This is a genomic window from Dyadobacter alkalitolerans DSM 23607 (assembly GCF_000428845.1).
GTDB classification, from domain to species: Bacteria; Bacteroidota; Bacteroidia; order Cytophagales; family Spirosomataceae; genus Dyadobacter; species Dyadobacter alkalitolerans.
The window spans coordinates 346,029-403,699 of sequence record NZ_AUAS01000006.1; the positions used below are offsets into that span (position 1 = coordinate 346,029).

A 57,671-nucleotide genomic window follows, 5' to 3' on the forward strand; every position below is an offset into this window, starting at 1 on the left:
AAACATATTAGTCTCTATTACCATGAAAAACTTTCCAAGCTTTACACACCGCAACCTGTCATCAAAACCAATCAATGGCAGCGCCGCTTTCATCTCCGTACAATCAATGGGACGGACCGTTTACTTAGCTCCTGAGATAATTACTTTCCTGGAAGGCGAAGGCAATTACACTTTCATATATACGAACACCGGCAAGAAATATCTGGTTTCCAAGACTTTGAAATCACTGGCCGGTCAATTAAATCAAAACTTCATGCGTGTGCACAAATCTTACATGGTAAATTCGGATTACGTGGTTGCACGTCTTGAAGATGATCGCATGCTGAAATTGTCTTGCGGCAAGGAAGTGGTGGTTTCACGCAGGAAAATCAAAGAGGTTTCCGGAATGTTGGATCATACCAACCTGCGCATCTCCGCATAAGAGCTTTTGGTGAATTAAATTAGTGGGTTATTCATAAAAACAGCAGCCATCGCATAGATCGAAGGCTGCTTGTTTTGTTTTAGTGAGTGAATGAGTGAAAAAATAGTGCTTTAGAATATTCACTCATTGGCTCATTCGCTCATTGTCACTAGAATATCTTCAATCCAAGCGTCACCTGCCAGGATTTAATCTTTTGCTTCACAGACTCGTTGCCGTTTCCAACATTTTGTCCATTCACCTGGAACGATGCAAGATTTGTAAATGAACCTTCCCTTCTCACATCCAGACTAAAACTGCCGATATCCAGGCCAGCGCCCAGCTGATATCCGAATGTTGCCTCAGACATTGCATTGTTCAGGTCCGAAGTATAATGTTCAAAAGCATCTCTTAACCGCTGATTATCACCAATTCTGAATGAAGTTACGGGTCCCGCCAAAATCCTTAACGGACCGCCTTTGAAACCGATGAGCAAAGGCACATCAATGTTGCTGTATTTGACATTAATTCTTTCCGTTACGGGTGTTTCAAGATGATTCTTAACGATTTCAAATGAACCTCCTTTGGTGGAAACAAGCACTTCGGGCTGAATAAATAATGTACGGCCGAATCTTGCGTAAATCCCGCCTACTGCACCGGTTCTTGTATCAAAGCTTTGTTTCAGATTATCCTTCACTTCCTTGCCATCATATCCCAGGTAGGGATTCCCCGCAGCGTCGTATCTCGTTGTAAAAACATTTCCCATCGTCAGGCGCGATAAATTCACACCACCCTTAATACCGAACGCAAAACCTTTTTTCTGTGCTTGCGCGGATGTTATGGCAATCAAGCATAACAGGCAGAGGCAAGCTACTTTTTTCAGGATGTTCATGGATAATATAATTTTTTAAGTAAAACCGGTTAATAACGCCAAAAAATAAAAAACTATACCCGGCCCATATTTTTTTTGATTTTGTGATTGAAACGTACAAATATTTAGATAATTATTGGGTAAATCGTGTTAGTCTTTAAGGATATATAAATATTACTTTTCTACTTATGGCCAAAGCCAAGACAGCTTATTTTTGTCAGGAATGTGGGTATAATTCACCCAAATGGGTGGGTCGCTGCCCGTCGTGCGGGGAATGGAATACTTTTGTTCAGGAAGTCATTGAAAAAGAAGATAAAAAGACAGCCGTTGCCTGGAAAGGCGTTAATCTGGCCAGCAGGCCGCGTTCTATTGCTGAAATTGAATATCAGAACGAGCCGAGGATCACAACATTCGACGGAGAACTGAACCGCGTGCTGGGAGGTGGAATTGTCCAGGGTTCGCTGGTTTTGATCGGAGGTGAGCCCGGAATCGGGAAGTCGACGTTAATGCTCCAAATTGCACTTACGCTTTCAAACAAGAAGGTTTTATACGTTTCGGGAGAGGAGTCTGACCAGCAGATTAAGATGCGGGCAGAGCGGATGGATTCTAAAAGTGATAATTGCTTTATCCTCACTGAAACACATACACAAAACATTTTTCGGCAAATAGAAGATTTCCAACCTGAGATCCTGATCATCGACTCAATTCAGACAATGCAATCCACTTACATTGAGTCGGGCGCTGGCAGCGTGTCGCAAGTGCGAGAATGTACGGCTGAGTTTATGAAATATTCCAAAGAAATGGGCGTTCCTGTTTTTCTCATCGGGCACATTACCAAAGACGGTTCGCTCGCCGGACCAAAAGTGCTGGAACATATGGTGGACACCGTTTTGCAGTTCGAAGGCGATCGCCACAACACTTACCGCATTCTCAGAACCGTAAAGAACCGCTTTGGCAGCACTTCCGAATTGGGCATTTATGAAATGCATGGCTCAGGTTTACGGCAGGTTAGTAACCCATCCGAAATCCTCATTTCGCAGCGCGACGAGCCTGTTAGCGGCATTGCCATAGGCTCCATGATGGAGGGGAACCGCCCATTATTAATTGAAATACAATCTCTTGTAAGCGTTGCCAATTATGGAACGCCGCAACGAAGCAGCACGGGTTTTGACGGAAAGCGGCTTCAAATGTTGCTGGCAGTTCTCGAAAAGCGCGGTGGTTTTCGCTTAGGCGTCCAGGATGTGTTTTTAAATGTTGCGGGTGGATTAAAAGTGGAGGATCCCGCGATTGATCTGGCGGTGATTGCTTCTATTGTTTCTTCTTATGAAGATAAATTCATTCCGGCATCCGTCTGTTTTGCTGCAGAAGTGGGGCTTGGGGGCGAAGTGAGGGCTGTTAGCAGGATCGAAAACCGGATTTTTGAAGCAGAAAAATTGGGTTTCAAAAAAGTTTATATTTCAAAATACAACAGCAGAGGATTGGACTTGAAAAAATTCAGGATTGAAGTGATCGCAGTGGCAAGCTTGGATGAGCTTTTCATGTCGCTCTTTCTTAACACTTAATGCAGACATTATGGAAAACACCTTATCAGTATTTTGCATAATAACTTTGCAGCTTGCTGGTAAGGCGTTCGTAAATCGGTTTGCTGAATTCTATGAATAGTTGCTGCCGAGGAGGAGGCATTAATTCCTGACTTTTGCATTTCCGGAGCTGGGCTGGGGTTAGCGCGCGTTCATCGCCAGTGAAATAAGCCCATTCACACATCCAGTTGTATTCACCATTGAATTTTTCCTGGGTAACCACACGCTTCGTTTTGAAATCCATGATCTGCATATCTAGTAACCCGGCAGAGAGAACAGTTTTGCGACTTTGCGTGAGCTTGGCTGTGACTTTATCGTAAACAGGCTTTTTTGTTCTGCCGACCTGTTTCTCACCCACCTTTACGCTGTCTTTACTAATCACAACCTCAGTATTTTTTTCCACCAGCGTATTTCCCACGACGAAATCATCGAATTGCAGTCTGATAATGTGGTCCGGTTCAAGTTTGAGGTTGGCCGCTTCTTCGGGCATATAAAATCGCACGAATTTATTCAGCCGCTTATTGGTTTGGAGATATTCATTGACCCTTTCCTGAAAATATTCATTGCTTAACTGGTAGGTGCGTGAAGTGACCAAAACCTGCTCCACAACCACCTTAAAAGAAGCCACCTCATAAGCCAGTTCGAGCTTTTTCTCTACATCATTAAAGTTCGGGATCAGGTTATTAACCACTTCAAAATGCTCGTAAGCCTTTCGCGCGTTTTCCCGATCGCCTATCGCCAGCAATGTTTGGCCTGCTTTATAGCGGACATATGCGGCATTATTTCTGGCTGCCTTTTCTTCTTGTTCAAAATTTCGGGCAGCCACCAATTTAGCGCAGGAAGTACACTGATCAATCGCCTGAAAAAGTCTGTTTAGCTTGATGTAGGATTGTAACTCATTTTCCCATTTAAACAGGTCGTCGGATTCTTTATTCTGCTTGATATCATTCAAATGTTGTTCGAGCGCCAGGGGATAGGCTTGTTTAAGCGCATCAATGGACGAGCTGTGTGTGGCATTGTTGCTCAACTTATCCACTGCCCGGATGACAGATTCGTCGAAATCACCCTTTTTAAGCGATTTCTCAGCAGATTTACAGCCTGCCAGTAACAATAAAGTAAAGGCGAAATAGAAGATGGGAGTAAAATCTTTTTTCATATCTGATAGCAAATAGGGAAGGACCTGCGATCAAATTTCTGAAAAAATTACCTCATTTTAGCGTGTTTCACCAAATAGGCCATTAAGATAGGATCGAAGCCTTTTGCAATGTCCGCCTCGATAAAGTCGATCTTATACTGGCCGCATTTCAGTTTAAGCTTTTGATAAAAATCGCCCACAAATCCTTTGTAAGATTCCCTTACCTGATCCGGTTGGACCTTAACCCTGTCGCCCGATTCAAGGTCGATAAATTCGTAAGGACGGTTTTCGAAAGCGAAGAGTTCTTCGGTTTGACGGTCGGTAACGTGGAAAAGTAGGACTTCGTGGAGGTTGTGCCTTAAATGTTGCAGGGCTGAGAAAATCTTATCGGCCTCTTCCAGATTGTCGAACATATCACTGAAAATCACAACAAGCGAGCGCTTATGGACTTTTTCCGCTATCTGATGCAGCACATTGGCAACAGAAGTCTTTGTCAGCGGCCTTTTGCTTTGCAGCACATTGTCCAGTTCCAGGATAATCTTGTGCACGTGCGACGGCGTTGATTTTACAGCCGTCTGGATTTCAATGTCTTCGGAGAATGTGCAGAGGCTTACCGCGTCTTTTTGTCTTTGCAAAAGATATGTGAGGCTTGCTGCTGCCATGACGCTGAAAGTCATTTTACCATAACTTTCCTCGGGGTAATACATTGAAGAGGAAGTATCGAGCAGTAAATGGCAGCGGAGGTTGGTTTCTTCCTCGTAACGTTTAACATAAAGGCGGTCTGTTTTGGCATAGACCTTCCAATCAATGTTACGGGTGGACTCCCCTGTGTTATAAAGCTGATGTTCAGCGAATTCAACGGAAAAACCGTGAAACGGGGATTTGTGGAGGCCCGTAATAAAGCCTTCCACAAGTTGTTTTGCCAGAAATTCCAGATTGCCAAACTCCCTTACTTTTGCTAGATCAAGTTGCCGGCTGTTCATTCTGAAATTGCTTTATCTGTTGCCGCGCATAGCGACTACTTTTCCCGATCTGGCGTCAATTTGTTCATTCGGATCAAGGAGCACCATTCCTTCCATGCCTACTACGCGGATGGAGACATTGGCAACACCTTTTGCAATAATGCCAAGTAATCTGGCGGCCTCGTTGCTAAGATCCACCAATCGGTTTTTTGCGAAAGGTCCGCGATCGTTAACTCTTACAATTACTTTTTCGTCGTTGTCCAGATTCGTTACTTCGAGCATCGTATTAAGCGGGTAGCTTCTGTGAGCTGCTGACAATTCTGTGCTTTTGTGCACTTCTCCAAAGGAGGTTTTTTTGCCGTTGAACCGGGTTGCGTAATAGGATGCGTGACCAGTTTCAGTTTTGCCGAGTTTAACCTGTGCGAAGGTTTCAGGCGTGAAAGCGAAAGCTAACAGGATAAGAATCAGGATACGATTATAAGTCATATCTGTGGTTTTAGGTGAAACATAAATAAGGTAAAAGCCCTTATTTCATACCGTTTATTTGGAGTTTGCCGAGAAATTGGAAACCCACGAATTTCAAAACTAATAAAAACTTTTTAAAAAAGAGCAATTCTGAAAGCAAAAGTGAGAGCGCTACATGAAAAATGTACTAGTCAATACTAACAAATTGCTAATATGCTCTTGTTTTTTTGTTAGCAGCAATAAACTTTATATTTTAGCGTTTGAAAACCTATTTAAAACTTAACATAGTGGAAGACAGAGAGCAAATCTACTCCAAAAGGGTCAGGGCAGGAAAACGGACTTACTTCTTCGATGTTCGCTCGACGCGATCCAACGATTATTATCTTACCATCACGGAAAGTCGTCGTCATCCGCAGGGAGACGGGTTCACGTATGAAAAACACAAGATGTTTTTATACAAAGAGGATTTTGATAAGTTCGTTGATGCTTTGAAGGATGCCGTGGATCATGTGAAAACAGAGTTGATGCCGGAAGTTGACTTTTCTCAGTTTGAAACCAAGGCCGATGAAGTGGACGTAGTTGGAGAGTCGGACCTTAAGTGGGATTAAAAAAATTAACAGAATGAAAAAGCCTTCGCAATCAATTACGAAGGCTTTTGGTTTTTCTACTCGCTAAGTGGTAATTTTGTAAATTATCATCTGGCAGACAGGAGCTCTTTGCATTGTTGCATGGAAAACTACCTGCTTTTAACTGCATAAATTATAACATGAGTCTTCAATGTGGGATCGTGGGATTACCGAACGTAGGGAAATCCACTCTTTTTAATGCCATTTCAACCGGTAAAGCCGAAGCCGCCAATTATCCTTTTTGTACAATAGAACCGAACGTAGGCGTGGTAACCGTGCCAGACGAGCGTCTGGATGTTCTTACAAAACTGGTAAGTCCGCAGAAGGTTATACCAACCATCATAGAATTCGTTGACATTGCCGGCCTTGTGAAAGGCGCAAGCCAGGGAGCAGGGTTAGGGAATAAATTTCTTGCCAATATCCGGGAAGTTGATGCCATTGTGCATGTTGTAAGATGTTTTCAGGACGAAAACGTGGTGCATGTGGAAGGTCGCGTGGATCCTGTTTTTGATAAAGAGATCATCGACATTGAATTACAGATGAAAGACCTTGAATCTGTTGAGAAAAAAATTCAGAAAACAGAAAAAGGAGCCCGTGCCGGTGACGCAAAAGCGAAAGCAGAACTGGAATGGTTGAAAAAATACAAAGCAACGCTGGAAGAAGGCAAAAATGCCCGCAGCGTGGTGATTGATGCAGAAACCAAAGAAGCCGTGATCGGTGATTTGCAATTGCTGACTGCCAAGCCTGTTCTTTATGTTGCCAATGTGGATGAAAACTCAATGCTGACCGGCAACGAGTATTCTGAAAAATTGCGCGAGGCTGTGAAACATGAAGGCGCAGACGTAATTGTCCTTTGTGCAGCTATCGAATCACAGATTTCGGAAATTGAAGATCCGGAAGAGCATGAAATGTTCCTGGGAGAATATGGTTTGAAAGAATCAGGTTTGAGTAAATTGATCAAAGCATCTTATTCACTGCTGAACCTGATTACGTATTTCACAGCCGGAGTGAAGGAAGTAAGAGCCTGGACCATTGAAAAAGGCTGGAAAGCACCACAAGCTGCTGGTGTGATCCACAGCGATTTTGAAAAAGGTTTTATCCGTGCAGAAGTTATCAAAATTGCTGATTATGAGCAATATAAAACGGAAGCAGGTGTGAAAGAAGTTGGTAAAATGGCTGTTGAAGGAAAAGAATATGTCGTAGCGGACGGTGATATTATGCACTTCCGTTTTAATGTATAATAAAGAATTTCAATGATGAAGGAGCGGCTCAATGGTCGCTCTTTTTTTTGTGCCTTTTAGCGCCTTCTGTTCCATTCCACGGTGCGGTAACCGATCAGCAGATCGGCTCTTCCGGCTTGCGGGCGATGGTAAATGAGGATGTCATAATCATTCTCTGTTGCGCCATAATTGCCTTCAATGTATCCCTCATCCGGTGTTTGTCCCGCCTTGACCATTGTGTAATTGTAATTGATGACGCCTTGTTTGATCATCATTTCAACTTCATAAGCATTTGTCGCCGCATTGTAAGTCATCTTATTAGTATCCGTAAGTTGCCAAAGATTAAATGCGCCATTGACGTAAAATGTGGCCTCGGGGTCTTGTTGGGTTCTCAATGTGAAAAGGACAGGCGTATAGTCAGCTTCGACACTTCCGTTGCCTGATTCACGTTGATCTACAATGTATTGGCCATTGAAATCGTCCGTTTGAATGTATGCATTGTTAGCCCGGGACTTGTCAGGGAATAACATCAGCCTTGTAAATTCGTCCGACCGCTCGATTTCATTAACGCCAAAACCTCTTCCGGTCAGGCTGCGGCTATCGAAATAGCGAAATTCGTTTCCACCAGGAAAAGTGTTTTCAAGGTCGAAGAATGTGTATTCCAGAATCTGATCAAAAGGCCTGACATTGGTTGGTTTAAAATTAGTCCTTATCTCATTGAAACGGAAGTTTTTCCGGAGCACCACCTTCAAATCTGTTTGTGGTGCATTCAACGGATATCCTTTATAATCGACTACAAAATCAATCTGCTGATCAGAGAACTGCTGCTGAATTCCTTGTGAAAAACGCGCTTTTGCATCGATATTTACGCGCGATTCATAAAGCATGAAACGCCGGCTCAGGACAGGCTTCCGGTCCCGGTCTGAATAAACATAAATGACATAGTTGCCTGACAGTTTAAGCTTTGGCAGTTCAAGTTTATAGTGAAAATAAGGCACTTTAGTGCTGAATGCCTGCTGATAATCATTGATCGGGTATTCGTTGAATTCAAATGTAAATTCGATGTCATTTAAATTCGATTTGGTCCAATCCGCATTGCAGTGGATGATCTTTGCTCGGTAACCTTCAAATTGACCCGTTAAGTCGTCAAACTCTAAAACCAATGGAGCGGCACTGGTCAGCGGCTTAATTGCTGGCGTAAGCAGACGTGTTGGGTTTTCGGGATCATCAAGTGCAGGATAAAGTAAAACGGTCTTTATTTTATCATTATATATAAAATCTTCCAATCTGATGTTTTGAGATTGCGCATTCGCATTTCCATACGTTAACCCAAACCACAAAAAAAGCGAAATCAACCTCATAATAAATCATTAAAATTATCCTGTGACTTTTTATGTAATGTACGTCTGAATAGCCAAACGTGTTTTGCACGCTGGCAACTATTTTTTAACTTACATTATCCAACATGATCGCACAGACTATTAAAATGTATTCAGAACACGAGTATTTGGAGCTGGAAAGGAAAGCCGATTATAAGAGCGAATATTACCAGGGAGAGATATTTGCGATGGCGGGGGCAAGTCCTAATCACAATCGGATTATGGCAAACCTATCAGGGGAAATTTACATGGCACTGAAAGGCCGATCTTGTCAAAATTTTTCAAGTGACATGCGCTTGCATATTCCCCAAAACGGTCTTTATACTTATCCTGACATAATAATCCTTTGCGGGAAGCCGGAGTTCTCTCAAAATGATAAGGACACATTAATCAACCCATCTGTAATTATTGAAGTATTGTCTAAATCTACAAGCGCATATGATAGGGGTGATAAATTTCGGCTTTACAGATCAATCCCAACATTGACGGACTATATCCTTGTTGATTCCTTATCAATTTCCGTCGAGGTCTTTCAGAAAAACGAAGACGGCACTTGGTTGTTGAATTCAGAAATCAACAACATTAACGAGCGGATCACATTGACAAACATTAATGTCCAGATAGAGCTGAAAGACGTTTATGCTCGAACTATTGGATTGAATTAGACATTAAAAGCAGAAAGGGGAATCAAACGATTTCCCTTTCTGCTTTCATAACATTAAATCTCACTTCCCAGCCAGCGCATCCACTTCCAGCATCAGATTCTCCCAAGTCTCCGTGCTTTGATCCAGCTTCTGCTTAATGTCAGCATAGAAGCGGTTTAAGTCGGCAAGTGCTTTTGCATCATTGTAAATCTCTGGATTAGCGAGCTTTACTTCTGTTTCGGTCTTTTTAATTTCGAGATTGTTGATCGTTGATTCCAGCTCCTCGATCTGCTTCTGTGCTTTCTTTATTTTTTGAGAATCTTCGTTGGAAACGGGCTTGCCATTGTTTTTTGAAGCATTGCCGTTAGAAGCAGGTTGCTGAGACGCTTTTTGCGGAGGCGCGCTGCTAACCGTTGCTTTATCGCTCACCGCAGACTGCAATCCCCGCTCTTCCACCCACACTTCGTATTCATGATATGTTCCCGGATATTCCTTAATCTGGTGATCTTCAATGTACCAGATCTTGTTCGCAATGTTCTCAACAAAATATCTATCGTGGGAAACCACGATGTAACTGCCTTCATATTGCTGCAAAGCCTGGATCAAAATGTTCACCGACTGCATGTCCAAGTGGTTAGTAGGCTCATCGAGCAGCAGGAAGTTGGCTTGTGAAAGCAAAACCTTCGCTAAGGCAACCCGCGATTTTTCACCTCCCGAAAGGACCTTAATCTTCTTGAAAACATCATCGCCTGAGAAAAGAAAACAGCCTAGAACGGTCCTTAACTCCGTCTCCGTTTTGTTAGGATTAGCATATTTGAGCTCTTCAATGAGGTTATGGTTCACATTCAGCGATTCCAGCTGGTGCTGTGCATAGAATGTAAAAGAAACATTGTGCCCTAATCTTCTTTTTCCTTCAATCGGCTCTGTTCCAGCCACAACACGCAGCACGGTTGACTTTCCGCGTCCGTTTGCTCCGATCAACGCGATCTTATCGCCGCGTTCCATGCTAATGTTGGTGCCGTCCAGAATAACCTTATCACCATAAGCCTTAGAAGCATCTTCTAATTGAAAAACGTGTCTTCCAGGTTGCGTAGTAAACTGAAAACGGAAATGCACTTTCGCATTCTCGTCGATCACCTGGTCCACAACCTCCATTTTATCCAATGCCTTCACACGGCTCTGAACCTGACGCGATTTGGTTGCTTTGGCTTTAAAACGCTCGATAAAACGTTCGGTCTGGCGAATTTTGGCCTGCTGATTTTCATAAGCACCACGCTGAATTTCGTTGCGCTCTTCTTTTTCCTCCATATAGTAGGAATAGTTTCCGGCGTAGTAATTCAGCTTTCCATTGGCAACTTCAACCGTTGTATCAATGGTGTTATCCAAAAATTGCCTGTCGTGGGAAACCACGATCACAGCGCCTTCGTAACTCTGAACATATTTCTCAACCCACTGAATAGAAGGTAAGTCCAAGTGGTTGGTTGGCTCATCGAGCATGAGTAATGATGGTTTTTGCAAAAGCAACTTTGCCAGCATCACCCGCATTCTCCAACCCCCGGAAAACAATTTCAATGGTCTGTGTAAATCATCTGTAACAAAACCCAAGCCTTCCAGGATCGCTTCTGCCTTGGATTGAATGGTGTAACCGTCCAATGCTTCAAATTCTTCCTGAACCCGAGCCAGCTTATCTACCAGTGCATCCGTATAATTGTGCTCCATGTCGTGCAGGATCTTGTCCATCTGGATCTGCAACACATTCTGCCGTTCAAAAGCCTGCATGGCCACGGACAAAATGGAATCATCACTCTGGTAAGAAAGCAAATCCTGGTTTAGGAAACCGATGGTACAGTCGCCCGATTTGGAGATATTTCCGCCATCCGGCTGAAATTCCCCGTTTATCATTCTAAGCAATGTTGACTTTCCTGTGCCATTCAGACCGATAAGGCCGATTTTTTGTTTGGGCTTGATATGCAGCGAAGCACTATCGTAGAGTGCCCGGTCGCCAAGAAAGTAACTGAGGTTGGTAATCGCGATCATGCCGCAAAGGTACGGGGAAAGTGGGAGATAGAAAAAGTGGATTTGTTGGAATAGTTATAAAAGCCAGTGCATAACGACGTTATTGTCAGATTTAATGTAAATTTGAACATGAACAATCTCTTCCCGATCTTCCTTAAACTTGAAAACCTGCATACGCTTATCGTGGGTGGAGGATATGTGGGACTTGAAAAAATCACAGCGGTGCTGGACAATTCGCCCCTCGCCAATGTTACGCTGGTTTCTCCCGACATCCGCCAGGAAATACGCGATATAGCAAGCCTGAATTCCCGGATAAGTTTAATTGAACGCAGGTTTGAGGATGCGGATCTTGACACGAAAGACATGGTTATTGTCGCAACCAATGATAAGCTGAAAAACGCCCGGATCGCCGGCGTAGCCAGGTCGCGGAACATGCTTGTCAATGTAGCCGATACGCCCGCGATCTGCGATTTTTATCTGTCTTCGGTGGTGAGGAAAGGGAATTTGAAAGTGGCGATTTCCACAAATGGAATGTCCCCGACGCTCGCCAAGCGTTTGAAAGAGGTTTTAGGGGAAGCGTTGCCAGATAATCTGGAAACGGCAATGGAACAATTAAAGGCTGTCAGGGATATGTTGAAGGGCGATTTTGCCTATAAAGTTGACGAATTGAACCGCATTACTTCCGTTTTGACAGAGAAAAAAAATTAGTCAAAAAAACGCCCAAAACGCCCGGTTACATCACAATAAATTTGAGTACAGAAAGTTTTATTAATTGCAAAGCGAAAGTTTAGCGCCACCCCTCCATATCGTTCCGTTTTTCTGCGTATTATTGAGATAATTAATCATTAAATCCGTCCTGGCGGAAACCCATTAATTTGCGTTAGACTTATACTTTGTTCTATATGAATGTTCTCTATCGGATCAGTGGCCTGAGTCGGCTTTCATTTTTGCTTGCATTCTTCGTTTTCCTTTCCAGTTCAGTTTCTGTTTTTTCAAATACAATATCCACTGCGGATATTGACATCAAGGGGGTTGTAAAAAGCTCTACCGGTGAAACGCTTGTTGGGTCCACTGTCAGGGTGAAAGGAACGCAAAAAGGCACGGTAACGAACGAAAAAGGTGAGTTTGTGCTCCAAGGAGTGAATGAGAGTGCCACGCTAGTGGTAACAATGATCGGATTTTTGCCCAAAGAAGTTAAAGCTGCGAGAAGTGTTTCTATCGAACTCGCCGAGGATGCAGTGGGGTTACAGGATGTAGTAGTAACTGGTTTTCAGCAAATTGATAAAAATAAATTTACAGGATCGGCTGTAACATTAAAAACGGACGATGTCAAGATCGACGGTCTGCCCGATGTTAGCCGGATGCTCGAAGGACGTGCAGCAGGTGTTTCTGTCCAAAACGTTTCAGGAACATTCGGCGCTGCGCCCAAAGTGCGGATTCGCGGCGCAACTTCCTTAAATGGCGATAACAAGCCATTATGGGTGATTGACGGTGTCGTGCAGGAAGATATTGTGAACATTTCCAATGATCAGCTTTCAAGCGGCGATCCTACAACATTGCTAGGTTCCGCAGTGGCAGGGGTTAACCCGGCTGATATTGAGACGTTTGATATTCTTAAAGACGCTGCTGCCGCCGCGCTCTATGGTGCGCGAGCCATGAATGGCGTAATCGTGATCACTACGAAAAAAGGAAAAAGCGGCAAGCCTGTCATTACGTATTCCGGGAATTTCAGCACGCAGCTGACTCCCAGTTACAGGAATTTCAACATTATGAACTCCGCTCAGCAAATGTCCGTGCTGGGTGAGCTCGAAAGAAAAGGCTTCCTTACTTCCAGCGTCCTGTCCAAACCCGATTATGGTGTTTATGGCAAATATTACAATTCCCTCGCGGGCGACGATCAGGGAAATTTTCCCCTTGCCAATACGCAGGAAGCGAAGCGAAATTTCTTGCTGGGATACGCCCGGACCAATACCGACTGGTTTGATGTCCTTTTCAAGCAAAACTTCATTCAGGAACATTCCGTAAGCGTTTCATTTGGGACGGACAAATCACAATCTTATGTATCAACCAGTTATCTTGATGATAATGGTTGGACAATTGCTGATAAGGTCAAGCGATACACATTAAACTTTAAAAACAATTACCAGCTTTCACCGAAAATTACGCTTGGGCTGCTGACGCTTGCTTCCGTAAGAAGACAGGAAGCGCCTGGTTCGCTGAGCCGTAGAAGCAATCCGGTCGAAGGCAAGTTTGACAGGGATTTCGACATTAATCCTTTCAGCTATGCGCTCAATACGAGCAGGACGCTGACTGCATATGACGAAAATGGAAACCTCGAATTTTTCAGAAGAAACTTCGCACCATTTAACATTGTATCGGAGCTGGAAAACAACCGGATCAAGATTAATCTGGCCGATATCAAATTGCAGGGTGATTTTTCTTATAAAATCACGGATAACATTACCTATGATTTTATAGGTGCGCTGCGCTACATTCAAACGGGCCGTGAGCACATTATCACCGAAAATTCCAATATGGCCAATGCATATCGCGCGGCGGATAACTCGACGATTGCATTAGCAAACAAATATCTCTACACCGATCCCGATGTGCCCAATGCATATCCTGTGGTTGTGCTCCCCAGCGGTGGTTTCTACAACCGGAACGAGGATCAGATGTTGTTTTATAACATTCGTAACAACATTAGATACAATAAAAATTTTAATGAACGGCACGCTGTCAATGTGCTGGCAGGGCAGGAAATTAAATATACTAACCGGCAAAATTCCAATAACACCGGTTATGGCTTTCAATATGGGCAGGGTGGGACGCCGTTTGTGGATTACCGGATCTTGAAACAGACCATTGAAGCCAATTTCCAATATTACGGCATGCGGATGGATTACGAGCGTTTCGCCGCATTTTACGGAAGCGCCGGTTATACATTAGACGACAAGTACAATTTCACAGGTTATGTCCGCTACGACGGTTCCAACGGCTTCGGAAAGTCGGCCATAGCGCGCTGGCTGCCAACGTACACCGTAGCAGGTTCCTGGAATTTTGACCGTGAGAATTTTATAAAAAGGTTTAAATGGCTCAGTATGGGTCGGTTGCGCGCGAGTTATGGACTTTCTGCGGACACAGGCCCGGCGACCAACTCAGCAGCATTGTTCCAGAGCATCATTACCAGACGTCCTTACAATGATGAAAAAGAGTCTGCTATACAGCTTGCTTCTCTCGAAAACACAGAGCTGACCTGGGAGAAGCTTTACAGCGGAAACCTGGGATTGGATCTTGGGTTTCTGGCTAATCGCATTAACCTGAGCGTGGACGGTTACATTCGAAACAGCTTTGACCTGATCGATCAAATCAAGACGTCGGGGATCGGAGGGCAGATTTACAAAGTGGCCAACTACGCCGATATGCAATCCTATGGCGTGGATTTTTCTTTGGATGGGGTTTTATTTAAAAACAAAGACTGGGATTTCCGCTCGCGTGTGACCGTGGGTTATGCCCGCACGCAGATCACGAATGTGGATAACAGCCCCGGCATTTTTGATCTTGTCAAAGCAGAAGGCGCCAATGTAAAAGGAAAGCCGGTTCGGAGCTTATTTTCTATCAAATATGACGCACTGAATCCGACAACAGGCGTTCCTATCTTTTTGAACGAAAATGGGGAAGTGAGTTCGGATGTTTACCTGCAAGATCAGAATGTGGGTTACCTCAAATATGAAGGGCCGGTAGATCCACCATTTACAGGTGGTTTTAATAACACATTAACTTATAAGGATCTGTCGCTGAACGTGTTTCTAACGTATCAGGCCGGCAACAAAATCCGTCTTAACCCGCTTTACAAGGACACATTTAGCGATTTGGATGCCATGCCGAGGGAATTCCTGGATCGGTGGGTTATGGCAGGTGATGAAAGCGTAACAACTGTTCCGTCCATCAGCGATATGCTTGAAAAGCAATATCTGTCAGGAACATATCCCTATAACATCTATAATTATTCAACCGAGCGCGTTGCCAGAGGGGATTTTATCAGATTGAAATCTGTCTCACTGGCATATAAAGTGCCGTTGGTGGTTGCTGCAAGATACGGTTTCAAAGGAGCGAGCATTCAGCTTTCGTCTATCAATCCATGGTTGATTTATGCGGATAAAAAATTGAAAGGACAGGATCCTGAGTTTTTCAACTCGGGTGGTGTGGCCCAGCCGATCCAGAAGCAATTCACGGTGGCGCTCAAACTGACATTATGATCGTGAAGGGGGTAATCAGTATGGATGATTTTAAGTTTTTGAATATGAACAAGACTAAAATTTTTAAAAAGATACTTTTCGTTCTGCCGCTCTTCATGCTGGCGGGTTGCGAAGAATTTCTTTCAACAGAACCGGATAGTACCAGGGCCACGATCAACACGCCGCAACAGGTTTCTCAGTTGCTCACGACAGCCTACCCGCAAGGAGGTTATGTTGTTTTTGCGGAGTCAATGAGCGATAATGTTGCAGACAAGGGCATTGGAGAAGATGATAAGACGAACCGCGCATCTTTTCTTTTTGAAGAAGTAGAGGCCACGGTCGATGAACAGGATTCTCCCGACCAATACTGGGCGGAATGTTACCGCGCCATTTCTGTTGCTAATCAGGCGCTGGACATTATCAGCAAATCTTCAAATCCGTCGCAGTATGATGCCCAGCGGGGTGAAGCATTGGTTGCGCGCGCTTATGCACATTTCATGCTGGTCAATTTTTTCAGCAAATTTTTCGATCCCAGTCAGCCGAATACAGAGCCGGGCGTCCCGTATGTTACTGAGCCAGAAACGGTTGTTTTGAAAAAATATGAAAGAGGTACAGTTTCCGGTGTATATCAGAAAATTGAGCAGGATTTGATTGAAGGTTTGCCGTTGATCAGTGACGGCTCATACACCGTTCCGAAATACCATTTCAACCGGGCAGCAGCGAATGCATTTGCAGCGCGTTTTTATCTGGTAAAAAGGGATTATCCCAAAGTGGTGCAGTATGCAAATGCCGTTTTTCCGGGCAGCAGCATTGTGGATAACCTCCGCCCCTGGAACACAACCTATTCTAGTCTTTCACCACAGGAACTTTACAACACTTATTCAAGGGCAAGTCAAAATGCAAACCTGATGCTCGTTGAAACCGCTTCCCTTTTCGGAAGACATGTTGCGCGTTATCGTTTTGGAATGAATTTCCAGAAATGGCAGGAAATTTCAGAAAGTGAGAATATTATCAATAATTCGCCGGGATGGTCTTATCCATTGTATTCCCAGGGAGATAACAATTATCTGATCCCTAAACTGAATGAGTATTTTGTAAGAGAATCCGTCAATGCGGAAATCGGGCAGCCTTATGTCATGTTGCCGGTTTTCACGGCGGAGGAAGTGCTTTTCAACCGCGCCGAGGCCAATGCATTCCTGGGAAATACCGCCGCGTCATTGGCCGATCTGAATTTATTTGTGAGCAAGCGTGTCGGTGGCTATCAGCCTGATAAGCATACTGTTACAGCCGCGAGTATCCGCCGGTTTTTTGGGCCGGGGAGTCTCAGGGACGGGATTATCAATACAATCTTGTCTTTCAAACGTGTTGAGTTCGTTCAGGAAGGCATGCGCTGGTTCGATTTGCAGCGTTATGCGCTGCCCGTGACCCATCAAACGGTTAATGGCGGCACGCTCACGGTTCAGGCCAATGATCCGAGACGAATTTTACAAATTCCACAATCCGCTACATTGGCAGGCATTGAACAAAACAAGCGTTGATCCTTAGCATTTAATGATATGATGATAAAACAATTACATAAATTATTCTTCGCAGCATTGTTCCTGACGGTGGGACTAAGCAGCTGCAAAGAGGAAGAGATCGGGGAGGTGGAAGACATTCCCGGCCTCGGAGGTGACGAATGGGTGCAGGGGCCAATCGATAAATGGATCCTGGACAGTCTTGTGACACCTTATAACATTTCGGCCAAGTACAAATGGGACCAGTTTGAATTTGGTAACATCACCAAAACGCTCGTTCCGCCGGACGAGTCACAAGTTGTCCCGCTGCTGAGCACCATTAAAAAAGCCTGGACTGTGCCGTATGTGCAGGAAGCAGGGAAAGTTTTTTATAACAAATTTTCGCCCAAATTCTTCATTCTATCCGGCAGTAACGAGTATAATGCAGAAGGGTCGATCACGCTCGGAACGGCCGAGGGCGGCCGTAAGGTTGTATTGTTTGGGGTGAATCTTTTCAAGATAAAAGGAATGGCCGGATATGATGCGGCCCGGGATTCGTCCTTTGTGAAAGACTGGTTTTTACATACCATCCATCATGAATTTGGTCACATTTTGCATCAGACTGTTCTTTACCCGGTTGAATATAAGGCTGTTTCAAGATCATTATATCAAGGCGGAAACTGGATCAACTGGTCGGATAATGATGCGCGCCGGGATGGCTTCATTACGGCTTACAGTTCGCTGAACTTCGATGAGGATTTTGTGGAAATGATCGCCATGATGCTGACGGAAGGAAAAGCCGGTTTTGACAAAATTGTAAATGCTATTCCCGAAGGCACAAGCCCGCGGGGAACGACCAAAGCGCAGGCGCAAGCGGCATTAAGACAAAAGGAAGCGATCGTGGTCGCTTATTATAAAAACACCTGGAAAATTGACTTTTATAGCCTGCAAAACAGGGTTAGGGGATCAATGAACAAGCTTTTTTAATTGTATTTCAAAATATTTCCGGATGAAAAAATCCATTTTATATCTGCTGTTTTTATGCGTCTCTCTCACGGCTTGTGAAAATAACGACGACACATTGTTTGAAGAAACAGCCGATGCGCGACTGAACGCAGCGCTGACATCCTACGAAAAGCAACTTGTGGAGTCGCCATATGGCTGGAATGCAGTTATTTACCCTGGCGGTGGCGGGACTTACGGTTTTCATTTCAAATTCGATGCTAAGAACCGCGTCACCATGTACTCCGATTTTTCCGATGAGTCTGCTGCCAAACCAAAGGAAAGCAGTTACCGCCTGAAAGCAGTGCAAACGCCGGTTCTGATCTTTGATACCTATTCCTATCTCCACATTCTGTCTGATCCGGACGAGGAGGTAAATGGCGGTGTGCGCGGTGACGGGCTGTTGTCTGATTTCGAGTTCAGCATCTTCCCGGATTCGGTTAAAGCGGAATCGATTACGCTTGTTGGCAGGAAAAATAACAGCAGAATGGTTTTAACCAAAGCAACCCAGGCGCAGGCAGCATCATATGTGGCGGGTAATCTGGCAAAAGGCGCTTTGTTCAACAATATCACAAAGTATCAGGCCTATTTTAAAAGGGTCACTTTGGGAAATGTAACTTATGAAATCACATTAAGCCCAAGTACGCGAACCATTAAGATGACGTGGCTGGATGGAAACATACCGAAAGTTTTTACCAGCAATTATTACTTTACAGAGGCAGGCGTGGCATTTGCTTCGCCATTGGTCAATGGTTCACAAACGATCAACGGCTTTACAAATGTAACATGGAATGCCAATGCGGGCCAGGTCGGGGTTACCGGGGCTGGTTTAAAAGGAACCGTAGTAAGTGCCACCAAGCCGCTATCCGTGGATCTGGCGGCGTCCAGAAGATGGTGGCAAGAGCCGATTGAATCGGGCGGAGACTGGCGTTCACTGCAAGGATTTCATGTAAATGGGGTCGACGACGCATTTAAAATACAAGACTTGAAGGAAGGTGGAGCGCAATACGCTTTTGTCATTTACCAGCCTGGATATGGTGCAACTTATGACCTTTTCGGTCCGATATTTTTTGAAGATGATGCGCTAAGACTTATTTACGGTTTTGCGCCCGCTACACCGACTTTTGCCAGCGATGGTCGTATCATTTTTCGCGAAGCAGGAACGTTCGACAAAGTTCCTACGACGGGGCCCGCAGTAGAAACTGCTAAGTTGCTATATGAACCGAGCGGCTATTATCTTATCCAGACTTCTTCATCAACGTATGATATGGTCAGCGCAAAGGATGCCAAATCCTGGATCAGCTGGCAGTAATGACATCATACATTTGTTTTTGTATAAGGCACTAAAAAAAACCACTTCCAGGCAGAAGTGGTTTTTTTATTATTCCTGAAGTCACCTTTTGTTAAATCCCTTAATTATAACCCTCATTCTGAACCAGTTTCTGGTTTACATCGATCTCCCGTTGCGGGACAGGGAAGATCAGTCTTGGAGAGTTATAGGGGATTGTGCTGATGTTTTGCTTATTCCGTTTTGCATCATGGAGCGCCAGGCCTTCAAAAGCGAGTTCTAAGTGGCGCTCTTTCAGGATGGAAGCCAGTGTTACAGCCGTTGTCGCTTTCAGTCCGGCTCTGGCCCTGATGCGGTTAATGTCGGCTAGCGGCGTCGCCCCTACGACAGTTCCGAGCCGAAAATTTGCTTCTGCGCGTGTGAGATACATTTCGGCCAAGCGGAACTGCAATACATTACCCAAATTATCAAGATGCTTTTGCGTATATGTATTGTTGGTTGGCGTCAGGAAAAATTCGCCGCGCTTGTCGCCTGCTTCATAAAGTGCCCTGTGCTTATTCAAAATACGGATATCACCGCGTCCGCCCGTTCCCGGAATGTCATCAATGGTAGTTCCGAAAAATGTATTCAAATCATTTACACCGTCCTGTTGTGTCACAATCATCGCGAAAATATATTCAGCAGGATTGGCGCCACCATTGTTTAAGAAGGTGTAGAATAGTGATTCAAAGTCGCTGTTCAGGGTGTATTTGCCCGATGAAATAACCGTATTAGCCTCATCGCGCGCCAAAGCGAAATTGCTTTGCTGTAAATAAACCCTCGAGAGCTGAGCCGATGCGGCGTATTTTGTCGCGTAAATGGTGTTGGATTCGGGAAGCAGCGATTTTGCTGCATTCAAATCTTCCAAAACCTGCGCATACACTTCGGCCACTGAGTTTCTCGCCAGTTTATCTTCCTCAGTCACAACGCGTGTTGGTTTGAGTACGAGCGGAACGCCGGGATTTGTTGCGTTATCGCCGTCGCCCCAGGTTTTAGCATACAATCTTACAAGGTCGAAATACAACGAACCACGGATAAATCTCGCTTCGCCTTCGATGCGTGCCCGCTTTTCTTCGTCCACAATGCTTAGCGCTGACAGCACATTGTTGCAGCGGTTGATCGCGATATAGGAGTCGCGCCAGATCAATTCGGCAGTTAAATTTTGTGTAGTAAGCTGTCTGGCAGATATTTCGAGCATATTCCTGAATGTCCCGCCGAAGGCGATCTCATCATTGTTGCCCAGAAGCTCAGAGGCGTATTGAAAAGCACCACCATAAACGTCAACATCCTGCAAAGCGTCGTAACAGCCGATCAGCGTCACTTCTACGTCTTTCGATGTGCTTAATGCTGCCGTTTCGTCGATACTTTGTGTTGGGTCAACGTCTAGTTTGCTATCGCAGGCACTCGTGAAAAACAAACCGGCGGCTAATGCCACATTATATATGAATATTTTCCTTTTCATGATTTTTTAGAATAAATGGCTGAATGCAATTAGAAACCAATGTTAACACCGAAGAGCAACGTGCGTGGCTGAGGCGGTGTGTAGAAGTCGTTTCCAAGTGCGAATTTCAAATCTCTTACGGGAATGTCATCGGTGCTTACTTCGGGGTCCCAGCCTTTGTAATTGGTCCAGGTGGCCAGGTTCATGGCGGATACATACACACGGACACGGTCCATCTTGATCCTGCTCACAATGCTGGATGGTAAATTGTATCCCAATGTCATGGTTCGCAAGCGTAAGTATGAGCCATCATAAATGTAACGCGTAGATGCCTGGTTACCATTTCCTTTGTAAAAACGCGCCTCCGGTACATTTGTATCGGTGTTTTGCGGAGTCCAGGAATTGAGCTGATCCACTGTCTGGTTGTCTTCATAGATGCCGTTGGCCGAAGCATATTGGCCAACACCATAAAAATTGATTTTATTTCCGGCAACACCATTCAGAAAAACCGTCAGGTCTAATCCTTTGTAAGAGAATGTGTTGGTGATCCCGCCTACGAATTTCGGGTTTGGATTACCTGCAACCACCCGACGTGCGCTGTTGTAGGAAGAGGTTGTTGATCTGTCAACGTTGCCATTGGCTTCTTCCGTGTTTTTGTAGAATAGCGCATCGCCGTTTGCTTTGTCCACACCGGCATATTCTACGGTATAAAACACACCCACAGCCTCACCTTCCATCACCCGGCTCATATTGGAAATCCCGCCTTCAATGATTTGTTTCTGGATGTTTGTGACCTTGTTCTTGTTATTGGCAATGTTAAATGAAGTGCTCCATTTGAATGCACCCACAATGTTCTGTGTATTCAGCACGAATTCAAAACCTTTGTTTTCCAGCTTTCCGACATTGGCAACCTGGATAGCAAAGCCCGAAGTTGCAGGAACATTCACTTCCAGTAACAGACCATTGGTTTTTTTGATATAATAATCAATTTCACCATTGATACGGTTGTTGAACAAGCCGAAATCAAGACCTATATCAGCCTGCTTCGTTGTTTCCCATTTCAAATTAGGGTTAGCCAGCTGTGAAGGACGCTGTCCGGCTGCTCCGCCATAACCAGCATCTCCTGAGAACAGACCGAGTTGCGGGAAATCACCGATCTCCGAGTTACCTGTGGAACCATAGCTTCCTCTCAGTTTAAGGAAGCTCAGCGTATTATTTTCTTTCAAAAAGTTCTCCTCCGTCAGCACCCAGCCTGCGGATACAGAAGGGAAAAACCCATAACGTGAATTCGCGCCGAATCGCGAAGAACCGTCGATACGTGCGCTGGCAGCCAGCAGATATCTTTCAGATAACTTATAATTGAAGCGTAAGAAGTAGGATAGGAAACGATAATTGGTCTCGGTAGAACTTCCGTCCGACTTCGTGGCCGCACTCGCGATCTTTTTGTATGAGTTGGAGGGAAACTGCGTTCCTTCAATGAAGTTCTCTTTCGTTTGAGAATCCTGATAGGACATACCCAATGTTGCGCTAATGCTATGGATGTCAAATGCCTTATCAAAAGTGAAGAAATTGTTGGTATTGTAGTTGGTTACAAACGTGCCGAAGTTTTCGCCCAATCCATTCACCGCCTGATCTACATTGCGCAGGTTTTGGCTTTGGTAATAACTCTCTTCATTTTGATTCAATAAATCAACACCCAGCTCAGTCCGGAATTTCAGAAAAGGCAGAATGTTGATCTGTGCATAAGCATTGGTAAGGTTCCGGAATGATGTGGCCGTGAAGTTTGAATATTTAACCGAGATCATCGGGTTGAAATACAAGGGCAGGTTAACATCCCCCGGCGGCGTACCAATCGGCAAACCCGTTTCTGGATCTGTAAATGGGGTTAATGGCGTTAATGCAGACATTTGAAGCGGATTCGAGAATGAATTGTCTCCCGGCAAGCGCTTGTTCACCGTTCTCGCCAAACCCATTGATAGCCCGACCTGCAACCAGTTGGACGCCTGATGATCCAGGTTCATGCGGGTCGAAAGCCTGTCCAGCTCATTGCCGATGATGGTTCCTTTCTGATCCAGATATTGGCCTGAAAGGAAAAATTTCGTTTTATCATTTCCTCCATTCAGCTGGAAATCAAGCTGCTGCATGCCGCCTTTTGTGAAGGCCTGATCCTGCCAGGGGTAGTTCTTCTGCTGAGGTGTGTTGGCAGTTCCCAGGCTGTAACGGTTCAGGTTATCCAGGAAATAGGCCGTATTCGATTCCGGATCGCTGGGGTCGTATTCATCTATCCGGTCGCTGTTAAGGGCCGCGGCTGTGTAAAACCGGACGTATTCTTCTGCATTCAAAAATTGCACCCGTCGTGTTGCTTCCGAAGATCCCTGCTGATAATTGATACTAACATTGGTTTTTCCCGCCTTACCACGCTTGGTTGTGATCAAAACAACACCATTAGCAGCCCGGGAACCGTAAATAGAGCCCGCGGAAGCATCTTTCAGGATTTCTATGGATTCAATGTCGTTGGAATTAATGTCGGACAGCGGGTTGGTGGCACCACCTGTGCTGCTACTCAGATCGGACGTTGTAATGGGCATGCCATCCACCACATACAATGGCTGGCTGCTCGCGCTGATCGATGAATTTCCACGGATCCGGACATTGATCGCCTGGCCTAACTTGCCCGAGCCGCTATTGACATAAACACCCGCCGCACGTCCCTGCAACGCCGCATCCACGCTTGCAACAGGCATATTCTGTATTTCCGTGCCTTTCACCTGCGCAATGTTACCCGTCAGATCGCGCTTGATCTGTGATCCGAAACCCGTCACGACCACTTCGCTCAAACTGCGCGTATCGGTTGACAGTTTTACATCAATCACACTTCGGCTGCCGACAGTAACCTCCTGCGCAGTTAACCCCACAAAACTGAAAATGATAACAGAACTTGACGAAGGCGCGCTGATCGTGTAGTTTCCATCAGCGTCGGTTTGTGTTCCAATGGTCGATCCTTTGATCTGAACCGTTGCGCCCGGCAGCGGTGCCGCGTCGCTGTCCGTTGTAACTTTACCGGTAATCTGAACACTCTGCCCATAGACGGACATCCACGTGCTCAGCAAGCATAACATGGCTAATAGTAGATTTTTTTTCATGATTACTAGAAATAATTAGAATAGAAAACATCGAAACAAAAATATGGTTTTCAGTACAATAACAAAATATTGTAACTGGCGTGGTTCAGAAGTGACACTATTTATTCTTGTTCAAAAGAGGAGGAAACGCCTACCAATATTTGCCTTTAGACCGGGCAAACTGCGTTCCGCGCACAAAAATGCGGATATGATTATACAGAGATGCGGCCAGCCCGAAATGTTTTCGTAAAACATAAAATCGGTCAATTAGTGAACGGCGGTGATTTTGTACGGATAGCCCGCCAACCAGATAGCGGCAAAGTGGGTTTTCAATGAACTGAATCCGCTCCGCCCGCTTTAAACATTCAATTTCCCAATCAATGTCTGCGCTGAGATTGGTAATGTCATAGGGTGGGGCAATGGATTTTTTAGCGATAAATGCCTGATGGCAAACCTTCATACCCAATGCAAAGTCCTGCCATTTCAGTTTCCGGGGCAGCGAATGCGGTGTGAATTCGCTCCGCAGACCTATTTCAACGCCATTTTCCCGCACCAGCATTGCATCGCTATAATAGACATCAGCATCTGATCCGAATGCGGAAAAGAGGTTTTTCAGGACATTAGCATCATAAATTTCATCGCCTGCATTCAAAAACCACACATATTTTCCGCTGGCCAATGCAAGGCCTTTATTCATGGCATCATACAAACCGCGGTCAGGCTCTGAAACTATTTTGGATATAAATGAGTGTTTGTCAGCGATTTGCAGCGTACTATCTGTGGATTTCCCGTCAATGATCAGATATTCCACAGCTTCCGGAGCGGCCATGTTGCTCAGCGCGTGCCGGGCACTTTGGAGGGTGCGTTCAAGAAATGGTTCGGCATTGTATGTGATCGTAACGATCGTGAGCAGCGGGAAATCATTCATTTGCGAGCAGTGTGTGATATAATTGTTGGTATTGATCCGCTACGACGCGCTCGCTATACGTTTCCAAAACTTTGGAACGTGCCTTACCGGGTAATTCAGCATTGTTTTCAGGATTCAAAATCCACTCGATTCCTTCCGCAAGCGACTGTGCCGAGCCTTGCAATGCAATGTATCCGTTGACTTGATGGTCGATCATTTCGGGAATTCCGCCGGTGGCAAATCCGAGGGCCGGCGTGCCGCAGGACATAGCCTCCATGATCGTATTGGGTAAGTTGTCTTCCAGCGAAGGCACCACGATCATATCAGCCGCATTATAGGCTTCCACCATGGCATTAGGATCTGAAATTTTCCCCAGATAATGGACTGGCACAGGAAACGAAGCCATCAATTCAGGATTTGCTTTTCCGAGCACCAATATTTCGATATTGCTGGCCGGTAAGCCTTTTTCTTCTAAAGCCTGTCTAAAAAACGTAAAACCTTTTCGCGGATCACCAATGTTGGCGCCGGCAAATAGGATCAGCTTTTTTGATTCGGGCAGGTCGAGTTTTCTTCTGATAGCAAGTTTATCAAGCGGCCTGAACAATTCAGTATCAATGCAATTAGGAATATTCAGCGATCTGATTCCTTGGGTTAATGCAGCCTTTTTTACCAGATCATTCAGCCATTGGCTTGGAGAAGCCAGTGCCATTTGTGCATTCTTATAAATGGACTGTTTTCTTTCAAATTGTGCGAAAGAAATGTCGTATGCATCCGGTTTGGCCAGATAAGGGCAATATTGACAATGCGTCAGGAAGTTTTCGCAACCCCGGCTGTAATGACATCCGCCTGTAAATGTCCACATATCATGCAACGTCCAGACGATTGGTTTACCCAACGCAAAAAGCTTATCCAGCGAATCCAGGGACAGAAATCCGAAGTTAATCCAATGTAAATGAATGATATCTGCTTCCTGCACCCAGGGATTATTGCTGATATCGGCACCAATCTCAGCCGGCGAGAACGCAAATCGCACAGATGCATCGCGCTCCTGCGGATAAAAATAAAGCCTCTCGCCAACAAACCGCGCCCAGGCAAGTTTTGACTGCAATGCTGTGCTTGAAAGTCCGGAAACGCCTGGCTCTTCGGCCGATAAACCGGATACCAATAACCTCGATTCAGTGCCTGATTTCAGTAGCGCCCGGTGCAATCGCGTGGCTGCAACGCCTGCTCCTCCTTCCAGGTGAAAATTGCTGAGGTGAAGCACCATTTACTGCGATCGTTGTTTGAAAATTTTAAGAATTGAATGCCCTGCGATTCTAAGAGGGTAAAATTAAATAGTTCTGTGGTTAAATAAATTTTATGCTTAAAAGTATCTTTATCAAAAAATAGTAATCAAGGTAAAATGTCTACGGAAAAGCAAAGCCATGAGGCGCATTCAGGTTGGTATGAGGTGCAGTATGCTACTCAGGAGGCAAAAGCCAAGGCGATTGAAAACTGGGAGTACGACGAACAGTACAAAACGATCAATCACTGGATCCACCGCAGGCAGCTGGAATTAACTGCGCCATTTACCCTGGAAAATAAATCCTGGCTTACCATCGGCGATGGATATGGTTTCGACGCCAATTATTTCTTCCGCCAGGGCCTGGACACAACTGCCACCGACATTTCCGGCACCTTCCTGCCATTATCGCAAGCCAGAGGCTTTTTTAACCATTATTCCGTCGAGAATGTTGAGAAACTAAGCTTTGGCGATGACACTTACGATTACATTTTTTGCAAGGAAGCCTATCACCATTTTCCAAGGCCTTATCTGGGGGTTTATGAAATGCTGCGGGTTGCCAGGGAAGCCGTTATCCTGGTAGAGCCACATGATCCGATCTCAAAAATGCCGTTTTTGCTGGCATTAAGGAATATATTCGATCGTTTTGATACGAAGCTGCTTCAAAAATACTGGAAGAACCGCTATTCTTTCGAGGAAGTAGGTAACTACGTTTTCAAGCTATCGGAGCGGGAAATGGATAAACTAGCGAACGGAATGGGCCTGCCAGCCGTCGCATTCAAAGGCATTAATAACAACTATTACCACCCATCTTATGCCAAAGACAAAGCGGACGATTCGTCGGCTTCGTTCCGCAAGATCAAACGAAAACTGGCATTCCATAACTTCCTGACAAAATTCTCCCTCATGCCGTCACAAGTGTTATGCGCCGTGATTTTTAAGAAGTTACCTTCACCGAAAGTAATGGAAGCCATGGAAAAAGAAGGTTTCCAAATACACATTTTCCCACCGAATCCTTATGCTAGGTAATTTAGAGACTTTTTTGAGATCACAAATTGTGATCTCAAGTTTTCAGCGAAAGCTCAGCTATTTATTATGCCCTTACTCCCGCCAGCCGAAAATATTTAGCTGTAAATCCATTACGTCGTTGCCTCGGTAGCGGTAGTTGGTGAAGGGTTTGAGGCGGTGCTGATTGGTGTCGATGTAATAACGGAAGTTGTTTTCTTCGAAGATGCGGATGATTTCTGCCAGTCCCTGCGGATTGCCAATGTAGGAGTGGAATTCGACAAAAAGATTCTGAACATGGCTCAGGGCGTCGCGGCAGTCGTTGAGCACTTCTTTCTCAGCGCCTTCAATGTCTATTTTAAGAAAATCAATGTGCTTTTCGGCCAGGAGAAAGTCCTTTAAACGGATTGAAGCGATTTTTTTCTTTTCAGCATTGGAATAAATGGAGGAAGAATCTGCCGATTCGCTCCCAAACCAAATGCCCTGATCATCCATCCAGACGGCCTTATCAATGATCTTAACATCATTAATGTTATTATTCCTCAGGTTATCGCGAAGTAATGTTGCGATTTCAGGCTCTGCTTCGAAGGCCGTAATGCGTGATTTTGGAAAAAGCTTTTTGAAATATAAAACACTCATCCCCACATTGGCACCACAATCGAAAATGACCGGCTCTGGATTTTTTGATTCAAAATAATAGAACTCATCAGCAAAAATCTCCTTATGCTGCCAGAGGAATGACATTGTGTCGGGCACCATCAGTTTTGAATTTCCAAATTCAACCTGCGTCCGCGTATGCCTGCGACTGTTGCCATATTTCAATAGCAGACCCATAAACTCACGGTTGGTTGAGGTCCGCAGGGCGTTGAAAGGTTCTTTCAGTAGATAGCGCAGCCAATACATATAATTTCTGTTTCGTCAGATCCGGTATTTGATCCGGTTCTTGATCTTTAATGCGAGGGGAAGTTTGTAATAATCCGCAAATGCTTGAATGACTTGTTGATCCGGCTTAATGTTCGAGTTAATCTGAATCTTGCTGTCGCTCATTTCCGAGCCATAATAGCCCGTTTTAAATGTAAAATTCGTCCCGCTGCCGTCTGTGCCAATGTTCCTGATCTTCGAATGCACGGGATATACGCCGAATGCATCATTCAGAAACTGGCTGTAAGTCCAGCGGATCGCCCAGGAATCAATTACTTTTCGCTGCTGCTTTACCAGCATGGGCCAAAGATCTTCTCCGCCTGATTTAAACTGATTTCTTTTATTTTTATCCTTTTCCAGCTCGTCAAACGCTGTAACTTCCCAATCGGCCTTATTCCATTTGCTCAGCCAGGTTCCCCAGCCCCACGAACTTGCGCGCGGTGCGAGATAAAGGTCTTCCTTATAATGTGCCGGAAAAGAGATCGGCGGGCCGTAAGCCGTTACTGAAAAAACGTCTTTACGCGATTCGAATGCAGTTAACGCCTCATCCATAAAAACGAGGAAATCCGGTGCGGTAAGCATGTCGTCTTCAAGCACAATCACCTTTTCGAACTGGTTGAGCACTTCGGTAACGCCTCGGATCACAGATGCCGCCAGACCCTTATTTTGCTCTGAATGATTGATCTTAATGTGCTTGAAACCGGTGATTGAGGCTATATAAGTTCTTACTTCTGCAATTAATGGTTCGTCCAACCGGTTCCTCGGCCCATCCGAATAAATGATCAGTTCGCTTTCCTTTGCCAGCATATTCTGTTTTAGCGCCTCGATCGTTTGCTGCAAATGCGCAGGGCGATTGAAACAAAACAACACGATAGGGGCGAGGCTGGCGGGCAAACTCATTGTTAGCTTTTATAAGCATCGATGATCAAAGAAGTGTAACCCAGTTTTCCGCCAGCATTGCGGCTGTCGTGGTCTGCCGAGCGCCTGATCATGCCATCTTCCGGCTTCCAGGGGGACTTGTGAAATTGTCCTTCTTCATCAAAATATTCGAGCAATTTTACTGTAAAACCCACAGCTTCGAGTGAGCGCGACATGATTTGGTAATTATAAAGCAGCTTATGGTCATCTGCCCCGTTACCCGTGCCGCCGGGCTTTACATAATTGATGTATTCTTCGCTGGGATTAAAACCATCCGGAACCGCAACTCTCAGAAAACCACCGGGTTTCAAATAAGTATGGCAATGTTTGAATGCGAGCTGCCCTTCTTCCAGTGTCAAATGCTCCCAGACGTGCTCGGCCAGGATTTTATCAATTGAATTTTCGTTAAAATATTTTTGCCAATCACTTTCTTTCAGCAAGTTAAGTGTCTCAATATCAGAATGTATCCAGCCTTTGTAAAGCGAGTACATGCTTCCCACAACCATATTGACCGGTTTGGTCGGATCGTAAGTGGTCAATTGATATAAACTATATGGCTGTTTGAGAACGCCGGCAATTATTTTTTCCTTTAACGACATCAGAAATGGATCTGTTTTAATGCTTCAAAGATAGCGGTCTCTTATTTTATCCTCAGAATACTTGTCTTAATTAATTTCCAGCCACTTCCGAAGCCTGCCGAAATGTCCTCTGATACATTCCAGAGCAGGATTCCGCCACCAAAAATCACTGTAACAATAACCGAACGGGCCAGGATGATCATTATGGTGGAAATCAGCTCATCAGATTCGGGAAACGGCATGTAGCGAGCGACCAGATAGGCAACAGTCCCCAGCAATATTACCTTGAATGTTCCCAATGTAAAGGGTTGTATGCCAAGTTTTTGTCTGATAAAAAACAATTTGACAAAATTATAAATGACCGTGGAGAAGAGCGCCGCCGCAGCCGCACCATTGAAGCCGTAAAGCGGGATCAGGAACTGGCTGCTGAATAAGATCAGGATCGTGAAAAATAACATGAAAACAATGTCGTAGCGATAATATTTCGAATTGGTCAGGATTTCCGTGTTCAGGCCGGTCATCATATCCACAATGCGGGAAATACCGACCATTAACACAACCCATTTGCCTTGCGAGTAAATGTCTGATTTTGGGATAATGCCAAAAATAGCATCAATATTGGTCCATATTCCCAGGAACAGGAAGGAGCCGATAATGAAGAGGTTAAGGGAGGATTTTTTATAAATCGTGTCAATGTGCGCAATGTCGTTACGCGTATAAGCTTCTGAAATAATCGGCGCGCTGATCATCACAATGGCGTTTCTGGGAATGGAAATGACCAGTGCGATCCGCGAGGCAATGTCGAAAATGGCAGTGCTGCCCAGACCGCCTTTGAATGCGGGCAAAAGGACTTTTTCAATATGCGGAAGCAATGCGGCACTGGCCCCGCCAAGCAAAACCCAAAGCCCGTAACGATACATTTCCTTGAACGCCGGGTGTTTTACAAAGCCAAAATCCAGCCTGGTATAAAGGCGTTTTTGCAGGTGCAGATAGATCAGCATGGCCGCAATGGCAAGTCCGTAGCTCAGCACGGTAAGGTTCACCATCGTATCAAAAGTGATGATTTTATAACCAAACATGATGACGACCGCGCTGTTAAAAAGCCGCAACCCGACCTCGCGGATGAGGGAAGGGACTGCTATACGTAAATTAATTCGAGAATAAGATTCCAACGCCAGCAGATAAACCATACCCACAGTCAGCGGGATAAAAACGTAGTAATACTTGACCAGCATGGGAGAATGGTCAAGGTAAAATTTGAGGTAAAGCGGCTTGAAAAGCAGATATAGCGCCACAAAAGCTGCCAGCCCGACAAGCGGGGTGATAATAATGAATGTAAAAAGCTGTCTTCGGGACTCGTGGTCCTGGAACCGGCTATGAAAGCGCACGGCGACAGAAGGAACGCCCAAAAGGGCAAAAGACATATAAATAACAGGAAAAGTCAGCAGGGTGGAAGCGTACAAACCCAATTGCTCCTGGGTCAGAAATTGGTTGTAGAGGATGAGGATGTTAAAAATGCCGATGACAACCCCGACGTAAGAAACGATTGAACTTTTAAAACCCTGACGTACAATTATCCCCATGAAGGTGCAATGATTAACAAGGCAAAATTAAGACAAAAACCAGAAGATAGCCTAACCGCGCCGCCCGATTAGTTCCTCTGAATGTTTGTGATAACTTTGCTTCCTTAATTAAACACACTATTTCTTGAAAGTAATCAATATCGTTGGGGCACGTCCCAATTTTATAAAAGTCGCGCCGCTGCACCGCGCTTTCACACTGTATCCTGATATCAATTCCCTGATCGTCCACACCGGCCAACATTATGATTTCCGGATGTCCGGGATCTTTTTCGAACAGCTCCAACTCCCCGAACCGGATTATTTTTTAGGCGTAAGCAACGGTTTGCACGCGCAGCAAACGGCGGCGATAATGGTTGCATTTGAAAAGGTGCTCCTTATTGAAAAGCCGGACATTGTGCTGGTCGTGGGCGATGTTAATTCCACGCTGGCTTGCGCACTGGTGGCGGTAAAAATGCGCATTCCCGTAGTTCATGTTGAAGCGGGGCTAAGGAGCGGCGACAGGAAAATGCCCGAAGAGATTAACCGGATTGTCACCGATGCCATTGCAGATCAGCTTTTTGTAACAGAGAAGTCGGCGGTTTGTAATCTTTTAAAAGAAAATATTTCGCCTGAAAAGATTCACTTCGTCGGCAATGTAATGATCGATTCGCTGCTGCATTGTTTGAGTTACCTTACCGAAGATGCGAGGCAACCGGAAAGGCAAAAGAAATATATCTTAATGACCATGCACAGGCCAGCTAATGTGGATAATGCGGCTATAATGCTTGAAATTGGAAACATGATCAGAAGGTTATCGGCATTGTGCCCCATCATCTTCCCGATCCACCCGCGGACATTGAAAAACCTTGAAACGCAAGGGTTATTGGATGATTGGAATAAAATCGAAAATCTGGAAATGACTGAACCGCAGGGTTACAGGGAGTTTTTAGCATTGATTAAAAACGCGTCCCTGGTTATCACGGATTCTGGTGGGATTCAGGAAGAAACGACGTTTCTGCAAGTGCCTTGCATTACCTTAAGAGAAAGCACTGAGCGTCCGATCACTATTGAAGTCGGCACAAATTATCTGCTGCCCGACTGGAATGTGCAATCCGTGGTGCAACTGGCCAAAAAGATAATGGGGGGACATTGTAAAAAAGGGCGGATTCCCGAATTATGGGATGGCCACGCCGCAGATCGCATCGTGACAATTCTGCGAGAAAAGTACATTAATTCGTACGTTTGTGCCGGTAAGCGTCAACCGTCGGATTTGAAATGATTAAAAAAATAAAAAATAACACCTGGGATCTGCTTAATGGAATCGGCCTGGGTGGCAGTGTGCAGCTTTTTCTGGACGGTGCTTTGAAGCAGTACGGCTGGTTCAGAAGTTTTCATACCAAACAATCCGTTGACGCAAACGGTGATCCGCTTCCCTGGTATACATACCCATTCATATTGTTTTTGAAACCGCGTTTAAAGCCTGATTTTGTTGTTTTTGAATATGGTTCAGGAAATTCCACCCGCTGGTATGGCGCCCGTGTGAAACAAATTACGGCTGTTGAACACGATGCAGACTGGATCAAACTGATCAAACCAAAACTTCCAAGCAATGCAAAAGTGATCGAAAAACCGCTCGGCGATTCTTACATTCAGGCGGTTAAGGATGCTGATGAGCGCTATAACATTATCATTGTAGACGGACGCAACCGAGTGAAATGCGCCAATTTTGCGGTTGATTATCTGACAAATGATGGCGTTTTGATTTTGGATAATTCGGAACGTGAATGGTATCAAAAAGCAAAGGACTATTTGAAAGAAAGAGGTTTCAGACGATTGGATTTCATTGGTATGGCGCCGATTGTAGGCATTGAAACGTGCACGAGCGTGTTTTACCGGGATGGTAACTGTCTCGGCATCTGATCAGCGGAAATCTATTTCATAAGTCATTTTCAAGCATTCTTTCCCGCCGATATTTTTCTTGAACCGACCAAGCGAAGGCTTGTGGACCCCATTGCCATCCAGCGAAATGCCCAGGTCCAGTATCCTGATGTTTTTCCGCTGACAATGTTGATAAACGCAATCCATTAACATTACTACCGGGCTGTAAACACGGTATTCAGATAAATCCCCACACAAAAAGTTATAAAGTATGTGATCGTTAACCCGCACGGTCAACGTAAGGGCGATGATCTTGTCCTGGTCAACAACCGTAAAAATTTGTAATGCCTTTGGGAATTTGTGTCTCAGCATTTCGATCTGAGATAATGTTAACGGCATGCGGTAACCATTACTTTCACGGCAGTGCGCTAGAAATTCGTAAGTAACCTGGGATGAAATTTCATGAGCTGGCCCTGCACTTAATCCAGCAAGGACAGCTTTTTTGAGTTTTCGTCTCTCCGCCGGCCTAATGTGAGCAATGAAGTCATCGTCATCCACATCAATATAACTATTAACGCACGCCTGAACGGGGACAAATCCAGTATATAGATAAGCGTCGTGTAATAAACGATGTTGGTCCGGTTCATAGCAGCATGGAGCAGTTTTAATCGTCAGCTGTTTTCCTGACCGATCGTTGATCCACTTTTTAATACAATTTATAAAAAAGATGATCTCGCTTTCCTGGCAATTCGTACCGCATTGAATGCCGCCAAATGGAGCGTTAGGAGGCGAAATCCAGGTTCTATCAGGCATTTCTACACATTGAAAAATGGCTATGACATAGTGAGGATCTTGGCGGAGCAAGGAGAACGCATATATCGGACCGGCAGTTTGGGTTGATAAATGCTCCGGTTTCAGATATAAAAAAGGGAGAAAAGCCAATGTCTTTGAAAAGTGGCTTTTTCCGATATCCAGACAAACTTCCAGTTTATCTGTTTTTCCTAAATAATGTGTGTTGTGAGAAATAATCTGAAAGCTAAACGACTAATAAATAGTATGTAACTGGTGGTTTACTTTTAAAGTATGCCCTTAGGACACTATTTTATCCAAAATTGTTAAAAATTGAGATACTAATTTGATATTTTTTATGTTTAATACAATGCTGATTACTATTTTTGTTGATTCCCTGGTTGGTATCGACTGGCACCTGCATTTTTTTAATTAATTGGACTTAAACCCGTACATGAAACACATACTTATTGCCGAAGATCATGCAGTAGTGAGAATAGGCACCAAACACCTGCTCAAATCACTGATACCGGACTCAGCCATTTCGGACGTCGACGATTTTGACAAGATACTTCAGGAACTGGAAGTGAAATCGTATGATCTTCTGATCCTGGATATCAACATTCCTGGCGGGAACACGACGAAAATGGTTGAAACCATCCGTCAAAAATCTCCCGGGATAAGGATATTAATGTTTTCAAGCTATGACGAACAGCAGTATGGCCTGATGTATCTCCAAGCCGGTGCGGACGGTTATTTATCGAAGGACGCGCCTGAGGAAGAGTTTAAAACCGCCGTCATGAGCGTTTTGAACAATAAAAAATACATGAGTGAAGATATGCAGCAAATGAATATCAACAGGCTCATCAATCCAAGAGAGTTCCAACCGGACCCGATCGTGAGTCTTTCGCCACGGGAAACGGACGTAATGAATCTTCTAAAAGAAGGACTGGGAACCGCCAAAATAGCTGAAAAACTCAACCTACAGCTCTCAACCGTTAGTACTTACAAAGCAAGGATTTTTGAGAAGCTGGGCGTTAAAAACATTGTTGAATTGATCACAAAGATTAAATAATTGACTCAGAAAATGATTTGAACCCTGCACTTGGCTGTGCAGGGTTTTTTTTGTGTGGTTTTGGGAAAAAGTCTTCTTAACCTTCCAATAATTCAGGTCCACCTTCAAATAAATGCTTTGTGCATCGCAGTCTTAGTTAAGTGAAATTCGGTATAGGCCATTAATATGCCTTGATCAATCTAATTCTCACTATTTCCTAAGGTTCAAAATGCGAAAATATTACAATTTAGTTCCTTTCTTTCTGCTTGCCTTCGCCGCTTGCTTTACCATTTATGTGAAAAGCAAGAAAGCCGAAGTTGAGACCAAGTCAGCTGTAAATTTCCCACTGATCAGGCCCGTATTTGGTAAAAAACTTGAAAATAAGTTAGAGCCAAGCCTCATGGGTAATATTCAGCAAAGTCTAGCACAGCGTGAATATCATATCACTTTCGACAACCGGAAACAATCTCTGCAAAGCCCAAACCGAAAACAAAACCTGCGGGCTTACTACAAACCGGGACGTTTTACGATTCAAAACCGGGTGGATTCGCTCAATGACAACTTTAAATTGGAATTGGCAATGACTGGCATCTATGCGGACGGTCGAAAGTTGTACGCGCCACAAGCTAATGCTGTTATGGAGCATGCGGAAAACAGACTGCAAATCAAGCACCAGGATTTCACAGAAGAGTATATTAATAATGAGGACGGAATCCGACAGAATTTTATCATTCACCGGGCTCCGGATAATACGAAAGTTCTGAACGTTCACCTAAATGCAGAAGGACTGCAAGTGCAGGATCTGGGAAATAATGAGCTGGCCTTTTATACTGAAAAAATAAATGACGAGAACAAGAAATTGCTTACTTACAGAGATTTAAATTGCTGGGATGCCAATGGGCAGAGCCTATTGGCATCTTTGTCCCATAAAGAAGGAGAAATACTCTTGTCTGTCAATGTTACAGGTGCAGCATATCCGGTCACAATCGACCCGATTGTAGTCAATGGAAATCCCGGTAATGCGAATGCAGTTATTCAGAATAACCAAACCTATGCGGACTTAGGCTGGTCAGTTGCCAGTGCAGGCGATGTGAATGGAGATGGATTCAGCGATGTGATAGTTAGTGCTGTTCAGGAAGACAATGACAATTCGTCGCCACCGGCAAATGATGGGCAGGTTTTCATTCATTACGGGGCAGGACTTGGTATAAATCCCATTGTGAATCAACCTCCTACTTTACTTAAAGAAGACGAGGATCTGAAAATTGGATATGGCTGGTCAGTTGCAAGCGCAGGTGATGTGAATGGTGATGGATTCAGTGATGTGATTGTGGGAGATCCGAATTCTAACCATAATGCAGCTGGAAATGGTGCTGCATTTATATATTACGGAGGTTCCCTAAATCTTACACCTGTCGCTGGCGCCGTGCTTACTTGTAATACTGCTAATGCTAATTTTGGCTTCACCGTGGCATCTGCGGGCGATGTTAACAGTGATGGATACAGTGATGTGATTGTTGGTTCCCCAAATAGTGGGCATGTCTATGTTTTCCATGGTTCTGCATCAGGGGTTGATAACGTACCGGAAATCATCCTGCAAGATAGTCAGCAAGGCCAAACTTTTGGGTGGTCTGTGGCCAGTGCCGGCGATGTGAATGCAGATGGATTTAGTGATGTGATCATTGGAGCGCATGCGTACGATCATGGCCAAACCGACGAGGGGGTAGCATTTGTTTATCACGGTTCGGCTGGTGGTCTGACAGCTCAGTACGCAGCTCTTCTGGAAGTCGATGATCCTTCTGCATTTTTTGGCCGGTCAGTTGCAAGTGCTGGTGATGTGAATGGCGATGGATTCAGCGATGTTGTCATCGGTGCGCCTTACTATGAAACGGGTGCCCAAAACACGGATGAGGGGGCCGCTTTTATATATCACGGCTCCGCAACGGGAATCAATAATGCTTTTTCAGTTAAAATTAATGGAGAAAAGCCAAGCTCATGGATGGGACATTCAGTTGCGAGTGCAGGGGATGTAAACGGGGATGGGTATAGTGATGTACTCATTGGCGAACCTGGATATGCGGGAAAAATCAATGAGGGTGCCGCACTGGTCTTTCCAGGATCAGCTTCCGGCATTAGCTCTACATCCATTTCAAACATCAAAAGCGGACAAAGCGAATCCTTTTTAGGCATGTCTGTGAGTAGTGCAGGCGATGTGAATGGGGATGGGTTTAGTGACATCATTGTGGGCGCTCCGTTCTTTGACGATTCTCAAACAAACGAAGGTGCAGCATTCATTTACAACGGTTCCGCATCCGGCCTTAACTACATATCAAGCGCCACATTAAGCACCAATCAAAACGGAAGTCAAACGGGCTATTCCGTTTCAAGCGCGGGCGATGTAAATGGTGACGGATATAGCGACGTTATGGTAGGTGCTCCTTATTTCGACAAAGGTGAAACGAACGAAGGCGCTGCATTTCTATATTACGGTTCAGCTACGGGAATTTCAGTAAATGGTTTTGTCACGTTAGAAGGCAATCAAGCAGAGGCTAACTTCGGATTTTCGGTAGCCAATGCTGGTGATGTCAATGGTGACGGTTATGGCGATGTGCTGGTAGGTGCACCGATGTATGATGATGCACAAACCAATACAGGGAGAATCTTCGTTTTTCACGGATCAGCCGCGGGGCTTAGTCAGCAGGCTGCTGGAACATTAACTTTTAATCAACTGGGATGCCGCTTTGGTCACGCTACTGCCAGCGCAGGAGATGTCAATGGAGACGGTTTTAGCGATATAATTGTTGGCGCTCCGGGATATGATAATGTTCAAAATGAAGAAGGTGCGGCTTTCATCTTCTATGGCTCATCGTCCGGAATTTCGGATAATGCGATAATTTGCGAGAGTAACAAAGCCAACTCCTTCATGGGAGGATCAGTGTCGGGTGCGGGGGATTTGAATGGAGATGGATATAGCGATTTCATTGCCGGTGCGCACTTTTACAATGATGGACAGGTTTTGGAAGGCGCAGCTTTCATTTATTATGGCTCGCAATCTGGGGTTGATCCGCAAACCTCTGATATACTGCAGGTAGACGAAGCCCAGGCAGCATTAGGCGTTTCCGTTTCCAATGCGGGAGATGTCAATGGCGATGGATTTAGCGATGTTATCGTTGGTGCAGACCATTATATTTCCAGTAACCTGATGCAAGGGGCGGCTTTTGTTTTCCACGGCACAGCAGCCGGTATCGATCCGGTTTATAAAACAAAGCTGCTTGGTAATCAGGCTGCTGCTCATATGGGTTACGCTGTTTCCGGTGCCAGAGATGTGAATGGTGATGGTTACGCTGATGTAGTTGTTGGAGCGCCTCAATTTAATGGAGGCCAGGCCGAAGAAGGCGCCTTATTTATCTATCACGGGTCTCCTGTCGGCATTAACCCTGTAACGGCACTTAAAATTGAGAAAAATCAGGGGATGGCGCAACTGGGTTATGCGGTTGCTGGCGCAGGGGATGTAAATGGCGACGGTTATGGTGATGTCATTGCCGGCGCTCCTTTTGATGCAGCGAATGTGAATGTGGGCGAAGCGTACACCTTTCATGGAAACCAGGGAACCGGCACGAAAAATAATATCCAAATGTACAACGCCGATTTAACCACAATCCTGGATCATAATAATATATCAGAAAACACTTTTGGCGTCGGCTTTTTCGAAAAATCGTTTCTAGGTAGAAATAGAGGTAAACTTGTCTGGGAAACTTCGAAAGAAGGTGAGGCATTTTCAGTACCAGTGCTATATCCTTCAATAACTGGCAGCACCGAATTTACAGGACAACAAAACAGTTACATCAGCACCGGACAAGCGCCAATTGAATATAAAAATGCAATTGCGAAAACTGGAAAAGCTACAAAAGTCCGTGTGCGGATCAAGTATGACCCGGTTCTTGCAATTACAGGTCAGGTTTATGGGCCTTGGCATTATTCTTCTATTTCGATGCTGAATGGTGGTGCGGTCTTGCCCGTCGAGTTGGTTGATTTCCAGGCTATAAAATCGGAGAGTGTGGTCCAGCTCGGGTGGGTGACGGCTTCGGAAATAAACAGCAGGCATTTTGAAATTCAACGCAGTTCTGATGCGAAGAATTGGCAGACCATTGGTCTTGTAAATGCTTCAATTGCTTCAAACGCTGAAATTCGCTATCATTTCACGGATGTTAACCCACAAAACGGAGATAATCATTACAGGCTTAAAATGGTTGATCACGATGGTACATTTGCAATGAGCAGAATCCGAGTTGTGAAATACGAAACAGGGATTAAGCAGGCAGAAATTAAGGTTTTTCCAAATCCGGTATCGGAAAAGCTGTTTATACAAACAAATAATGGAGACAGTTTTGCCAGCATACAATTACTTACTATTGACGGCAAAATAATCTATAAAGCAGCGAAATTGGCAACGGAAATTGATGTAAGAGGTTTATCAGCAGGAATATATCTTTTACGGATCATTTATTCCAATGGCGCAGAAACTTCGCAACAAGTGGCAATTAGCAAGTAAAGAAATTATCAAACTCTCTAGAAACGGCCTCGAATTTGAGGCCGTTTTGGTTCTTTCCCGTACGTTTGCTGAAACATCAATAAAAAACGCGGATGCGCAAGTTGCTGATTGAAGAAATGGGCCGGTTGACGGTTGAAGAATTTAAAGAATCGGAGAAATTTCCGTTTGTTATTGTCCTTGATAATATCCGGAGCCTGGCCAACATTGGCTCCTTTTTTAGAACAGCAGATGCTTTTCGGGCTCAGAAGATCATTTTATGCGGTTATACCCAAAGTCCCCCGCACAGGGAAATCACCAGAAGCGCCATTGGTGCCGAGTTGTCGGTGGACTGGGAGAAAAGCGATAGTGCCGAGGATTCGGTGAAACAGTTGAAGGCGGAGGGTTATGAAGTGTGGTGTGTGGAGCAGGCGGAAGGGAGTGTTATGCTGCAAAATTTCGCTCCGAACATGGAGAAGCCGTGCGCATTTGTATTTGGAAATGAGGTGGAAGGCGTCGCGGATAATGTTATCGCCGCTGCCGACGGCTGCCTGGAAATCCCGCAGTTTGGGACAAAACACTCCTTTAATGTGTCTGTATCCGCTGGAATCGTGCTCTGGGAATTCGTAAGCAAAAAGATAACATAAATATAATATGAGATATTTGGTGTTTATCGCTTAATAAGCATTAATTGCAGGTTATAAATGCATTGATATATCCTCACGTTCACACCCCGTTTGCTTGTCCAACAGGGTGAAGACTTTACCAGAATTAAAAACTACATTATGAAATCTGCTACAAAAAAATTATCGACCGAAATTGCAGAAACGCTTTCCGGCAAAATCGCTGCAGTTTCTGCAGGTTCCAAGAAAATAAAGAAGTCTATCGAAAAGGCGGCTGAAAAACTGGCTAAGAAAGTAGCAAAGTTTGAGAAGGAAACTGCCAAAAAACAGGCTAAGGATGCTAAGAATGAAGAGAAAAAGCTGAAATCGAAAGACAAAGGTAAAAAGGAAGGCAAGAAGGAGAAGGCCGCTAAGGTTGCTGCGCTCGTTGCCGCTGCATCCACAAAAGCTGCTGTTGCCGCTCCCGCTAAACCGATCGCTGTAAAAGCAACCAATGCTAAGCCAGCCGCTGGCCGCGCTGCTTCGCGACCAGCTACCCAATCTTCACTGGAAACGGAAAATCCGGTTGTAGAAACACCAGCTCAATAAAAATACATGGAAGTAAATGAAAGACAGCATCCCAGGATGCTGTCTTTCTGCTTTTAGCCTCGGTCGGTCATTCCGATCGTCGCCAGTAACCTTCCTGTGAAACCTTTTTCCAATCGGTAGGAAAAGTAATCGTCATTGTTGAGCACCGTCGAGAATGGAGAGACTTCTATGTTTTCCTCAGGCAGGCCTGATGCTAGGAGCTGATCACGGTTGCTCGCCTTCAAATCCACGAAGTATTTCTGTTTTCCGGAATCGAAGCGTTTATATTTTCCTTCAAAATGTTCAGAAACGTCTTCGCCGACTTCAAATGAACACTCATCAATGCATGTGCCAATGTAAGCGACGCAATCCGCCGGGTCGGAACCAAACTCTGATTGGAGCATAGCGATAGTTTTAGCTGCAATGCCCTTTACGGTTCCCCGCCAGCCTGCATGGATAGCGGCAACGCTTCTGGTTACCGGATCAAAAATCAGGATCGGGGTGCAGTCGGCAATCGTTACCGCTAGCTGAATGTTCGTTTTGTTGGTAATAAGCGCGTCGTAACCATCAAACCGGCCTGGATCTTCAACATTTAGAATTTTATCATCATGCACCTGATGCGACTTGGCGACGGTCTCAAACGGAACATTTAATGCATTGAAAAAGCGAATGTTGTTTTCCAGCACGTCGGCTGGATCATCTTGTGAGCCGCCCAGGTTCAATGATGCATAAGGTGCTTTGCTTACGCCACCATGCCTGGTGCTTTCCGCAGCGATAAGCCCTGCGAACCCGGAAAATATATGCGGCGCCCTGAAAAGTGGCTTGCTAATGTTGGTTTCTATTGAAGACATGAAGAAAATGGTCGTGATCAAACTTTCACAAATGTAGATTATAGCAAATTAATGTTGGGTAACGGAATTTATTTCACCGGGTTATAAGTTTAGTGTCTGTATTGACGAGCTGAAACAGTGGCAATCCCGGCCGGAAAATATCATGATTCGGGTAAAACGGGAATAAAAAATTAAATTTACAGCCAGACGTGCATCAATTGACTAATGAATATGATAAAAGTGAGTGTGTGTGTTGTCACTTACAACCACGAAAAGTTTGTAGCGCAAATGCTGGATTCGATTTTAATGCAGCAGACTACATTTCCTTTTGAGATTGTTGTAGGGGACGATTGCTCCAAGGATAATACGGCCGCTATATTAAAAGATTACCAGCAACGGTTTCCAGACAAGATCAGGCTTTTGCTGCATCCGAAAAATATGGGGCTCAATGGTAAATTCAATGCACTTGCCACATTTGCAGCCGCCAAAGGCGAATATATAGCGCAATTTGACGGCGACGATTATCTGATTTCTCCGCATAAGCTTCAAAAACAAGTGGAAATGATGGACGCAAATCCGCACTACTCAGCTTGTTACCATAACGCCCGCGTTATTTTTGACGACAATGCAGCGCCGCCTTATCTGGTAAATACGCTTTCAAAACCGGAAATAACCGTGGAGGACCTGGTAGGAGAGGACGAGCTTTGTTTCATCGCGACTTCCAGCTTAATGTTCCGTAGGGAAGATTTTGCCAAACATCCTGATCCTGAGTGGACTAACCTTTCAACCAGCGGCGATATTCCCAGAAATATCATGTTTGCTACCCGTGGCCCGATTGGTTATATCGACGAAGTGATGTCGGTTTACAGGAAAAACAGGGGAGGGGCAAGCTTTGCGGATAATCATTATGGCGCCGATTTTCTTTTCAATCGTATTCAGCTCTATTCCAACATTAATAAGGAGCTGGGCTATAAATACGATGATAAGTTGAAGAAGAACATTGCCACTTACTATTACAAGCTGCTATTTTCGAAGGAATATGGCAAAACTTACTGGCCAAGATTGAAGTACGCGCTGAAATATCTGACTGATGGAGATCCTTCACCGCAGCGAAGAAAGGAAGTGATCCGCGACTTTGTTATACCACCCGCGTTCATGAAATTATACAGCTTTTTTGCATTGAACCTTTATAATATCAAGTCAAAAGCGAAGGCTTAAAGCAAAACAAAAATGGGATCTCGTCGATCCCATTTTTGTTGATTAAAATAACATTTCTTTTGGAGGCGTCGCGCCCTTCATGCGAATGTAAGGCGTTGTCTGCCCGCGGTGGTGTGTCTGATGCTCGAATGCTTTTTCGAATGCAACACCCGCTTTCATATCCATCCCGAATACTTTCACGTCTTTCGCAAGATCTGCTTCGGTCATGCCTTTCAATGTGTTGATAACAAAATCATAACTTTCCATAACTGCTTTGGAAACGGCGGCTTTGGATTGGTCCGTCATTTTTTCTGCTGAACCCTCAAACGGACTTTTTTTGCCGGATGCGGCCGAAACAAATGCAAAGTTAGCATCTGCAATATGGTCCATCTGTGCCGCGAAGGAGCGGATTTCAGGTGTAGGCTTGAAAGCATAACCTTCTTCCGGCATTGCATCCAGATATTGTTGGGTGTATTTTTTTGCTCTTTCCCAGTCAGCAACTTGCTTGGCGATCATCGTTTGTGCAAATGCGGCACTCGCCGCAAAAAACAACATAAGAGTAAAAGTCAATTTTTTCATTTGAGTCTGTGTTTATGGTGGTTTAATTTTTTTTGGGAAAGGTAATCAATAATCATTTTATTTACCGGTTAACATCCGAATATCGAATTACATATGCCCGAGTCAGCAGAAGACCGAACCAAAAAGTATCTGGACCTTGGTCACAGCGAAGCCGAAAATCACGCAAAAACCCAACTTGAACTTTACGAAAAGCACGTTAAGAATACTTCCAGTGCAACCAATGTTGTTTCTAACTTCTTCAAAACCAATCTACTTGGCTTTGCCTGGCACTATTTGAAAAGCCGTTTCGGGCCGCGGCATCCTTACCAGGCTTATCCCAGAAATGGCGACACGGGCGTTTACAAGTTGAATTCTTCCATTCCGTCGAGGGATGAGATAAGCATTGCATTGCTGTCGGATTGGGCCAGCGATACGGCGGAGTCTGATGCAGTCGCGCATCTGGTTGCCCGCTACGCGCCTGATTATACGATACATATGGGTGATATCTACTTCGTAGGTGCGCCAAAAGAGATTGAAGACAATTTCACCGCTCCGCATGCTTCCTGGTATTACGGCGCATCGGGAAGTTTGGCTTTATCGGGCAACCATGAAATGTATTCCAATGGAAATGCCTTTTTTCAGCACCTTTTGCCTGCTATGTACATTCAGGAAGGGGATGTGAAAAAATCGCAACAAGCCGGGTTCTTTTGTCTCGAAAACGAATGTTGGCGCATTATAGGGATCGATACGGGTTACACATCGGTTGGCAGGCCGTTTGTTGAAATCCTTTCGCCTCCCGATTGCCATTTAAAGGACGAACAAGTGGCTTGGCTCAGAGATGTGGTTCAGTTAGGGAACCCGGAAGATAAAAGAGGGATTGTTTTTCTAAGTCATCATCCATATATATCATCATTCAGGGAGGATTATGCGAAGCCTGGCGAGCAAATTCGTGAGCTGATGGGGAATGTCGTACGGCCGATTGTTTGGTTCTGGGGACATGATCACAGGCTGGTTTTGTACAACCGGGGCACAAACGGGAAGGGCCCCGAGGCTTATGGGCGTTGCATTGGTCACGGTGGCTTACCTGTCGAAACGGCAATGCCGATAGGAAAAGACCTGGGAAAAATAGGTTATTATGATCGCAGGGTTCGAAAAGTAATTAAACGACATCAACTCGGTTACAATGGCTTTGTGCGATTGTTATTGAAAGGCAATGTCGTTACTGCGGAATATCGCGACTTGGAGGATCAATGTGTATTTGAAGAATCCTGGACTACGGACAGGACAAACGGCCAATTGGAATGGAAAATATTACAATCCATGCCCGAAATGGCCGTTCGTTAAAATCTTTGTGCAATGATAAATCAGCTCGGATTAGCGATTGATCAGCTCAGAAATATCAGTGGTGATCGTCGCCGTGGTGGCTGTTATCTTTGTAAAAAGCTGCGAATGTCACAACCAGTCCGATTGTTCCCAAAATAAAGGTAAACAGATCAGCAAGTACAGCCAGCACAAGGAATAGAATGATAAATGCTGCGATGTAAACTCCGCTTGAAAGTGAACTGGATTCGTTATGTGTTGTATCGGACATGGTCGGATGTATAAAAATCTTAATGCGTTTATTTCTGCGAAAATAACAAATCCGTGCCAAGTTGTTGGCAAGATTTCAGATTTTTTGATTTGTTTTAATTAAATAATCGGGCTGCCTGACTTGGTTTTTGCCCGTCAATGCCTTCTAAATTTAACAAAATGCCCTACATCATAGGTTGTGATATTGGTACAACAAATGTAAAATGTGTTGCTTTCGATTCCGTGAAAGGCAATATTCTGGCCTCACACAGTGAAAGTTATGAAATGTACCATCCGCACCCGGACTGGAGCGAGCAGAACCCGGATGAAATTTATGATGCGGCCTGCAAAACCATCAAAACCGTTGTGAAAGCTTGCGCGGGGCGGCATAAATTGCTGGGCATCAGTTTCAGTGCAGCCATGCATGGCGTGCTGGCATTGGATAAGGATGGAAAGCAGCTTACGCAACTTATCATTTGGGCCGATAACCGCAGCTCCGACATTGCACTCAAGCTACGCACTTCCAAGGTCGGAAAAAAAATCTATTACAACAACGGAACGCCTGTTCACGCCATGACGCCGGTGTGTAAGTTACTATGGCTCAGGAAGCATGAACCGCAGATCTATAAAAAGACAAACCGTTTTGTCGGCATAAAAGAATACATTATTTATCGGCTGACGGGCAAATTTGTCATTGACTACTCGGTCGCATCTGCCACGGGAATGTTCAATATCCGGGAATTGCAATGGGATGCTTACACACTCAAAAAGCTGGGTTTGACGGCCGAAAAATTATCGACCGCAGTTTCTCCCTATCACATTGAAGAAACGCCCGCGAAAAACGATGCGGGTTTACCCGGAGGAACAGCGCTGATCATGGGCGCCAGCGATGGTTGCCTGGCCAACCTGGGCAGCGGAGCGGTTCAGACAGGCACCATGGCCGTTACCATCGGCACAAGCGCAGCAGTAAGGATCTGTTTTGATAAACCATATTCAGATCCTCAAATGCAGACGTTCTGCTATGTCCTGGATGAGCATACATTCATTATAGGAGGTCCTTCCAATAATGGGGCAGTCATTTTTGAATGGTTAATGAATACATTTTTTCCCAAAGAGGAATTTGACACTGTTTTTGAGGAAGCTTCGAAAATAGAGGCAGGCGCTAACGGACTGCTTTTCTACCCTTATCTGCTGGGCGAGCGCGCGCCGCTCTGGAGTTCTACCGTGCGTGGCGGGTTCACCGGACTTGATATTCAGCACACGCGGTCACATTTCGCCAAGGCGGTTATGGAAGGCATTTTACTAAATCTCTTCGGAATTGGTAAAATCCTGATGGAAATGCAAAAGGTTAATATGATCTACGCCAACGGCGGTTTTGCGCGCAGCCCGATCTGGGTGCAAATGCTTTCAGATGTTTTCGGGAAAGAAGTGAAATTAAACGAAACGGTTGAAACCGGAGCAGTGGGCGCTGCTATGATGGGATTGAAAGCCCTCGGTATTTTTGAGCATTATGCTGATATGAAGGCCTTTACAACGGTTGGTCACGAGTTTGATCCGAATGCAAAAGTGCATAAATACTATGACGTGTTGAGCGATAAATTTGTAAAAGGAGCACGGTTAATGCTAGCCCATGCAGTCTGAAAAATAAAAAAGGGCATTCAGGAGATAATCGCTGAATGCCCGATAAAATGTTCAACAGGGATCTCAGAACTTATAGGTCAATCCCAGACGATAGTTTCTTGGCGCTTCCGATTGCGTGTAATATGCATTCAGATAGCTGTAATAACTTCCACTGTACAGATATTCATCCAGAACATTAAACACGTTCAGTGTAAGCCTGATCTTATCTTTCTCCCAGAAAAGTCCGCCGTCCAGCTTGAAATAATTCGGTAAGTTTTGCTCACTGTTGGTCGTGCTCCAGTTGGACGTAGCACGGTCGATCAGGTAAGTAAATCCACCCGAAAGCCCGACGCCTTTTAAAGCACCTTGTTGGAGTTTATAGCTAAGCCAGCTATTCACATTATGCTTGGCAAATCCCGGGATAATGTCCCCAACTTTAATTGTCTGAATCCCCTCGGTTACTTTTGTGACTTCCGAATTCGTGTAAGCGTAGTTTGCAGTCAGGTTCAGTCCTTTCGTGATGGTTCCACGAATGTCGAATTCAACTCCCTGCGCACGCTTTTGACCTAAAACAACACTTATGCCAGCGTTTGGCGGGCTCAAAGGATCTGCTGTCACTTCGTTATTTTTTACAATCCGGTAAACCGATAATGTTGTATTCCAGCGACCATCTGCCCAATCTCTTTTCAAACCAAGCTCGCGGTTGCTTCCGGTGATCGGTTTGGCCGCTTTGCCATCACGCAATTTTCCGGATTGTGGCAAAAATGCTTCATCATACAAGGCATAAACCGAGGTATTTTTGTCCACCGAAATACTCAATCCAACTCTGGGTGTAAAATGGCTCGCTTTATCTGGTGATCCGCCCCAGGCAGACTGGCTTACATGCGTGTAGCGCCCGGCCAATGTCAGCCTGATCTTGTTATCAATGAAGCCCAGTTCATCCTGTAAATACAACCCGGTGTATTTCTGATCCATTGTTCCACCGCCGATGACAGCTCTCGCTTCGAGGTTAAGCGTGCGATCCCACACCGGGTATCCGTTATTGGGTCTTCCGTAAGACGGGTTACGCGGGTTAAATAAGCCGCCTAGCGTATCCAATGGGTGCGATTGCGCCCAATCTGCAAAGTAATTTTTTGTTCCAATGTCGATACCGCCCAAAATTCTGTGCTGCACACCGCCCGTCGTTACCGAACCATTGACAAACGCCTGAGCAAGGGTCATTTCACTTTTTGCATCCCAGATTCCCACACCGCGAACCAGTCGCGCATCCGTGCTCACCGAGTCGGGCCACATGCTGGAACCTGTTTGCTGATAATTAAAATAAGCAACTTGCGCAGTAACTTTCCAGTCGCTGTTGATCTGGTGTTGCAGATTTACATACATGCTCTGGTCTTTAATTTTGGTAGGGTCCAGTCCCGGAGGCATGGCCGTGAAATTTCTTGGCAATGTTGCGTAGCCGTCTGTCGTGAACGCGTAATAGGAGCCAACATCAGACATTTTCGCATACTGCATGGTGTATTCCGCCGTCAGTTTCGTCTTGTCATCGATCTGGTAGGAAATGACCGGCGCGATGCTGTAACGGTTGTTATATTCGTATGGGCGGTGCGAGTTTTTATTCTGTCCGGCCAGGTTCAGGCGGTAAAGCAGTTTTCCGCTTTTATCCAGTTTCCCGTCCAGGTCCAATGTTGCGCGGTAAAAGTCAAAGCTGCCCATTGTAAGCGACACTTCGCCTTTGGTTTCGCCCGTTGGTTTTTTGGTAACCACATTATAAAGGCCGCTTGGATCACCATTTGCGAGCATAAATCCAGCGGGGCCTTTTACAAATTCAATGTGGTCCACGAAGCTCATATCCTCGGTAAGCGGTCCCCAGAATGAGCTGACAACATTGAACCCGTTGCGAAAAGCCTGAATTTGAGAGCCGCGCATGGTAATGTTGGCATACAAATCGCCCCAATGTTCCAGGCGGGTAGCGCCGCTTACATTCCGGATCAAACCGTCGCTCATGCTGATGATCTGCTGATCGGCTAAAACTTTGGACGTTACAACCTGCACATTTTGAGGTGTTTCCAAAATAGGAGTAAGCAGCTTCAAGCTCGAAGACACCTGATCGGACTTGTAAGGGTTTCCGCCTTTTACAATCACTTCGGACAATTGATTGGCACTCTCCGAAAGTGTAAAAGCAACATTCACCGTTTCGCCGGCAACCACTTCCACCGGTTTTTCCTGCGTTTCCAGTCCTACGAAGCTTACCAGCAGGGTGTAGCTGCCTGGTTTCACTCTTTCGATCGCAAATTTTCCTTCTGCATCGGAAACGGAGCCTTTGGAGCTTCCCTTAATGCCGATCGAAACCTGTTCCGCAGGTTGACCGTCAGAGCTGAGTATCTGGCCTGTAATTCTGCCATTTTGTGCAAATACAGTAGTTGCACAAAGCATGAACAGGATAAAAGAGTAAAATCTTTGCCTTGTATTTAAAATTGGTCTAAATAATATTTGGCTGGCAAATATCGTTCAGCAATTTTTTCGAACCAAGCGTTTATTTAGATTTATTTTAAATAGTAATGTTGGTTGCTATGTTGCTAGCATTCGGTTTTATAAAAATAAAAAAACAGGATCGTTTATGGCGATCCTGTTCTATATCAAGCTTTGGTTATTTATTTCTTCTCCTTTATTTCGTCAACCATTTTCTCCGTGATCATTTTCTTCTCGGACGAGTTGCCCCAGGTGTTCATAATGTAGTTTGTAACATCGGCAATTTCATCATTGCCCAAACCCGGGTTCGGCATCATGTTATCATAGTCCACATCATTCACCTTAATCTTGCCGATCAGCCCATATTTGATCGCTTTGATCGCCAGTTCCGGCGTTTTCATCAGATAATCCGATTTAGCCAAGGGCGGAAATGTGGCCGTTACGCCTTCGCCGGTGCCCATGTGGCAGCTTATGCAGTTTTCGGAATACACCATTTTGCCCCGCTCAATGCTTTTGGCAAGCTCATCGTCCTGCGGCAACATGGCCGAGCAGAAAACCGCTACCGTTATTAATGCGAAAATACTTTTCATCATGATTTTGGGCTGATGCGGACAACTTTGCCTGAATTTTCTAGCACTACGTAAATGTTACCATCCCACGCCTGGCGCACATCCCGCACACGACCGATTTTATCAAAAATAATCTCGCGACTGATCACCTTATTTCCTTTGACAACCAAATGTTGCAGATACATGAATTTGAGGGAGCCAACCAGCAGATCGCCATTCCAATCCTTGAATTTATCGCTCGTAACGAATGTCATTCCGCAAGGAGCGATGGATGGTTTCCAGTAAACAACCGGCTGTTCCAGACCTGCTCTTGCAGTGTCTTTTGAAATAATGCTGTTATCATAATCGATCCCGAAAGTAATCAGCGGCCAGCCGTAATTCTTGCCTTTTTCGATGATATTAAGCTCGTCACCGCCTTGTGGACCATGTTCATGCTCCCAGATCACGCCCGTAGTAGGGTGGATAACCATTCCTTGTGGGTTGCGGTGGCCGTAAGTCCAGATCTCCGGTCTTGCACCAGCCGTTTTTACGAAGGGATTGTCGGTTGGGATTTTGCCATCTTCATGCAAGCGGATCACTTTGCCCTGATCTCTTCCAAGATCCTGTGCATTTTGTTTCTGTCCGCGCTCGCCCAGGGAAAGGAAAACGTAACCTTTTTTGTCAAATACAATGCGTCCGCCATAATGGGGGCTTCCCTTCACATTCGGGATGGCTTTGAATAATGGCTGGATGTCGGTTAATGCATGGTCTTTCAGTTTCGCACGCATCAATGCCGTGTTGGCACCGCCGTCTTCACCTTCTTCATCCGCTGCTTTCGGGGATGAATAGCTGATATAAATCCAGCCATTTGTTTTGAAATCGGGATGCAACGCAACGTCCAGCAAGCCGCCTTGTCCTTTGTAAAAGACTTCGGGAACGCCTGTGATTTCCTGGGGATCAAGCTTTCCACCTGTTACCAGCCGCAATTTTCCGCCGCGCTCGGTAACGAGCATATCGCCGTTTGGCAACAATGCAGAAGCCCAAGGCATGGTAAGGCCTGATGCAACTGTGTCCACTTTCAGGTTCGCTTCCGAGAGTTTGCCGGGTTCAAGACCGCTGTTACTCATTAATCCGATAGAGGCGGTAAGCAATAAACCTCCCAATGCAACAGGAAGATATTTTTTAAGGAAAGGAATGTTTTTGTTCATAAAGTTGGATAAGATATGCCTGATTTAATTCGTGGTGAACATTTCAAAGATAACAAAAAGAAAGGCCTTGCGGCCTTCCTTCTTATTTAACTAATTGGAGTTTATCCAATTCCGTTGTGATTGTATCAATTTCTTCCGCACTCAGCAAAATATCAATCGCCGCCGCATTTTGCAATGCCTGCGTCGCGTCGCGCGCGCCCACCAGCGCAATGCTGATGCCCGGCTGTTCCACCGTCCACCGAAGCACAAGCTGGCCCAGTGTTGCATTTTTAGTAACTGCGATGGGTTTGATTTTGTCCAGGAATGCGTTAACACGTTCCAGGTTTTCATCTTTGTAAAAATATATGGAAGCACGGTGATCATCTGCGGCGAATTTGTGGCCCGGCTTCATTTTTCCCGTCAATAATCCGCGTTCCAGGGGGCTGTATGCCAAGATGGATTTGTTGTTTTCAATGCAGTAAGGCACCAATTCTTTCTCAATGTCGCGCTTTACCATGCTGTACGGGACTTGATCTGAAACCAGATCAATGTATTGCGCCGCTTCGCGCATGAGTGCTGCGTCGTAATTACAAACGCCCGCGTGCCGCACTTTGCCTTGGTGGATGAGCTGCGAAACGGCTTCCATCGTTTCCTCGATCGGCGTGGTCTTGTCGTGCCAGTGAATTTGATAAAGGTCGATATAGTCAGTTCCGAGGCGTTTCAGGCTGTCTTCACATTCCTTGATAATGCTGTCTTTGGCTGCGTATTTATAAATATCAATGTCCTCACCTGCATTGTTTTTGCTATGCATGGCAAAATCCCCTTTCGTAAGGTCCCAGCGCATCCCGTATTTAGTCAGGATCTGAATCTTTTCCCGGGGCAGATCTTTGATCGCTTCTCCAACAATCTCCTCACTTAATCCCTGTCCGTAAACCGGCGCGGTGTCTATGGATGTGACTCCGGCATGATATGAAGCCTGGATGGCCTTAACAGCCTCGCTTCGCTCTGTTCCGCCCCACATCCAGCCGCCCGCTGCCCAGGCGCCAAAAGTGATTACCGAAACTTCCAGGTCAGAGTTTCCTAGTTTCCTGTATTGCATTGTGAATTGATTTAGTTTTTTGGTTTGTGTCAAATAATTATTCCACTTCCCGGTTTGCCAGACCTAAAAAGTGGAATAATTGAAAATTGTTCTGGTGCATGACCAGGTTATAAAGCAATAACGTCTATTTGGTCAGCGAAAATGGCGCTGCATCCGCAGCCACGCCCCACGTTTTGGAAGGCTGGGCGCCCATATTGAACTGAACCGTTCCGCCTTTCTGGATGTCGGCGTGTTCCAGGAATGTCTTGCCATAAGTTTTACCATTCAGCGAAGCGCCCTGAATGTACATATTGGCATCATTCGATGCCGGAGCCTGGACTGTGAATTTCTTACCATCTTCCATCGTCAATGTAGCTTTTTTGAAAAGCGGCGAGCCAATCACATATTGCGTCGTTCCGGGTGTTACGGGATAAAAGCCCAGGGAAGAGAACACATACCAGGCCGAAGTCTGACCATTGTCTTCATCCCCGCAGTAACCGTCCGGCGCTGCCTGATAAAGCTTGTTCATCACCTGGCGCAGCCAATATTGAGCCTTATAAGGTGCTCCCGCATAGTTATAAAGGTAAATCATATGCTGGATCGGCTGGTTTCCATGCGCGTAATTACCCATGTTCATGATCTGCATTTCGCGGATCTCGTGGATTGGGAAACCATAATAACTATCGTCAAAAATCGGAGGCAATGTGAAAACCGTATCCAGTTTCTGAACAAAAGCTTCTCTGCCACCAACCAAACCAATTAAGCCCTTCACATCCTGAAAAACAGACCAGGTGTAGTGAATGCTGTTTCCTTCGGTGAATGCATCGCCCCATTTGAACGGGTTAAATGGCTTTTGAAACTGCCCGTCCTTCATCTTTCCGCGCATCCACTTTGTTTCAGGATCAAACACATTGCGGTAATTCTGGCTTCTCTTTAGAAATAAGTCAACTTCTTTCTGAGGTTTTTTCAAAGCTGTTCCCAATTGGGCGATACAAAAATCCGCATAAGCATATTCCAGCGTACGCGCTACGTTCTCATTCACTTTTACGTCGTAAGGCACATAACCCAGTTCATTGTAATATTCATGACCAAAACGGCCCACGGAACTCACCGGACCGGCATTCTCGGTATTTTTGATTACAGCTTCATACAGCTTATTAATGTCATATCCACGGATTCCCTTAATGTAAGAATCTGCGATCAACGATGCGGAATTGGAACCGATCATACAATCGCGGTGGCCGGGGCTTGCCCACTCGGGCAGGTAACCGCTTTCATCGTAAGCATTGGCCAAACCTTCCATAATGTGCGCATTTAGCGTCGGATACATCAATGTAAAGAATGGGAAAACCGCCCTGAACGTGTCCCAGAAGCCGTTATCCGTAAACATATAACCCGGTTTTACCTCACCGCTGTACGGGCTGTAATGTACGATCTTGTTGGCTTTATCAAATTCATAAAACTTCCTTGGGAACAAAAGCACACGATACAGGCATGAATAGAATGTGCGGATCTGGTCCTTGTTATCACCCTCCACCTGTATACGCGACAGTTCCGTGTTCCAGGCTTTGCGGCCTTTTTCTTTGGTTGCCTCAAAGTTGTCGTTGGCAATTTCGCGCTGCAAATTAAGCTCCGCCTGCTCTGGACTGATAAATGAAGAAGCCACTTTCAATCCTATCTGTTCGCCTTTTTTCGTTTTGAAACCAACAACCGCACCCACGTGGCCGGCTTTCAGTTCCAAGGTGTCTTTGGCCAATGTCTTGCCATGAAATGCCGAGGAAAATGTAAATGCTTTGTCAAAAACGACCACGAAATAGTTTTTGAAGTTAGCCGGCACGCCTCCGCTGTTTTTGGTGGTGTAACCGATGATCTTGCGCTCAGCGGGGATGATTTTAATGTAAGAACCTCTGTCAAATGCATCTATAAGCACAAATGAACTGTCGGCCTGAGGAAATGTAAAGCGGAACTGCGCCGCTCTTTCCGTAGGCGCAATTTCCGTGGTCACATCATGATCGGCCAGATAAACCTTGTAATAATGCGGCTTTGCGACTTCTGCCTTATGTGAAAACCAGCTTGCGCGGCTTTCCTCGTCAATTTTCAACTTTCCCGTGACAGGCATGATCGAAAACTGGCCATAATCATTGATCCAAGGACTTGGCTGGTGGGTTTGTTTGAAACCACGGATTTTCTCAGCGTCATACATATACGCCCATCCATCGCCCATTTTGCCGGTTTGCGGCATCCAGAAATTCATTCCCCAGGGCAGGGCAATGGCAGGATAGGTGTTACCAGAAGACAGGCTGAATTTGGACTGCGTTCCCATCAGCGGGTTTACCAGGTCCACGGGATTGTTATCAGCCGGAGTCTGCGCGAAAAGGAGAGGAGTGCTTGCAACCAGAATGTAAAGGGCTTGCAGGATTTTTTTCATATTATAAACAAATCTTTTTACAGAAACTTGAAGAGAAAACAAAGGTAATGGAAGGCTATGTACAAAATGTAAACGCGCAAAAGATTTCCCGAAACACGCCAGCATGACATTTTGTACCGGCATAGTTCTTTTCAGCAATCTTGGAAAGCAAGGCCTCTTTTTTCGGAAAACATGGCCCTTTTTGAGTAAAACCAATAATAATACGTATCGATATTAAATCACATGACTGAACACTTAAATCGCCTAACCCCGCGTCAGATCGTTTTCGAGCTTGACCAATACATCATCGGACAAAATGACGCGAAGCGCAATGTTGCTATCGCATTAAGGAACCGTTGGAGGCGAATGAATAGTCCGGAGGATATACAAAAGGAAATTATTCCCAACAATATATTAATGATCGGCGCGACGGGCGTTGGTAAAACAGAGATCGCACGCCGCCTTGCCAAAATCGCGGATGCGCCATTTGTAAAAGTAGAAGCATCCAAATTTACCGAAGTAGGTTACGTAGGACGGGACGTAGAAAGCATGGTCCGCGACTTGGTGGAGCAGGCTGTGGGCATGGTGCGGACGCAGAAAAAAGAAGAAGTAAAGCTCAAAGCTGAGCAGGCTGTGGAAGACATTATCCTTGATGCTCTGATCCCGCCCGTTCATGGTTCAAGCTCAGTTAAAATTCAGCCAGACAATAACACATCGGAAGTGATGCCTGAGAATGATGCCGAGCTTAACCAACGGACAAGAGAGCGTTTTCGCGAAAAAATCCGCAACGGCGAGCTTGACAGCCGGAAGATCGACATTGAAGTGCAGCAAAACCAGGCGCCTAATGTTGGCATGATCGGCGGCGCAATGGACGATGTTTCGATGATGAACATTCAGGAAATGATCGGTAACATGATGCCTCGGCGCGGAAAAAAACGTAAAGTGACCGTCGAAGAAGCCAGAAAGATCCTTCTGGACGAAGAAGCTTCCAAGCTGATCGATATGGATGAGGTGAAGATGGAGGCGATCAAGAAAGCGGAGAACCTGGGGATTATTTTTATAGATGAAATTGATAAAGTAGCATCCAGCAGATCGGGTGGTGGCGGCGGCCCGGATGTAAGCCGCGAAGGCGTTCAGCGCGACTTGCTTCCGATCGTAGAAGGAAGTGCCGTAAATACGAAACACGGCGTGATCAACACGGACCACATTCTGTTCGTTGCAGCCGGTGCATTCCACGTTGCGAAGCCTTCGGACCTTATCCCTGAGTTACAAGGACGTTTCCCCATCCGCGTGGAACTGAACAGTCTTACCGAAGCCGATTTTTACCAAATTCTGAAAACTCCGAAAAATGCCCTTACCAAGCAGTATGTGGCCATGATGGATTCAGAAGGTGTTGAATTAGAGTTTGAAGATGGCGCATTGAAAGAGATCGCAAGGATTGCTTTTGAAGTGAACAGCGAGGTCGAAAACATTGGCGCGCGTCGTTTGCAAACGGTGATGAGCTTGTTACTCAATGATTTTATGTTCGACATTCCGGACGTTATCGGCGCCGATTCACACATTGTTGTGACAGCGGAACTGGTTTCTGAAAAGCTTTCTGCGCTGGTGAAGAACAGGGATCTGAGCCAATATATTTTATAATAGCCTATTGACAAATGAAAAGGGAGAGCTGGCCAATGTGCCGCTCTCCCTTTTCTATATTAATACAATCAGAATTAATGTGATCAAGGATTTTATTCTTCAAAAAAAAGCCATCTCAAAGCCGTAGGGAATTCTTTGCTCCATTGTTTCTCCTCATGCTCTCCCTCGGGATCGACCGAACTTTTGATTTTTACACGCTTATAACCAAAACCCTGGTTTTCAAGCGTCTTATGCAATTTTTCAAAGTTGGGTAACATATTAGCGCCTTCCTTGCCACCGGCGTACAAGTAGATCCGTGTTTCAAACGGCTCGAAAAAGTGAATAGCGTCAAAATAAACCTTCTGCGAAATCCATAGCGACGGCGAGAAGATCATCAGGCGTCCGAAAACGTGTGGGAACATCAGCGCCGCATAAATGCTGAGCAATCCGCCCACCGAACTTCCACCCATGCCCGTGTTCAAACGCTCGGGCTTGGTGCGGTAATGGGCATCTACGTGCGGTTTAAGCGTTTCAGCAACGAAACGCAGGAATAGCGAGCCAAGTCCTTTCCCCAGGCGCGGGTTGTCGTAAGGAGAAAATTCATTGATGCGTTCTTCATCCCCATGATCAATCGCCACGATAATTACGCCTGCTTTATTTTCCCTGGCCAGTTCAGCCAGGCTTTTATCGATTTCCCAGTTGCCGTAAGGCGAGCCTTCACCAAAAAGGTTCTGCGCATCCGTCATATACAGGACCGGATAACGCTGCTCCTGGTTTTCATAGTAATCGTGGGGAAGCAAAACGTGAACACGCCGCTTTTTTTTGAGCTGAGGAATTTCAAATGTCTCTGAAAGCACCTCAATAATAGGTGATAGTGCTGTTTTTTCTTCTAAAACTTGCATTTGCTGATAGTCACTTTGGGTTATGTCCCAAAGGTACTTATTAAAATTTTTGTTTAATGTAATTTACAAATTCAAATTTCCATTTATGCCGCTCATCTGCCTCACGCACAATCCGCTCCGTCTCTTTCCACGCGCCCGGATCGGTGAGTTCAAAGTAGGTGTCACCATCGATTATTGTTTTGACTTCAGTCACATATAACCGGTCTGCAAGCGGCAGCGCCTGCTTATAAATTTCTCCCCCGCCAATCACGAATGCTTCGGATTCTTCCGGACTCCTGGCAACGTCCAGCGCCTCATCCAGCGAATGCGCAACCATAATGCCTTCCGCATTAAAATCCTTCTGGCTCGTGATCACAACAGAAGTCCGCCCAGGCAAAGGTTTCCCAATGGATTCAAATGTCTTCCGTCCCATGATCATCGGATGCCCCAGCGTGAGCTGCTTAAACCGTTTCAAATCATCCGGCAACCGCCAGAGAAGTTGATTGTCCTTTCCAATAACGCCGTTTTCAGAGACGGCTACGATGATTGAAATCTGCATTATGTCCTTTTTTTAAATTTGGCTACAACCTATTCCCCCGCAAAAAATCTCCGATCTCCATCCGCTTCTTCCCTTCCAGTTGCAAAACTTCGATGGATAGCCAGCCGTCTCCAGTCTTGAAATGGAGGAAGGATTTGCCATCTGTGCGGAACTGGCCCGGGGTGTCGTTGGCTTCAAAGTCGACGATGCTGGATTTGAAGATTTTGCACGACAGTCCGTTAAGGGTGGTCCAGGCGGCGGGGTAGGGCGACAGGCCGCGAATGAAGTTGTGAATTTCCTGTGCGGGTTTTTGCCAGTCGATTTCGCAGGTTTCCCGGAAAATTTTGGGGGCGGTGCGGATTTCGGCGGGCTCTTCCTGCGGTTCCTGCGGATAATTGCCTGCTTCGATGGCTTTCACAGTCTTTACAACCAGTCTCGCGCCTTTTTCCATCAATCGTTCATATAAAGAGCCCGCGTCATCTTCCCGGTGGATGGGTTCCTTGTCCTGGAAAATAATCTTTCCGGTGTCAATGTCTTTTTCAATAAAGAATGTCGTGACGCCGGTTTCGGTTTCCCCGTTGATGACGGCCCAGTTGATGGGTGCTGCGCCGCGATATTGCGGGAGGAGTGAGCTGT

The 57,671-nt window shown here is 45.3% G+C and carries 47 protein-coding genes (1 of these 47 only partly in view); 21 read left to right on the forward strand and 26 right to left on the reverse strand.

Going from position 1 to position 57,671, the window contains the following annotated elements; all coding sequences use genetic code 11:
* Window positions 1-22: 22 nt before the first annotated feature.
* Complete coding sequence (locus G395_RS29450; RefSeq protein ID WP_051350172.1) at window positions 23-421, forward strand: LytR/AlgR family response regulator transcription factor; 399 nt, start codon at window positions 23-25, stop codon at window positions 419-421.
* Window positions 422-569: 148 nt separating this feature from the next.
* Here the strand turns inward: G395_RS29450 and G395_RS0114730 are convergent, their stop codons facing one another.
* Entirely contained in the window at window positions 570-1,289 is a 720-nt protein-coding gene (locus G395_RS0114730; RefSeq protein ID WP_051350173.1) for a porin family protein, read from the reverse strand.
* A gap of 167 nt (window positions 1,290-1,456) precedes the next feature.
* On the opposite strand from G395_RS0114730, the gene radA reads away from it, so the two are divergent.
* Window positions 1,457-2,830: a DNA repair protein RadA gene (gene radA, locus G395_RS0114735; protein ID WP_026630751.1), complete on the forward strand. Its 1,374-nt coding sequence runs from the start codon at window positions 1,457-1,459 to the stop codon at window positions 2,828-2,830.
* Between the two features lie 25 nt (window positions 2,831-2,855).
* On the opposite strand, the gene G395_RS0114740 is transcribed toward radA, so the two are convergent.
* From G395_RS0114740 to G395_RS0114750, 3 genes are read right to left on the reverse strand one after another with little or no spacing between them, the layout of a single operon-like run.
* Window positions 2,856-4,004, reverse strand: coding sequence for a hypothetical protein (locus G395_RS0114740; protein WP_026630752.1), 1,149 nt, complete (start codon window positions 4,002-4,004; stop codon window positions 2,856-2,858).
* Window positions 4,005-4,051: 47 nt separating this feature from the next.
* A complete protein-coding gene (locus G395_RS0114745) occupies window positions 4,052-4,966 on the reverse strand; it encodes a DUF58 domain-containing protein (protein WP_026630753.1) in 915 nt (304 codons plus the stop codon).
* A 12-nt stretch (window positions 4,967-4,978) separates the two neighbouring features.
* Window positions 4,979-5,431, reverse strand: a complete 453-nt coding sequence (locus tag G395_RS0114750; RefSeq protein ID WP_026630754.1) for a septal ring lytic transglycosylase RlpA family protein — start codon at window positions 5,429-5,431, stop codon at window positions 4,979-4,981.
* A 239-nt stretch (window positions 5,432-5,670) separates the two neighbouring features.
* Here G395_RS0114750 and G395_RS0114755 point away from each other — a divergent pair, with 239 nt between their 5' ends.
* Together G395_RS0114755 and ychF are read left to right on the forward strand one after the other, a co-directional pair.
* Window positions 5,671-6,018: a DUF3276 family protein gene (locus G395_RS0114755; protein WP_026630755.1), complete on the forward strand. Its 348-nt coding sequence runs from the start codon at window positions 5,671-5,673 to the stop codon at window positions 6,016-6,018.
* 158 nt (window positions 6,019-6,176) lie between these two features.
* The gene (ychF, locus tag G395_RS0114760; protein WP_026630756.1) at window positions 6,177-7,277 is read left to right on the forward strand and encodes a redox-regulated ATPase YchF; all 1,101 of its coding nucleotides are present in this window, start codon (window positions 6,177-6,179) and stop codon (window positions 7,275-7,277) included.
* A gap of 56 nt (window positions 7,278-7,333) precedes the next feature.
* Here ychF and G395_RS0114765 read toward each other — a convergent pair whose 3' ends face one another.
* A complete protein-coding gene (locus G395_RS0114765; RefSeq protein ID WP_026630757.1) occupies window positions 7,334-8,617 on the reverse strand; it encodes a type IX secretion system plug protein in 1,284 nt (427 codons plus the stop codon).
* Between the two features lie 104 nt (window positions 8,618-8,721).
* Between G395_RS0114765 and G395_RS0114770 the strand changes: the two genes are divergently transcribed.
* A complete protein-coding gene (locus tag G395_RS0114770; protein WP_026630758.1) occupies window positions 8,722-9,300 on the forward strand; it encodes a Uma2 family endonuclease in 579 nt (192 codons plus the stop codon).
* A 60-nt stretch (window positions 9,301-9,360) separates the two neighbouring features.
* On the opposite strand, the gene G395_RS0114775 is transcribed toward G395_RS0114770, so the two are convergent.
* The gene (locus G395_RS0114775; RefSeq protein WP_026630759.1) at window positions 9,361-11,316 is read right to left on the reverse strand and encodes an ABC-F family ATP-binding cassette domain-containing protein; all 1,956 of its coding nucleotides are present in this window, start codon (window positions 11,314-11,316) and stop codon (window positions 9,361-9,363) included.
* A 108-nt stretch (window positions 11,317-11,424) separates the two neighbouring features.
* On the opposite strand from G395_RS0114775, the gene G395_RS0114780 reads away from it, so the two are divergent.
* The 5 genes from G395_RS0114780 (at window position 11,425) to G395_RS0114800 (ending at window position 19,343) form a co-directional block, all read left to right on the forward strand.
* A complete protein-coding gene (locus G395_RS0114780; protein WP_026630760.1) occupies window positions 11,425-12,003 on the forward strand; it encodes a precorrin-2 dehydrogenase/sirohydrochlorin ferrochelatase family protein in 579 nt (192 codons plus the stop codon).
* Between the two features lie 194 nt (window positions 12,004-12,197).
* Complete coding sequence (locus tag G395_RS0114785) at window positions 12,198-15,554, forward strand: SusC/RagA family TonB-linked outer membrane protein (RefSeq protein ID WP_026630761.1); 3,357 nt, start codon at window positions 12,198-12,200, stop codon at window positions 15,552-15,554.
* 44 nt (window positions 15,555-15,598) lie between these two features.
* Complete coding sequence (locus tag G395_RS0114790) at window positions 15,599-17,071, forward strand: RagB/SusD family nutrient uptake outer membrane protein (protein WP_026630762.1); 1,473 nt, start codon at window positions 15,599-15,601, stop codon at window positions 17,069-17,071.
* An 18-nt stretch (window positions 17,072-17,089) separates the two neighbouring features.
* Window positions 17,090-18,016 (forward strand): zinc-binding metallopeptidase, encoded by a 927-nt coding sequence (locus G395_RS0114795; RefSeq protein WP_084439630.1) that lies wholly within the window; start codon window positions 17,090-17,092, stop codon window positions 18,014-18,016.
* Between the two features lie 22 nt (window positions 18,017-18,038).
* Complete coding sequence (locus G395_RS0114800) at window positions 18,039-19,343, forward strand: DUF4302 domain-containing protein (RefSeq protein ID WP_026630764.1); 1,305 nt, start codon at window positions 18,039-18,041, stop codon at window positions 19,341-19,343.
* A 100-nt stretch (window positions 19,344-19,443) separates the two neighbouring features.
* Here G395_RS0114800 and G395_RS0114805 read toward each other — a convergent pair whose 3' ends face one another.
* The 4 genes from G395_RS0114805 to G395_RS0114820 all read right to left on the reverse strand — a co-directional run bounded on the left by G395_RS0114805 (window position 19,444) and on the right by G395_RS0114820 (window position 26,095).
* A complete protein-coding gene (locus G395_RS0114805; protein WP_026630765.1) occupies window positions 19,444-20,820 on the reverse strand; it encodes a RagB/SusD family nutrient uptake outer membrane protein in 1,377 nt (458 codons plus the stop codon).
* Between the two features lie 29 nt (window positions 20,821-20,849).
* Window positions 20,850-23,942, reverse strand: coding sequence for a SusC/RagA family TonB-linked outer membrane protein (locus G395_RS0114810; RefSeq protein WP_026630766.1), 3,093 nt, complete (start codon window positions 23,940-23,942; stop codon window positions 20,850-20,852).
* A 130-nt stretch (window positions 23,943-24,072) separates the two neighbouring features.
* Window positions 24,073-24,849 carry a glycosyltransferase family 2 protein gene (locus G395_RS0114815; protein WP_026630767.1) on the reverse strand — a complete coding sequence of 259 codons (777 nt, stop codon included), beginning with the start codon at window positions 24,847-24,849 and terminating at the stop codon, window positions 24,073-24,075.
* Complete coding sequence (locus tag G395_RS0114820; protein ID WP_026630768.1) at window positions 24,842-26,095, reverse strand: glycosyltransferase family 4 protein; 1,254 nt, start codon at window positions 26,093-26,095, stop codon at window positions 24,842-24,844. Before G395_RS0114820 ends, G395_RS0114815 begins: the two co-directional genes overlap by 8 nt.
* Window positions 26,096-26,230: 135 nt before the next feature.
* On the opposite strand from G395_RS0114820, the gene G395_RS0114825 reads away from it, so the two are divergent.
* The gene (locus G395_RS0114825; protein WP_026630769.1) at window positions 26,231-27,139 is read left to right on the forward strand and encodes a class I SAM-dependent methyltransferase; all 909 of its coding nucleotides are present in this window, start codon (window positions 26,231-26,233) and stop codon (window positions 27,137-27,139) included.
* A gap of 72 nt (window positions 27,140-27,211) precedes the next feature.
* Here G395_RS0114825 and G395_RS0114830 read toward each other — a convergent pair whose 3' ends face one another.
* The 4 genes from G395_RS0114830 to G395_RS0114845 are packed head-to-tail and all read right to left on the reverse strand — an operon-like array spanning window position 27,212 to window position 31,115.
* Window positions 27,212-28,018 carry an FkbM family methyltransferase gene (locus G395_RS0114830; RefSeq protein WP_026630770.1) on the reverse strand — a complete coding sequence of 269 codons (807 nt, stop codon included), beginning with the start codon at window positions 28,016-28,018 and terminating at the stop codon, window positions 27,212-27,214.
* Between the two features lie 15 nt (window positions 28,019-28,033).
* Window positions 28,034-28,936 carry a glycosyltransferase gene (locus G395_RS0114835; protein ID WP_035361367.1) on the reverse strand — a complete coding sequence of 301 codons (903 nt, stop codon included), beginning with the start codon at window positions 28,934-28,936 and terminating at the stop codon, window positions 28,034-28,036.
* A gap of 2 nt (window positions 28,937-28,938) precedes the next feature.
* On the reverse strand, window positions 28,939-29,553 hold the full coding sequence (locus tag G395_RS0114840) for a class I SAM-dependent methyltransferase (RefSeq protein WP_084439632.1): 615 nt from the start codon (window positions 29,551-29,553) through the stop codon (window positions 28,939-28,941).
* A 41-nt stretch (window positions 29,554-29,594) separates the two neighbouring features.
* Complete coding sequence (locus tag G395_RS0114845; RefSeq protein ID WP_026630773.1) at window positions 29,595-31,115, reverse strand: lipopolysaccharide biosynthesis protein; 1,521 nt, start codon at window positions 31,113-31,115, stop codon at window positions 29,595-29,597.
* Window positions 31,116-31,239: 124 nt separating this feature from the next.
* Here G395_RS0114845 and wecB point away from each other — a divergent pair, with 124 nt between their 5' ends.
* Both wecB and G395_RS0114855 read left to right on the forward strand, forming a co-directional pair.
* On the forward strand, window positions 31,240-32,373 hold the full coding sequence (gene wecB / locus G395_RS29455; RefSeq protein ID WP_051350174.1) for a non-hydrolyzing UDP-N-acetylglucosamine 2-epimerase: 1,134 nt from the start codon (window positions 31,240-31,242) through the stop codon (window positions 32,371-32,373).
* Window positions 32,370-33,014: an FkbM family methyltransferase gene (locus G395_RS0114855; protein WP_026630774.1), complete on the forward strand. Its 645-nt coding sequence runs from the start codon at window positions 32,370-32,372 to the stop codon at window positions 33,012-33,014. The genes wecB and G395_RS0114855 overlap by 4 nt, the downstream gene beginning before the upstream one ends.
* On the opposite strand, the gene G395_RS31155 is transcribed toward G395_RS0114855, so the two are convergent.
* On the reverse strand, window positions 33,015-33,785 hold the full coding sequence (locus G395_RS31155) for a GNAT family N-acetyltransferase (protein WP_051350175.1): 771 nt from the start codon (window positions 33,783-33,785) through the stop codon (window positions 33,015-33,017).
* A gap of 430 nt (window positions 33,786-34,215) precedes the next feature.
* Between G395_RS31155 and G395_RS0114865 the strand changes: the two genes are divergently transcribed.
* The 4 genes from G395_RS0114865 to G395_RS29470 all read left to right on the forward strand — a co-directional run bounded on the left by G395_RS0114865 (window position 34,216) and on the right by G395_RS29470 (window position 40,554).
* A complete protein-coding gene (locus tag G395_RS0114865) occupies window positions 34,216-34,836 on the forward strand; it encodes a response regulator transcription factor (RefSeq protein ID WP_026630775.1) in 621 nt (206 codons plus the stop codon).
* A gap of 208 nt (window positions 34,837-35,044) precedes the next feature.
* Entirely contained in the window at window positions 35,045-39,367 is a 4,323-nt protein-coding gene (locus G395_RS29465) for an FG-GAP-like repeat-containing protein (protein ID WP_051350176.1), read from the forward strand.
* Between the two features lie 92 nt (window positions 39,368-39,459).
* A complete protein-coding gene (locus tag G395_RS0114875; RefSeq protein ID WP_026630776.1) occupies window positions 39,460-39,990 on the forward strand; it encodes an RNA methyltransferase in 531 nt (176 codons plus the stop codon).
* Between the two features lie 138 nt (window positions 39,991-40,128).
* Complete coding sequence (locus G395_RS29470; protein WP_035361422.1) at window positions 40,129-40,554, forward strand: hypothetical protein; 426 nt, start codon at window positions 40,129-40,131, stop codon at window positions 40,552-40,554.
* Window positions 40,555-40,607: 53 nt separating this feature from the next.
* Here G395_RS29470 and pgeF read toward each other — a convergent pair whose 3' ends face one another.
* Window positions 40,608-41,384: a peptidoglycan editing factor PgeF gene (gene pgeF, locus G395_RS0114885; RefSeq protein ID WP_026630777.1), complete on the reverse strand. Its 777-nt coding sequence runs from the start codon at window positions 41,382-41,384 to the stop codon at window positions 40,608-40,610.
* Window positions 41,385-41,588: 204 nt separating this feature from the next.
* On the opposite strand from pgeF, the gene G395_RS29475 reads away from it, so the two are divergent.
* Window positions 41,589-42,581: a glycosyltransferase family 2 protein gene (locus G395_RS29475; protein WP_310588885.1), complete on the forward strand. Its 993-nt coding sequence runs from the start codon at window positions 41,589-41,591 to the stop codon at window positions 42,579-42,581.
* Between the two features lie 42 nt (window positions 42,582-42,623).
* Here the strand turns inward: G395_RS29475 and G395_RS0114895 are convergent, their stop codons facing one another.
* Window positions 42,624-43,139: a DinB family protein gene (locus G395_RS0114895; protein ID WP_026630778.1), complete on the reverse strand. Its 516-nt coding sequence runs from the start codon at window positions 43,137-43,139 to the stop codon at window positions 42,624-42,626.
* Between the two features lie 93 nt (window positions 43,140-43,232).
* On the opposite strand from G395_RS0114895, the gene G395_RS0114900 reads away from it, so the two are divergent.
* The gene (locus G395_RS0114900) at window positions 43,233-44,462 is read left to right on the forward strand and encodes a metallophosphoesterase family protein (protein WP_026630779.1); all 1,230 of its coding nucleotides are present in this window, start codon (window positions 43,233-43,235) and stop codon (window positions 44,460-44,462) included.
* Between the two features lie 55 nt (window positions 44,463-44,517).
* Here the strand turns inward: G395_RS0114900 and G395_RS0114905 are convergent, their stop codons facing one another.
* Window positions 44,518-44,709, reverse strand: coding sequence for a hypothetical protein (locus G395_RS0114905; protein ID WP_026630780.1), 192 nt, complete (start codon window positions 44,707-44,709; stop codon window positions 44,518-44,520).
* 158 nt (window positions 44,710-44,867) lie between these two features.
* Here G395_RS0114905 and G395_RS0114910 point away from each other — a divergent pair, with 158 nt between their 5' ends.
* Window positions 44,868-46,328: a gluconokinase gene (locus tag G395_RS0114910; RefSeq protein ID WP_026630781.1), complete on the forward strand. Its 1,461-nt coding sequence runs from the start codon at window positions 44,868-44,870 to the stop codon at window positions 46,326-46,328.
* 63 nt (window positions 46,329-46,391) lie between these two features.
* Here the strand turns inward: G395_RS0114910 and G395_RS0114915 are convergent, their stop codons facing one another.
* From G395_RS0114915 to G395_RS0114935, 5 genes are all read right to left on the reverse strand, one after another.
* Window positions 46,392-48,740 carry a TonB-dependent siderophore receptor gene (locus G395_RS0114915; RefSeq protein ID WP_051350177.1) on the reverse strand — a complete coding sequence of 783 codons (2,349 nt, stop codon included), beginning with the start codon at window positions 48,738-48,740 and terminating at the stop codon, window positions 46,392-46,394.
* A gap of 218 nt (window positions 48,741-48,958) precedes the next feature.
* Window positions 48,959-49,369 (reverse strand): c-type cytochrome, encoded by a 411-nt coding sequence (locus G395_RS0114920; RefSeq protein ID WP_229204181.1) that lies wholly within the window; start codon window positions 49,367-49,369, stop codon window positions 48,959-48,961.
* Window positions 49,366-50,532 carry a PQQ-dependent sugar dehydrogenase gene (locus G395_RS0114925; RefSeq protein ID WP_026630784.1) on the reverse strand — a complete coding sequence of 389 codons (1,167 nt, stop codon included), beginning with the start codon at window positions 50,530-50,532 and terminating at the stop codon, window positions 49,366-49,368. Before G395_RS0114925 ends, G395_RS0114920 begins: the two co-directional genes overlap by 4 nt.
* An 82-nt stretch (window positions 50,533-50,614) precedes the next feature.
* A complete protein-coding gene (locus G395_RS0114930; RefSeq protein WP_026630785.1) occupies window positions 50,615-51,610 on the reverse strand; it encodes an aldo/keto reductase in 996 nt (331 codons plus the stop codon).
* Window positions 51,611-51,734: 124 nt separating this feature from the next.
* A complete protein-coding gene (locus tag G395_RS0114935; RefSeq protein WP_026630786.1) occupies window positions 51,735-54,017 on the reverse strand; it encodes a GH92 family glycosyl hydrolase in 2,283 nt (760 codons plus the stop codon).
* Window positions 54,018-54,239: 222 nt separating this feature from the next.
* Between G395_RS0114935 and hslU the strand changes: the two genes are divergently transcribed.
* Complete coding sequence (hslU, locus tag G395_RS0114940) at window positions 54,240-55,637, forward strand: ATP-dependent protease ATPase subunit HslU (protein ID WP_026630787.1); 1,398 nt, start codon at window positions 54,240-54,242, stop codon at window positions 55,635-55,637.
* Window positions 55,638-55,729: 92 nt separating this feature from the next.
* Here hslU and G395_RS29480 read toward each other — a convergent pair whose 3' ends face one another.
* The 3 genes in view from G395_RS29480 to fmt are tightly spaced (at most 40 nt apart) and all read right to left on the reverse strand, a layout consistent with a single transcriptional unit that may run on beyond the window.
* Window positions 55,730-56,518 (reverse strand): alpha/beta hydrolase, encoded by a 789-nt coding sequence (locus G395_RS29480; RefSeq protein ID WP_084439634.1) that lies wholly within the window; start codon window positions 56,516-56,518, stop codon window positions 55,730-55,732.
* Between the two features lie 40 nt (window positions 56,519-56,558).
* Window positions 56,559-57,056, reverse strand: coding sequence for a dihydrofolate reductase (locus G395_RS0114950; RefSeq protein ID WP_026630788.1), 498 nt, complete (start codon window positions 57,054-57,056; stop codon window positions 56,559-56,561).
* Window positions 57,057-57,078: 22 nt separating this feature from the next.
* Window positions 57,079-57,671, reverse strand: the 3' portion of a protein-coding gene (gene fmt, locus G395_RS0114955; RefSeq protein ID WP_026630789.1) for a methionyl-tRNA formyltransferase. 328 nt of this gene lie beyond the right edge of the window; the window shows 593 of its 921 coding nt (coding positions 329-921); its start codon lies off the right edge, out of view; the stop codon is at window positions 57,079-57,081.

Bases quoted from the DNA above. Each gene is read 5' to 3' on its own strand.
- G395_RS0114925 (WP_026630784.1), bottom strand. From the start codon at position 50,532: ATGAACAAAAACATTCCTTTCCTTAAAAAATATCTTCCTGTTGCATTG.
- G395_RS0114770 (WP_026630758.1), top strand. From the start codon at position 8,722: ATGATCGCACAGACTATTAAAATGTATTCAGAACACGAGTATTTGGAG.
- G395_RS29475 (WP_310588885.1), top strand. From the start codon at position 41,589: ATGAATATGATAAAAGTGAGTGTGTGTGTTGTCACTTACAACCACGAA.
- pgeF (WP_026630777.1), bottom strand. From the start codon at position 41,384: ATGTCTTCAATAGAAACCAACATTAGCAAGCCACTTTTCAGGGCGCCG.
- G395_RS0114895 (WP_026630778.1), bottom strand. From the start codon at position 43,139: ATGAAAAAATTGACTTTTACTCTTATGTTGTTTTTTGCGGCGAGTGCC.
- G395_RS0114905 (WP_026630780.1), bottom strand. From the start codon at position 44,709: ATGTCCGATACAACACATAACGAATCCAGTTCACTTTCAAGCGGAGTT.
- G395_RS0114775 (WP_026630759.1), bottom strand. From the start codon at position 11,316: ATGATCGCGATTACCAACCTCAGTTACTTTCTTGGCGACCGGGCACTC.
- G395_RS29450 (WP_051350172.1), top strand. From the start codon at position 23: ATGAAAAACTTTCCAAGCTTTACACACCGCAACCTGTCATCAAAACCA.
- G395_RS0114780 (WP_026630760.1), top strand. From the start codon at position 11,425: ATGAACAATCTCTTCCCGATCTTCCTTAAACTTGAAAACCTGCATACG.
- G395_RS0114810 (WP_026630766.1), bottom strand. From the start codon at position 23,942: ATGAAAAAAAATCTACTATTAGCCATGTTATGCTTGCTGAGCACGTGG.
- G395_RS0114745 (WP_026630753.1), bottom strand. From the start codon at position 4,966: ATGAACAGCCGGCAACTTGATCTAGCAAAAGTAAGGGAGTTTGGCAAT.
- G395_RS29470 (WP_035361422.1), top strand. From the start codon at position 40,129: ATGAAATCTGCTACAAAAAAATTATCGACCGAAATTGCAGAAACGCTT.
- ychF (WP_026630756.1), top strand. From the start codon at position 6,177: ATGAGTCTTCAATGTGGGATCGTGGGATTACCGAACGTAGGGAAATCC.
- G395_RS0114835 (WP_035361367.1), bottom strand. From the start codon at position 28,936: ATGAGTTTGCCCGCCAGCCTCGCCCCTATCGTGTTGTTTTGTTTCAAT.
- G395_RS0114740 (WP_026630752.1), bottom strand. From the start codon at position 4,004: ATGAAAAAAGATTTTACTCCCATCTTCTATTTCGCCTTTACTTTATTG.
- G395_RS0114820 (WP_026630768.1), bottom strand. From the start codon at position 26,095: ATGGTGCTTCACCTCAGCAATTTTCACCTGGAAGGAGGAGCAGGCGTT.
- G395_RS0114950 (WP_026630788.1), bottom strand. From the start codon at position 57,056: ATGCAGATTTCAATCATCGTAGCCGTCTCTGAAAACGGCGTTATTGGA.
- G395_RS31155 (WP_051350175.1), bottom strand. From the start codon at position 33,785: ATGCCTGATAGAACCTGGATTTCGCCTCCTAACGCTCCATTTGGCGGC.
- G395_RS0114920 (WP_229204181.1), bottom strand. From the start codon at position 49,369: ATGATGAAAAGTATTTTCGCATTAATAACGGTAGCGGTTTTCTGCTCG.
- G395_RS0114910 (WP_026630781.1), top strand. From the start codon at position 44,868: ATGCCCTACATCATAGGTTGTGATATTGGTACAACAAATGTAAAATGT.
- G395_RS0114930 (WP_026630785.1), bottom strand. From the start codon at position 51,610: ATGCAATACAGGAAACTAGGAAACTCTGACCTGGAAGTTTCGGTAATC.
- G395_RS0114830 (WP_026630770.1), bottom strand. From the start codon at position 28,018: ATGTATTGGCTGCGCTATCTACTGAAAGAACCTTTCAACGCCCTGCGG.
- G395_RS0114805 (WP_026630765.1), bottom strand. From the start codon at position 20,820: ATGAAAAGGAAAATATTCATATATAATGTGGCATTAGCCGCCGGTTTG.
- G395_RS29465 (WP_051350176.1), top strand. From the start codon at position 35,045: ATGCGAAAATATTACAATTTAGTTCCTTTCTTTCTGCTTGCCTTCGCC.
- G395_RS29480 (WP_084439634.1), bottom strand. From the start codon at position 56,518: ATGCAAGTTTTAGAAGAAAAAACAGCACTATCACCTATTATTGAGGTG.
- G395_RS0114915 (WP_051350177.1), bottom strand. From the start codon at position 48,740: ATGCTTTGTGCAACTACTGTATTTGCACAAAATGGCAGAATTACAGGC.
- G395_RS0114795 (WP_084439630.1), top strand. From the start codon at position 17,090: ATGATGATAAAACAATTACATAAATTATTCTTCGCAGCATTGTTCCTG.
- G395_RS0114900 (WP_026630779.1), top strand. From the start codon at position 43,233: ATGCCCGAGTCAGCAGAAGACCGAACCAAAAAGTATCTGGACCTTGGT.
- G395_RS0114935 (WP_026630786.1), bottom strand. From the start codon at position 54,017: ATGAAAAAAATCCTGCAAGCCCTTTACATTCTGGTTGCAAGCACTCCT.
- G395_RS0114840 (WP_084439632.1), bottom strand. From the start codon at position 29,553: ATGTCGTTAAAGGAAAAAATAATTGCCGGCGTTCTCAAACAGCCATAT.
- G395_RS0114790 (WP_026630762.1), top strand. From the start codon at position 15,599: ATGAACAAGACTAAAATTTTTAAAAAGATACTTTTCGTTCTGCCGCTC.
- G395_RS0114750 (WP_026630754.1), bottom strand. From the start codon at position 5,431: ATGACTTATAATCGTATCCTGATTCTTATCCTGTTAGCTTTCGCTTTC.
- G395_RS0114730 (WP_051350173.1), bottom strand. From the start codon at position 1,289: ATGAACATCCTGAAAAAAGTAGCTTGCCTCTGCCTGTTATGCTTGATT.
- G395_RS0114815 (WP_026630767.1), bottom strand. From the start codon at position 24,849: ATGAATGATTTCCCGCTGCTCACGATCGTTACGATCACATACAATGCC.
- G395_RS0114845 (WP_026630773.1), bottom strand. From the start codon at position 31,115: ATGGGGATAATTGTACGTCAGGGTTTTAAAAGTTCAATCGTTTCTTAC.
- G395_RS0114865 (WP_026630775.1), top strand. From the start codon at position 34,216: ATGAAACACATACTTATTGCCGAAGATCATGCAGTAGTGAGAATAGGC.
- G395_RS0114825 (WP_026630769.1), top strand. From the start codon at position 26,231: ATGTCTACGGAAAAGCAAAGCCATGAGGCGCATTCAGGTTGGTATGAG.
- G395_RS0114785 (WP_026630761.1), top strand. From the start codon at position 12,198: ATGAATGTTCTCTATCGGATCAGTGGCCTGAGTCGGCTTTCATTTTTG.
- G395_RS0114855 (WP_026630774.1), top strand. From the start codon at position 32,370: ATGATTAAAAAAATAAAAAATAACACCTGGGATCTGCTTAATGGAATC.
- G395_RS0114800 (WP_026630764.1), top strand. From the start codon at position 18,039: ATGAAAAAATCCATTTTATATCTGCTGTTTTTATGCGTCTCTCTCACG.
- G395_RS0114875 (WP_026630776.1), top strand. From the start codon at position 39,460: ATGCGCAAGTTGCTGATTGAAGAAATGGGCCGGTTGACGGTTGAAGAA.
- radA (WP_026630751.1), top strand. From the start codon at position 1,457: ATGGCCAAAGCCAAGACAGCTTATTTTTGTCAGGAATGTGGGTATAAT.
- hslU (WP_026630787.1), top strand. From the start codon at position 54,240: ATGACTGAACACTTAAATCGCCTAACCCCGCGTCAGATCGTTTTCGAG.
- G395_RS0114765 (WP_026630757.1), bottom strand. From the start codon at position 8,617: ATGAGGTTGATTTCGCTTTTTTTGTGGTTTGGGTTAACGTATGGAAAT.